This is a genomic window from Streptomyces physcomitrii, from assembly GCF_012273655.1.
Taxonomy (GTDB): Bacteria; Actinomycetota; Actinomycetes; order Streptomycetales; family Streptomycetaceae; genus Streptomyces; species Streptomyces physcomitrii.
In genome coordinates this window covers 280,894-338,564 of record NZ_JAAWWP010000006.1, presented here as the reverse complement: position 1 = coordinate 338,564, position 57,671 = coordinate 280,894, and the positions used below count along the sequence as shown (strand labels likewise).

The window sequence follows — 57,671 nt, the reverse complement described above, 5'->3', positions numbered from 1 at the left end:
CGCATGGAGCGCGCGCCCCCGAGCCGCACCCTGGTGCGCCCCTCCCCGAACGGGGCGCCGGACCCCGCTCACCGGACCGGCAGCACTACCGTGGGCCCATGAGCAACCTTGAACGCCAGGCCGTACCGAGCACCTGCGGTGGACGGGGCTTCGTCGTCGCCGAGCCGGTACGCGAGTTGCTGAGCCCCCGCGCGGTACGACTCGGCGAGTCCACCGAGGTCCGCAGGCTGCTGCCCAACCTCGGCCGCCGCATGATCGGCGCCTGGGCCTTCGTCGACCACTACGGCCCCGACGACATCGCCGACGAGCCGGGCATGCAGGTTCCGCCGCACCCGCACATCGGCCTGCAGACGGTCAGCTGGCTGCACGAGGGCGAGGTGCTCCACCGCGACTCCACCGGCAGCCTCCAGACGATCCGGCCGCGCGAACTGGGCCTGATGACCTCGGGACGCGCGATCAGCCACTCCGAGGAGAGCCCCAGGTCGCACGCCCGCTATCTGCACGGCGCCCAGCTCTGGGTGGCCCTGCCGGACTCCGACCGCCACACGGAGCCGAAGTTCGAGCACCACGCCGAGCTGCCCGTGGTCACCGCCCCGGGCCTGCGGGCGACCGTCCTCCTCGGCGAACTCGACGGCGCCGCCTCCCCCGGCACCACCTACACCCCGCTCGTCGGCGCGGACCTCGCCCTCGCGGCGGGTACCGAGGCCCGCCTCCCGCTGGTCCCCGACTTCGAGTACGGCGTGCTCTGCATGTCCGGCGAGACCTTCGTGGACGGCGTTCCCGTCACCCCCGGTTCGATGCTCTACCTCGGCTGCGGCCGGGACGCCCTCGACCTGCGCGCCGGCTCCGACAGCGGACTCATGCTGCTCGGCGGCGAGCCTTTCGAGGAGGAGCTGATCATGTGGTGGAACTTCGTCGGCCGGTCCCAGGAGGAGATCGAACAGGCCCGTGCGGACTGGATGGAGGGTTCCCGCTTCGGCGAGGTGAAGGGCTACGACGGCGCACCGCTGCCTGCTCCGGAAATGCCGGGCGTACCGCTGAAGCGGCGGGGAAGGGTGCGCTGAGCAGGAGAAGCGCCGTTCACCGTTCGAGATTCCGCGGCGCCTGGACCGCACTCCCCGCTCCAGGCCAGACCGGCCTGCCCTGACGGCTCGTTGCCGCGCGGGGCCGAGTGACGCGATCCGGTCCGGTGTCTTGACCCCGGCCCAGTCCTGCCCCTAACTTGCGCTGAAATCGATTTCTCGGGTGGATGGCGGAGGAGAACATGCGAGTGAAGCGCGCCGCGGTCGCCGGGCTGGCCCTGCTCACCCTGTCGCTCGCCCTCGGGGCGGGCCCCGCCGACGCAGGGGGTACGCGCTCCGCCGACGCGCGGGATGACCTCACCTGGGTGGGCGCGGGGCCGGTCCGGAAGGTCTACGACACCTCCGGCGAGACCCCCTCCCGCTACCTCAACGACCACGCGGTGATCAAGGGCCCCGACGGGACCTGGCACATGTACGGCATCACCGGCGAGGAGGCACCGCCGGGGCAGGCACCCGACTCCAGCGGCGAGGACACCTTCGCCCATGCGACCGCGCCGAGCCTGAAGGGCCCGTGGACCACCCGGGAGCCGGTGCTCACCGTCGACCCCGACTACGGCGAGGACCACCTCTGGGCCCCGCATGTGATCGAGCACGAGGGCACGTACTACATGTTCTACTCGGGCGGCGGCGGGGACCGGGACGCCACCATCAACCTCGCCACCTCCAAGGACCTCTCGCACTGGACCCGGATCCCCTCCGGCCCGCTCTTCCGCGACGGCTGGGTGGCCCGCGACCCCTTCGTCACCCGCGTCGGCGACCACTGGGTGATGTACTACACGGCCACCGCGACCCCCGAGGGCGGCAGCCACATCGTGGCGTACCGCACCAGTGAGGACCTGGTGCACTGGAGCGAGCGGGAGACCGCCTTCACGGACACCACCGCGAAGGAGAACTCCGCCCCGGTGACCGAGTCGCCGTTCGTGGTGCACCGCGGCGACTGGTGGTATCTGTTCACCGGCCCGCGCGGCGACGGCTATGTGGGCACCGACGTCTTCCGCAGCAAGGACCCCACCCGCTTCGCCCTCGACGGGTACGCGGGCCATCTGCCCGCGCACGCCCCCGAGATCGTCCAGGACGGCGAGGACTGGTGGGCCACCCACAGCGGCTGGTTCCAGGACGGCCTCCATCTCGCCCCGCTGCACTGGCGCTCCACTCCCCCGCTCTGGCAGGGCCCGCAGAACCCGTCCTCCGTACGGGGCGCCGACGGGCGGCTGCAGGTCTTCGCCCGTGAAGCCGAAGGACCGGGTCTGCGCCGCCGCGTCCAGACCACCCCGAACGGCGGCTGGGGACCCTGGGAGAAGTTCGGGGACACCCTCGCCACGGTGCCCACCGCCGCGCGGAACGCGGACGGCACCCTCGAACTCTTCGCCGTCGAGGACGACGGCACCCTGCTCCACCGCCGCACCTCCCCCGGCGGCGACTGGGGCCCCTGGCGCGCCCTCGGCGGACGTGCGGGCGCCGCGCCGACGGTCGTGAAGGCGGCGGACGGCCGGCTGGAGATGTTCGGAATCGCCCCCGGCGGCGCCCAGTTGACCCACCGCAGGCAGCTCTCCCCGGGCGGCGACTGGGGCCCGGAGGAGCGCTTCGGCGGCCCTGCGGCGAGCCCGCCCGCGGCGGCGGCCGACGCCGCGGGGCGGCTGCACGTGTTCTTCGTCGAGCGCGGTGGCGCCCGCGTCTCCCACCGGAACCAGAGCACGCCGGGCGGCAGTTGGGGCGACTGGCGGGAGTTCGGCGGCCCGGCCAGCGGGCGCCCGGTGGTGGCCGCGAACGCCGACGGCCGACTGGAGGTCTTCCTGCTCGGCCCCTACGGCGACAAGATCGCCAACCGGCACCAGACCTCCCCCGGCGGCGACTGGAGCGCGTGGTCCGGCTTCGGCACCTTCGCCGGTGGCGCCCCCGCCGTGACCCGCAACGCGGACGGCCGATTGGAGGTCTTCGCGGTCGGCCCCGGCAACGACTACCTGTCGCACCGCTGGCAGACCACGCCCTCGGGCGGCTGGAGCACCTGGGAGACGTTCGGCGGACCCGCGCAGTGCGCCCCGACCCCGGTGACCGAGGCGGACGGCCGGATCACCGTCCTCGCCATGGAACCGGAGGGCGCCGGGCTCTCCAGCCGTACCCAGACCGCCCCGTCGAGCGGCTGGGCACCGTGGCAGCGCTTCTCCGCCGAACCGGTGGGCGGCACGGCCTGCGCCTCGGCGAGCTGACGGGGCGGGGGACGCTCGGCGGTGGGGAGGGGCAGCACGAGCCGTTCCCCTCGCTGCCCCTTCCCGCCCCGCCTCGACCGGATTCGGCCCGGAGCAACTCCACGCCCACGTACCGGACTTGAATTCCCGCGCCGAGGAGGTGGGGGCGCGGATGACGGGGTGAGGGGCGGGCCACCCGGCCCGGTGTTCCTTCGTCCGACGGCTACGCCCCGCCCAACGCGGACACCAGGCTCGCCACCGTCACGGTGTTGAAGACGAAGGCGATGACGGCGTTGGCCGCCACGGTGCGCCGCATCTCGCGGGTGGTCACGGTCACGTCGGTGGTACCGAAGGTCGTCATCACCGACAGGGCGAAGTAGACTTAGTCGGCCCAGACCGCGGGGCCCTCGCCGGGGAAGTCGAGCGCCCGCTCCCCCGCCATGAGGTTGTCGGCGTGGAAGGCGACCGCGAAGGAGACCGCCACGCAGACCCAGGCGACGGCGACCAGGGCCAGTGCGAGCACCGCGCGGGGCGGCGCCGGGAGTGCGGAGCCGAGGTGACCGGGGAGCCACAGCACCGCGGCTACCAGGGCGGCCTCCGCGATGAAGAGCGACACCCCTGGCCCGGGCGCCGTGCCGAGGAGGTAGCGCTGGAGCGTGGTGCCCCGCTTCGTACGGTGGGCCCAGGCGCGGATCCGGGCCGGGGAGGCGCCCAGGAACGCGGCCAGGGTGAGGGCGAGATAGCCGACGAGATAGGTGAAGGTCACCAGGACGCCGACGTCGGCCGCCGAGAGCTGCGTCGTCCCGTCGTCGAGGACGAGGAGGAGCGCCGCCGCACCGGCCGCGAGGAGACCGCCGACCGCCGCCCGGCGGCGTTCGGAGAGCCAGTGGTCCACGGACGAACTCCTCAGCAGGGTCCCGGTGGGCGGCGCGGGCCGGTGCGCTGCTTCCGGCCACGGAGAAGGTAACGGCATCCGGCTCCGGTGGGCCGGTGACACGGCCGGGGCGGGTCGCGGGCACCGCGCGGGCCTGGGGCTTCGGCGCGACTGCGTGGATTGTCCGCCCGCGTCGCGTCGAAAACGATTACACGACGGCCCCCGTTGTCCGACCTGATTGCCCTCAGTCGCCTTGGTGGAACCCATTGACGCGCATGCCAGTCGGCCCTAACTTGCCTGAAATCGATATCAGAAGAGGGTTGAGGGAGGGACGCGTGATGCGTCGAAGAGGCAGGTTGGGCACAGCGGCGGCCTCGGCCCTGGCGGCCGCGCTGTTCCTCGGCGCCGCGCAGGTGCCGGGCGCCGAGGCCGCCGGGAGCGGGTCGGCACCGAAGGCGGCGGACAAGGGACCGGTCGGCTGGGACACCTACCGCCGCCTGGACCGGATGCCCGAGCTGAGCGGCGGTGCGCGTACCGCCCAGTTCTCCAGCTTCGACCGCACCGGCGGCAACGAGGACGGCTTCGACGGCCGCTACGCCTGCCTCCGTCAGAGCGCGGCGGGCTGTGTGATCGCCGAGCGCTCCGGCGCGGGCGAGGTCGGCGCCATCTGGTTCACCCGCGACGAGGGTGATGTGCGCAGGACCGGGCGGATCACGATCGAGCTGGACGGCGAGGAGGTCGTCGACGCCCCGCTGCAGGACGTGGTCGACGGCAAGCTCGGCGCCCCCTTCGTCCACCCGCTCGTGGCCGACGCCGACCAGACCTCCGGCGGCGTCTACATCGAAGTGCCGATGCCCTTCCGCGAGTCCATGCGGATCACCACCGAGCACAACCCGCTCTTCCACCATGTCTCGTACCGCACCTTCGACGACGCCGAGGGCATCACGACCTTCGACCCCGCCGACCCGGCTCAGGACGTCGTCGACACGCTGAAGGCCGCGGGCAGCGCGGATCCCAAGCCCGCCCAGCCCGGCGCGAAGACCACCAGCTCGCAACTGGACCTCGCCCCCGGCGCCAGCCAGACACTGGCCGCCTCGGACACCCCCGGACTGCTCTCCGCGCTGAAGCTGACGCTCCCTCAGGCCCCGTACGTGCAGGCGGGATCGGAGACCGACGAGGGCCGGGCCTTCGGCAAGGACGGCTCCAGCACCTTCACCGTCAAGGTCGACCCGGCGAACCAGGGCGTCCGGCTGAGCCGCCGCTACGACCCGATGATCGGCCGGCAGACCGCCTCGGTCACCGTGGACGGGCAGCCCGCCGGGCAGTGGGGCCCGAGCGGGGCGCAGGGCGCCGGGCTGTGGGCCGAGCAGTCGCTCGACCTGCCCGCCGCCCTCACCGCGGGCAAGTCCCGGATCACGGTGGAGAACGCCTTCGTCTCCTCCGACCTCGACGTCAACGAGTTCCGCTACCGCGCCGAGAGCGCCGTGGGCGGCGGCCACCGGCTCAGCGACACCGTCGACGTCGGCGACCCGGCGGACGAGTCCGCCCACGGCTACCGGATCACCGGCCAGACCTGGGAGGGCGTGCGCACCTACGACCACGCCCTCGACGAGGCGCAGCGCGCGAAGCTCGCCGCGGCCCGCAAGCTGCTCACGGGCCTGCGGCTGCGGATCAGCTTCGACGGGGAGCGGACCGTGGACTCCCCGCTCGGCGAGTTCTTCGGCTCCGGCCACGCGGTCGCCCCGGTCGACTCCCTGATGTCCGGCATCGACGCGCCCCGCTCCGCCTTCAGCTCCTGGTGGGCGATGCCGTACGCGGAGAACGCCGAGGTCCAGCTCTACAACGGCAGCGACACCGCGGTGACCGAGGGCACCGCCGAGATCACCGCCGCCCCCTCGAAGGAGCACGCGGCGGCGATCGCGGCCGGAACCGAGGGCCACTTCCGCACCTCCTCGCACGCCGGGCCGACCACCCCCGGCAAGGACTGGTCCTTCCTCGGCGCCGAGGGCGAGGGCAAGTTCACCGGCGTCAGCCACACCATGACCGGCGCCCTGAACCGCAACTTCCTCGAAGGGGACGAGCGTTCCTACGCCGACGGCTCCCGCACCCCGGAGATCCACGGCACCGGCAGCGAGGACTTCTACCAGAGCGGCTGGTACTTCAACCGCGGTGCCTACTCCGCCCCGTTCAACGGCAACCCGGCCCATCTCACCCCGGCCACCGGCTGCCCGGCCGAGCGCGACTGCACCGGCGCCTACCGGCTGCTTATCGCCGACGCGGTGCCCTTCACCACGGGGCTCGACTTCGGCATCGAGCACGGGCCCACCAACGACCAGCAGGCCGACTACTCCTCCACCGCCTACTGGTACGGCCGGGCCGGGAAGGGCGCCGAAACCACCGACACCCTCGTCCTGGGCGACGAGCAGAGCGAGCGGCAGCACGGCTACACCTCGGCGGACCCGGGCGCGGTGACCCCGCTCGACTCCCGCTTCGAGGGCGACCGGACGGGCGCCCCGCGGCTGACGGCCGACACCCGGGCGGCCAGGGCGGCCGTCACCTTCTCGCTGGCCGTCGACTCCGGGAACGACGGGGTCCGCCTGCGGCGCCTCGCGGACCAGAGGGAGGCGGGGCAGCGGGTCGCGGTCAGCGTGGACGGCGTACGCCTCGCGGACTGGTCGCAGCCGCTCGGCAACGGCGAACGCCGCTGGCTGGAGGACGTCTACCAGCTGCCCGCCTCGGTCACCGCGGGCAAGGACAGCGTCGAGGTCACCCTGACCCCGGCCGAGGGCGCCCCGGCCTGGTCGGCGGCGCGGTACGAGGCGCTGAGCCTGAAGTAGCCGGGACTCCGGGGCGGGCGCCCGCCGACTCGATCGCGGGCGCCCGCCCCGGACCCCGGAGAAGAACGCCACGTACGGGTCCCCACCCGGCGGGACCCGGTGGCGTCGCGCAAGTGCCAGACGAACCGGCCCGGAGCGCCCGGGCCGGGCACGACCGAAGGGAGAGAGATGACGCACCCTCAGTCCTTCTCACGCCGCCGGATCCTGCGGTACTCGCTGCTCTCCGCGCTCGCCGTGCCCGCGGCGGCGCTCGGGGGCGAGGTCGCCGTCGCGGGTGCGCGGGATCCGGGGCGGGCGGCGCCGTTGGACGAGGTGCCGCCCTTCGACGTCCAGTGGTCGACCGACTTCTCGAACGGCTGGGAGGGCTGGCTGGACACCCCCTGGAACGACGAGCCCCAGGGCGAGGTGGCGCGGCCGGCCGTGGTCGACTCCCCCACCGGGGAGGGCAGCAGCGGCCGCTTCCGTCTGGAGGGCGGTCAGCAGCGCAACGAGTCGCAGCCCGACGCGGCCCAGCAGATCACCGAGGGGCAGACCCTCGTCGTACGGTTCACCGACTTCCTGGAGGAGGGCTTCCCGGTGGACACGGACGACTGGCAGGTGGTCCTCCAGTTCAAGAACGAGGGCACCGGCTCGCCTCCCTGCGAGATCAAGATCGGGGGCGGCCAGTACCTCCTGGACGGCGACAGCGGGGGCTGGCACCACGAGATCGGTCCCGCCGTCACCGGGCAGCCGGTGGACATCGCGGTCCGGATCACCTTCTCCGAGGACCCGGCGAAATCGGCCATCGACGCCTGGTACAACGGCGAGCAGACCCTCTCGGGCGTCTTCCCGGAAGGCGCCGGCACCCTCTATCCGGGCCTGTCGAGCTACCTCAAGACCGGCCTCTACCGCAGCCCCGGCATCCAGGAGGCCGGCACCCGCCACCTCACCCGCCTGCTGATCGGCACCCCCGCGGACTGAGGCGCCGAAGGCCCTGTCAGTGCCTGCTGCCATAGTGAACCCCGGTCAGAAAGAGGAGCGCACCCACCGGGACGGTCGTGGACACCAGCAAGAACAGCGCCGAGCCGCAGTCGGAGCAGCCCGCGCCCGCGGCTCCCCCAGGGCGGGGCTGGCGCCGCTGGGCCATGGACACCCGGCCCCTGCGGCGCCCCGCGTACCGGCGGCTGTGGGCCTCCACCATCGTCACCGCGGTCGGCAGCCAGCTCACCGCGGTCGCCGTGCCCAAGCAGATCTACGACATCACCGGCTCCTCCGCCTGGGTCGGCGCCGCGAGCATGGCCGGGCTGCTGCCGCTGATCGTCTTCGCGCTGTGGGGCGGGGCGATCGCCGACAGCATGGACCGCCGTACGCTGCTGCTGATCACCAACACCGGTATCGCGGTGACCTCGCTGCTCTTCTGGATCCAGGCCGTCACCGGCCTCGGTTCGGTGAGTGTGCTGATGCTGCTGCTCGCGGTGCAGCAGGCCTTCTGGGGGCTCAACGCCCCCGCCCGCAGCGCCTCCATCGCCCGGCTCGTCCCCGAGGACGAGCTGCCCGCCGCCAACGCGCTGGGCTCCACGGTCATGCAGACCGGCCAGGTCATCGGACCGCTGCTCGCCGGGGTGCTGATACCCGTCGTCGGCCTGCCCGAGCTGTACCTCCTGGACGCCCTGGCCCTGTGCGCCACGGTCTGGGCGGTCCACCGGCTGCCCGCCCTGCCACCGCTCGGGGCGAGCAAGCGGCGCGCGGGCCTGCGCGAGATAGCCGCCGGTTTCCGGTACATCTCCGGGCACGCCGTGCTGCTGCTCTCCTTCCTCGCCGACATCGTCGCCATGGTCCTCGGCATGCCCCGGGCCCTGTTCCCGCAGCTCGCCGCCGAGACCTACGCCCCCTACGGCGAAGGCCTCGCGCTGGGGCTGCTGTTCGCGGCGATACCCATCGGCGCGGTCCTCGGCGGGCTGTTCTCCGGGACGTTCTCCCGGGCCCGGCGGCACGGCTGGATGGTGATCGGCTCGGTGGTCGCCTGGGGCCTGGCCGTCACCGGCTTCGGGCTGAGCGGCAGTCTGTGGCCGGCGGTGGCCTTCCTCGCCCTGGCCGGGGTCGCCGACATGGTCTCGATGGTCTTCCGCGGGGCGATCCTGCTGTCCGCGGCCACCGACGAGATGCGCGGCCGGATGCAGGGCGTCTTCACGGTCGTGGTGGCCGGCGGCCCCCGGCTCGCGGATGTGCTGCACGGCACCGCGGGTTCCGCCTTCGGCCCCCGTACGGCGGTCGCGGGCGGCGGCGTCCTGGTCGTCCTGCTGACGCTGGTCCTCGCCGCGGCGATGCCCGCGCTGCGCCGCTACCGCGTCTGAACCGGCGGCGGTCCGCATCGGCGGCGCGGCGTCCCAGGGCAGCGGGCCCGGCCGGAACCGGGGCCGCCGCCGCGGGAGTTGGCCACCGCTCGCCGTTGCTCGGCTACTCCCCGGACTTCCCGGCGGTGGTGCGGACACCGAGGCCGGGCAGCTGGAGCCCGCCCTGGTTGAGGGTGCGGCCGTCGTTGAAGGTGGTGCGCAGTTCCTCACCGGAGTTCTGGTCCAGGTACTCGGCCCAGACCATGAACCAGGTCCACTCCGGCTGGGAGGCGAGCTGACCGGGGCTCGGGATCCTGCCGACCTCGGCCAGCGAGAGCGGCTTGCCCGGGGCCACGTTCTTCATCGCCTGGTACCAGTCGTCGGTCGGCCAGGAGCTGTTCCAGGGGTCGAGGGAGACGACGTCCACATAGTCGTCGCCGGGGTAGTAGTCACCGACCGAACCGGCCTGGCCCTGCGGGTCCTTGACGTTCCACACCCAGACGATGTTGTCGAGCCCCTTGGACTCCAGGTAGTCGTGGGTGATCCGGAACAGCTTGCGGCTGCCGTTCTCGCCGCCCCGGCCGCCCCACCAGGCCCAGCCCTCGTTCATCTCGTGCTGGGGGCGGAAGAGCAGCGGGATGCCGGCGTCCTTGAGCTGCTGGAGGTAGGGCACCAGTCCGTCGAGGCGCTCCTTGAAGACGGTGTTGAGCCCACCGCCGTCGTCGACCAGGTCCGCCCACTGGCCGTCGTCCAGCCGGTAGCCGTTGATGTCGCCGTCGAAGGCGCAGTCCTCGGCCTTGGTGGGCGGGCACATGTGCCAGGTCCAGCTGACCAGGGAGCCCTTGTCCCACTCGGTCTTCGCCTGGTCGACGATGCGCTGGCGGTCGGCGACGTCCGAGGCGGTGAAGCCGACCTCACCGCCCCAGAGTCCGGCCCGCTTGCCGGTGATCGACTCCGCCTTGTCGGTGTACTGCGTCGGCGAACCGAGCGGCTCCTTGTTGTGGACGCCGCTGACCACCTGCTGTCCGCTGATCTGCTGGAGGTAGCCGACCACGTCCTCGGGGGTGGCCGCCGCCCCGGCCGGGGAGACCGGCGGACCGGCGGGCGCGGCGGACCCCGGAGCGGTGGTGGTGAGCCAGGCACCGCCCGAGAGCGCGAGGGCGGCGAGTACGGCGGGGATCTTGCGGGAGGAGAGTGCGACCTTCATGAGACCTTCTCACTTCGTGGGGTGGTGTTCAGGACCCTTGCCGGATGGTGCGGAGGGGGGAGTTGCGGGGGTCGTCGGGGATTTTTCTCCTACGCGATACGGGAGGGCGGTGCGGGGCAGGGGCAGGGCCGGGAGCAGGGTGGGACTCAGGCTCCGGGCAGCGGGTGCTTCTCGAAGAAGCTCCACATCAGCTCGTCGGCGTCGATCTCGCGGTTGGTGTGGCCGTTCTCCGGCTTGTCCTGCGGGGCGCCCGGCCAGGTGTGGCCGCCGTCGGCGATGTCGTGCAGCAGGACCTCGGCCCCGTCGCGGCAGCCCTCGGTGGCGGAGACACGGCGTACGTGCGCGGTGAGCTGCTCGGTGGCGGGCTCGCCGGTGCAGCCGTTCAGCTCGGCCCAGCGCTCCTGGGCGGCGGGCACCGAGTAGCGCCAGGTGCCGGTGCCGCCGCCGAAGTACGGGTTGGAGCCGTCCTGTTCGCCGTGGAAGGCGATGACCGGGACGGCACGGGCGGGGGCGCAGGAGGCGGGGTCGGGGCGGGAGTCGTCCGCGGGGTCGGGCCTGCCGGCGCGGAGCCCGGCGACCGGCGCGACGGCGGCGATCTTCTCGGAGCGTTCGCAGGCCAGGGCCGAGGCCATCCGGCCGCCGCCCGAGTAGCCGGTGAAGTAGATCCGGGCGGGGTCGGCGCACAGCGCGCCGGAGAGCGTGTCGACGGCCTGGTCGAGGAAGCGGATGTCGTCACGGGGTGCGCCCTCGGTCACGCCGGGGACGTTCCAGGCGTAGCCGTCGCCCGCCGGGATCACCCCGTCGGGAGCGGCGAGCAGGAAACCGTGGGCGTCGGAGGCGGCCCTCATCCCGGTGTAGTCGAGCTGCCAGGTGCCCTTCGACTGGCTGCCGTGCAGATTGACCACGAGCGGCCGCTGCTCCCCGCCGGAGTCGGGCACGTGCACGGCGACACCGTAGGCGCGCCCCTCGAAGGGGACATCGACGGTGGTGTCCCCGGCCGGGACCGAGCGCACACAACTGCGGTCCCCGGAGGCCGGGTCGGAGCTCGCGGGCGCCGCCTGCCAGGCGAGCAGCCCGAGCATTCCGGTGGCCAGGACGGGGGTGGCAAGGAGCCGCCCGAAGGAGGCGGGGCGGCGGGACGGGGGCCTTGCGGTCATGGTCGCTCCAGGGGGAGAGGTAAGGAGGGAAGGGGAGAGCGGTGGCGAGGGAGTCCGGACCGGGGCGGCGGCGAGACCAAGTCCACGGAGTAGGCGCCGAGTTGACGTAGACAACGTTGTCCCGCTCGGTCGCGCACCTCGCCCGCTGCTGGACGACTGCGCATACTCTGCTCCGCGCCTAGGCGGCTGTCCATGTTCTGAACAATTTGAGTAAAGGAAAGTAAAGAGGCGCGGACCTCAGGCGGTGCGCCGCGGTGAGGGGCCGGTGGAGCCGCGCGGGGTGAGCACCGGTGTCTGCACCGGGCGGGAGACGCCGTCGTCACCCGCCAGCAGGGCGAACAGGCTTCGGGCCACATCCGCGCCGAAGGTGTGCACATCGTGGCTCATGGCGGAGAGGGTGGGATGGGTCAGCGTGCACAGCTGCGAGTCGTCCCAGGCGAGGAGGGAGAGGTCCTGGGGGACGCGCAGTCCCATCTCGCTGGCCACCGAGAGACCGGCGACCGCCATCAGGTCGTTGTCGTACATGATCGCGGTGGGCCGGGAGGCGCGGGAGAGCAGCACCCGGGTGGCGCGGGCGCCGTGCTCGCCGGAGAAGTCGGTCGCGAGCTGGAGGTCGGCGTCCAGGCCGAGTTCGCGCAGGGTGCGGGTGAAGGCCGCGGTGCGGATGGCGCTGTGCCCGAGGCCCGCCGCTCCCCCGACGCGGGCGATGGCGGTGTGCCCGAGTGCGGCCAGATACCGCACGGCCTCGGCGACCGCGCTTCCGTCGTCGGTCCACATCGCGGTGAAGGGCCCGGCGAGGGACGGGTGGGCGACGGCGACCGCGGGCAGCCCGAGCCGGGAGAGTTCGGGCACCCGCGGGTCGTCCTCCCGGAAGTCCACCAGGACGGAGCCCGCGATCTGGCCCGAGCGCCACCAGTGGCGCTGGAGCTCGATCTCCTCGCCGACATCCCGCACCAGGCGCAGCAGCAGCGCGCTGGAGTGCTCGCTCAGCACGCTCTCGAGACCGGAGATGAACTCCATGTAGAAGGGTTCCAGGCCGAGTTGGCGCGCCGGGCGGCAGATGGCGAGGCCGACGGTCCCGGTGCCGGAGCGCTTCATGGCCTGAGCCGAGCGGTTGGGCTCCCAGCCCATGGAGCGCGCCACGTCCAGGATGCGGGCGCGGGTCGACTCGGAGACGCCGGGCTTGTTGTTGAAGGCCAGGGAGACCGCCGCGCGGGAGACGCCCGCGCGGGAGGCGACATCCCGGATGGTGACCCGGGGTTCGCCGCTCACGCCTGGCCCACGCTGAACAGCGCCGCCCGCGCCTGGGCCGCCGCCTCGCCGGAGGGCCGCCAGCCGCGGACCGTGAGGGTGGCGCTCTCACCGGGCAGCAGGGTCAGCCGTCCGGTGTCGGTCACGGCCTCGGGGTGGAGCCGGTCGCTCTGCAGCAGCAGGTCTCTCAGCAGGGTCTTCGCGGTCACCACGAGCGTGATCCTATCTCCCCCGCCGGTGCCGTCCCGGAGGATCTCCAGGTCGTACTCCGGTACGGGATAGGCGAACTCCCTGTCCCGTACGGGGAAGTGGAGGGCGCGCAGCCCGGGCTCGCCCTCGGCGTCGGCGACCAGGAACTCCTCGGCCGAGTCCGCGGCGGGCAGCAGCGGGGCCGGGACCGCGAGCCGGGCCACGCTGTCCGGTTCCGCCGCGCACTCCAGGGCGGACTCGGCGAGTACGGTCCCGTCCGCGGCCAGGCGCCGCAGCCGTACCGGGGTGTGCCAGGCCCCCCGCGACTGGTTGACGGCGCACAGTTCCAGGCCCCGCGGCCCGTTCTGCAGGGTGAGCAGCCGGTCCGCGTACAGGCGGCGCAGCTCGTGGTGGAGCGGCTTGAGGCGGCCGTCGCCGTCGACGGCGGACCAGGAGGTCACCGGCCAGCAGTCGTTGAGCTGCCAGACGACGGTGCCGGCGCAGCGCGGCCAGTGGGCGCGCCAGTGCTCGATGCCGGTGGCGACGGCCCGCGCCTGGTTGAGCTGGGTGAGGTAGTGCCAGCGGTCGAAGTCCGCGGGCTCGGCGAAGTGCCGGTCGAGTCCGCGGCGCAGCTTGCCGTTGCCGTCCTCGGCGCGCTGGTGGTGCAGCATGCCGGGCGAGTCGGGGGCCAGTTCCTCGCCGGGCAGGGCGCGCCGCAGGGTGGCGAGGGCGGGCGGCGCCTGCCAGCCGAACTCGGCCACGAAGCGCGGCACCTGGTCGAGGTAGTCGGTGTAGTCGGTACGGTTCCACACCTCCCAGGAGTGGGTGGTGCCGTGGGCGGGATCGTTGGGGTGGTGGTCCCAGGAACCGGACCAGGGACTGCCCGCCCAGTAGGGGCGGGTGGGGTCGAGCTCGGCGACCACCCGGGCGAGCAGGCCGAGGTAGTAGCCCTCGCCCCAGGAGCGGGAGGCGAGTTGCTCCTCCCAGCCCCAGTCGCGGAAGCCCCAGAGGTTCTCGTTGTTGCCGTTCCACAGGACGAGGGAGGGGTGCGGCATCAGCCGGACCACGTTCTCCCGGGCCTCGGCCTCGACCTCGCCGCGCAGCGGCTCCTCCTCCGGATAGGCGGCGCAGGCGAAGGGGAAGTCCTGCCAGACCATCAGGCCCAGTTCGTCGCAGGCCTGGTAGAAGTCCTCGCTCTCGTAGAGTCCGCCGCCCCATACGCGTACCAGGTCGACGCCCGCCGCCGCGGCCTGCCGGAGCCGGGTGCGGTAGCGCTCCGGGCTGATCCGGGAGGGGAAGACGTCGTCGGGGATCCAGTTGACGCCCCGGGCGAACAGCGGGCGGCCGTTGACGACGAGGGTGAAGGCGGAGCCGTACGTGTCCGGGGTGGTGTCCAGGCGGACGGTGCGGAAGCCGATCCGGCGCGACCAGGTGTCCAGGGCGCGACCCTCGGCGTCGTGCAGGGTCACATCCAGGTGGTAGAGGCGCTGGGCGCCCTGGCCGCGCGGCCACCAGAGGTCGGGCCCGGGCACCTCGATCTCCAGGCGGGCGCTGTCCCCGTCGACGTCGGCCCGGACGCTGTGGCCCGCGAGGCGGACGACCGCGCTCAGCGGGGCGGCCCCGGTCCTCTCCACATCGAGGTGGACCGTGACCTGCCCGGTGGGCTCGCCGGAGCCGATCCCGGTGACGCCGATCTCCGGGCGGACCCGGCGCAGCCGCGCGGTGGACCAGTGCTCCAGCCGTACGGGCCGCCAGATACCGGCGGTGACCAAGGTGGGCCCCCAGTCCCAGCCGAAGGAGCAGGCCATCTTGCGCAGATACGGGAAGGGCTCCGGGTAGGCGCTCGGCCGGTCCCCGAGCCGTGCGCGCTCCGCCTCCGCCGCGGTCTGGGCGGAGGTGAACTCCACGGAGAGGGCGGGGTCCCCCTCGCCGGCGGTGTCCCCGGCCGCGGCCAGGTGCGCGGTGAGGTCGAAGCGGTGGCTCCGGTGCATATTGCGCGTACGGCCGAGGAGCCGGCCGCCGAGGCGGATCTCGGCGACGGTGTCGAGGCCCTCGAAGACCAGGTCGGTGCGCTCGTGCCGGGTGCGGGGCCGCCCGAGGGCGAGTTCGTAGCGCCAGTCGGAGCGGCCCACCCAGGCCACCTCCTCCTCGTCGCGGCCGAGGAAGGGGTCCGGGATGAGCCCGGCGGCGAGCAGGTCGGTGTGGACGCATCCCGGGACCCGTGCCGGAAGCGCGGCGGACTCGTGCCGCAAGGTCCAGCCGTCGGTCAGGGGGGTGACGTCCTTCATGGGCGGGCTCCCTTCGCCGCGGCCGCGCGCGGCCGGGGACGAGTCGGATCGGGCGAGCGGGACCGGCCACCGGCCCGAGGGGTCGCACGTGGCCGCGAGGAGGGCGGCAAGGCACGGCGGTGCGGGGCGACGGGCACCGGGGCGTCCGCCGCCCGCTCCCCCACCGCACCCGGAACGCGGCTCAAGCTAACAGCGGCCGGATGAGGTGTCCATAGACCGATTCAGTAGAGAGGAACCGAGAACGGAGGCGGGCCGGGGCGATCCACTCCCGCAGGAGGAGCCGGAATAGACGGATGGATCAATTCCGTTTGCCATAAGCGCAGTTCAAGACGATCCTCCGAAGGTCTCCAGCCCGTCGATGAAGACGAGCGCCCGCCTCCGACACACCGCAACCCGGCAACCCTCCCTCACTGGCACGGTTGAGGAAACTCGGGTTCAGCCCATTGACGGGGCTTCCGGGCACCCTTAACTTCCTGGCTAGTCGCCCTGAACCGCCGGGTCGCATCAGCCCGATCAGGGCACGGGGCGAGGCAGCGGGCCCTGCTCACTGAACCGGTCCATGCCTCGCACCGCCCGCGCTCTCCGGAGAGCCGACTCCGCGCCCCCGGGCGCGCTTCCGGTCTCCGCCGGGCGCCCTGTACGGCTCCACACCGCCGGCCCGCCTGCCCCCGGTGGGCGTACCGGTCACGCCCCGGTCCGCCCACCGAAGCGGGCGATCCCCCCCTTCCCCCCGAGGAGCGAGATGTCCGTACGCACCCGTCCCCGTCCCCGCGCCCGTACCCGCCCCCGTATCGCCGAGTCCGGGAACCGGGTCCTGGTCGCCGCGGTCTCGGCGGTGCTGCTCGCCTCAGGTGGCCTCGCCGCCGGTGGCGGAAGCGCCTCGGCCGCACCGCCCGCGCCGCCCGGCGAGGTGAGCAAGGCCCGACTCCTGTCCTACCTGGGCGAGTTGACCGGTCGGCACATGCTCTCCGGGCAGCAGGACGGGCCCAACAACAGCCCCGCTCAGTGGGAGCAGAAGGTCCATGACATCACGGGTGAGTACCCGGGGATGTGGGGCGGCGACTTCGGCTTCAGCCAGAACGACATCGGCAACCGCCAGAAGGTCGTCGACCAGGCGAAGAAGGTGTGGAGCGCCGGATCGATCCCGGCGATGACCATGCACGCCTGCCGGCCCGATGTGGCCACCTGCGACTTCGAGGGGGGCTCCGACCCGGTGAAGGGCAGCAGGCTCAGCGACGAGGAGTGGACGGAGGTCCTCACCGACGGCGCCCCGCTGAACGAGGACTACAAGCGCAAGCTCGACCAGTTCGTCCCCTACTTCCAGCAGCTGAAGGACGCCGGGATCCCGGTCCTCTTCCGCCCGCTGCACGAGATGAACGAGGGCTGGGCCTGGTGGGGCGGCCGCTCCGGAGAGAACGGCAGCGCGGCGCTCTTCCGGCTCACCCGCGACTACCTGGAGTCCCAGGGCTTCGACAACATCGTCTGGGTCTGGAACGTCAAGGACATCGACGGGCAGGCCGCCCGGGCGGCGGACTTCTACCCCGGTGACGACTACGCCGACCTCGTCACCCTGGACGCCTGGTGGCACGACTTCCCGACGGACGACTGGTACCGGGCCGTGCGGGACATCGCCGGGGACAAGCCGATCGCCCTCGCCGAGGTCGGCAAGGTGCCGAACCCCTCGGCCATGGCCTCCCAGCCCGAGTGGGCGTACTGGAGCGTGTGGACGAACTACCTCGTCGACCACAACACCGGCGAGGAGGTCAAGGCCGGGTACTACGACCCGCGGGTCCTCAACCGCGGGGAGGTGGACATCCCGGCCGCCGGGCGGTGATCCCCGGGTGGCCGAGACGGCCGCCTCGGCCACCGGTCCACTCCCCTCGGCGGCCCGTCCCGTCACCAGTCGTGCACGGTGCCGTCGGTCAGCCGGTTCACCGGCAGGTACGCGGGGGTGTACGGGAAGCGGGCGGCGGCCTCCTCGTCGAGTTCCACGCCGAGCCCGGGGCTCTCCCCGGGGTGCAGCAGCCCCTGTTCGAAGCGGTAGGAGGTGCGGAAGACCTCCAGGGTCCGCGGGGAGTGGCGCATGTACTCCTGGATGCCGAAGTTGTGCACGGCCAGGTCCAGATGGAGGGCGGCGGCCATCCCGACCGGCGAGATGTCGGTGGGCCCGTGCATCCCGGAGCGGACGCCGTGGACGCCCGCCAGGTCGAGCAGTCTGCGCATGCCGGTGACGCCGCCGGTGTGGGTGACGGCGGAGCGCACGTAGTCGATCAGCCGCTCCTGGAGGAGGGTCGTGTAGTCGTGGACGGAGTTGAAGACCTCGCCGATGGCGAGCGGGGTGGTGGTGTGCGAGCGGATCAGCCGCAGCGCCGACTGGTCCTCCCCCGGTGTCGCGTCCTCCAGCCAGAACAGGTCGTACGGTTCGAGGTCCTTGCCGAGGCGGGCCGCCTGCATCGGGGTCATCCGGTGGTGCCCGTCGTGCAGCAGCGGCAGCTCGGGGCCGAACTCGTGCCGTACGGCCTCGAAGACGGACGGCATGTGCCGCAGATAGGCCCGGGTGTCCCAGACCTCCTCCGCGGGGCGGGCCGCGCCGCCGGCCGCGCGCCGGGCGGGCTCGTAGTCGTAGCGTTCGCCGCCGCCGGCCGCGGAGTTCGCGACACCGTAGACCGAGTCGAGCCCGGGGATGCCGCTCTGGATCCGGATCGCCCGGTAGCCGTCGGCGAGGTGGGCGCGTACCGAGTCCAGGAGTTCGGGCAGGTCGCGGCCGGAGGCGTGGCCGTAGGCGAGGGCCCCGCGGCGGGAGGCGCCGCCGAGCAGCTGGTAGAGGGGCATCCCGGCGGCCTTGGCCTTGATGTCCCACAGGGCGGTGTCCACCGCGGCGAGCGCCGCCATGGTGACCGGGCCGCGCCGCCAGTAGGCACCCCGGTACAGGTACTGCCAGGTGTCCTCGATCGCCCCGGCGTCCCGGCCCGGGAGCAGCGGGGCGAGGTGTTCGCGCAGATAGGCCTCGACGGCGAGTTCGCGGCCGTTGAGGGTGGCGTCGCCGAGTCCGGTCAGGCCCTCGTCGGTGGTGATCCTGAGGGTGACGAAGTTGCGGCCGGGGCTGGTGACCAGGGTGTCCGCGGCGGTGATGCGCACGGTGGGCTCCTCGGTGGCTCGGGGGCGGAAGGCGGGGGCGGGGCGGTCCGCCGGTCAGCGGACGCGCTCGGCTACGAGTACCCCGTAGGCGTCGAGCGCGACCTCGGTCACCTGCTCGCCGTCGAGGCCGGTCAGCCGGCCCTCACGCACCCGGGGCCGGACGGTCAGCGGCCCGGGGTGCTGGGAGAGGAACCAGACGAAGCGGCGGCCGTCCTCGTGCGCCAGCTCGCCGGTGACCACCCGCCCGTCGGGCACCGTGACCGGGGGCAGGGCCCCCGCCTCGGCGGCCAGGGCCGCGTACAGCCGCCAGGTCGGTTCCGGGTTGACCTCCCGGGTCTCGGCCGCCATGTGCTCCAAGGGGTAGGTGCAGAGCACCAGTTGGCCCCGGCCGGTGCGGTGGCGCAGCAGGGCGGGGCGGCCGTGGGCGTCCTCGGCGACCACCTCGGCGCCGTCGGGCACCACCGGGAGGTAGGCGCGGGAGTGCGCGGTGCCGGACACGGCGAAGCGCAGTTCCTCCCCCGCGCGGAGGTCGCCGAAGTCCTGGCGGAAGACCATCCGCAGTTCCTCGTCCTCGATGCGGTGGGTCAGTCCGTAGCGCAACTGCTTGACCACGCCGAAGGTTTCGTCGAGCCCCGGCCACCAGGGACCGCGCTGGGTGCCGTGGGCGCCGCTGAAGTACGAGGCGTAGACGGTGGCGCCGCGGGCGGCGTGCGCGCGCAGCTCGCGCCAGCTCGGCGCGGTGAGCTGCTTGGCGCTGGGCAGCAGGTAGAGCGCGCTGTCGGCGGGCAGCCCGTCGGCCTCGCGGGCCACGCCGATCGGCAGGTCCGCCTCGCGGGCGGCGACATAGGCCTGCCGGGTCACCGAGAGGACGGCGGCGGCGTCCTCGGGCTGGGTGAAGGGGTACTCCTTCTCCAGGTAGGAGGAGACGATCAGGGTGAGCGCGGTGTCCGGCCGGTGCAGCCGGGGGAAGCCGGTGCGCTCCAGGACGGCCGCGAAGTCGGCCACCTCGTGCAACTGCCGCTTGGGCCGCCCCTGGTGGTCGGTCAGCCCGAAGTGCATCTCGAAGGGGTGGTGCAGATAGGGCTCCTGGTCGGCGAGCGCGTCGTAGTCGGTGTTGTTCCAGGGGATCCAGCCGGTGGCGCCCGCGAGCAGGGTGTGGTGCAGGGTCTGCCGGTAGTAGTGGGCGGCGTTCTCCTCGGAGGTGTAGTCGGAGGTGACGCCGAACTCCTCCAGGACCACGGGCTTGCCGCCGATGCCGAGGAGTTCGCAGGTGAAGGCGGCGCCGAGGTGCTGCCGCACCGGGTCGTCCTCCATCCGGTAGACGTGCGGGCCGTGGAAGTCGATCAGCCCGGCCAGCTCGCGGATCCGGAAGCCGTTGTCGGCGCCGGTCGTCTCCAGGCCCCAGGCGCCGTCGCCGAGCGAGACGGGCTGGCGGGCCCCGGTGGCGCGCAGGGCCCCGGTCAGTGTCCGGGCCCAGCGGGTCACGTCCCGGTGGTCCAGGGTGCCGATGCCGCGCGAGCGCCAGTCCGCGTAGATCGGTATCTCGTTGGAGAGCAGCCAGCCGGCCACCGCCGGGTGGTCCTTCCAGCGCTTCGCGCACTCGGCCACGTACCAGGCCTGGCGTGCCGTGAACCACTCGTCGGCGAAGACCTCGCGGCCCTCGCGCCAGGCCGGGTCCCAGTTCTGCCCGGACATGTGGCCGACGAGGAAGGTGGGGACGGTGGTCATGCCCGCGGCGAGGTGCCGGTCGAGGAAGTCGTCGTAGCGCTCCAGCATCCGGGGGTCGAGGCGCTCGGGTTCCGGGTGGAAGTCCGGCCAGTGGAGGAAGGAGCGGGTGAGCGTGATGCCGTGGGCCTTCAGGACGGCCAGTTCCTCGCCGACGACCGCGCCGTCGTAGTGGCGCCACATGAACGGACCGCCGGTGCGGGACCAGTAGTTGACGCCGAGCCAGCCGAGGGGGCGGTCCGGGGTGCCGAGTTTCGGTGCCGTGCGCTGCATGGTGCTCCCGGGTCGGGGGCGGCTGGGACCCTCTCGGTATATCGATTAACCGCAAGCGATTTCAAGAGGCCGTACGCACTCAACTCAACCTCTTGCCAAGCCATTTCACCGCTGTTAGCGTTCGACGCCCGCTGGACAGTTAAACGTTTTCCTGCTCACAATCGGGCAGGGACGGAAGGGGAGCCCCGATGACGCGCAGGCCGACCCTCGTGGCAGGAACGGTGGCCCTGCTCCTGGCCACCTCCTGCGCGGGCCCCCTCGACTCGCGGGCGGACGATCCGCACACCCTCGTGGTGCACAGCCGGTTCACCCCCGGGACCCAGGGCGCCGATGTCTACGCCGACGCGGTACGGCGCTTCGAGCGGGAGAACCCCGGAACGCACATCAAGAACGTCTTCAACGGCGACGACATCTTCAACACCTTCGAGACGGCCCGGCTCGCCCACAAGGAGGCCGACGTCCTGCTGATCAACCTCTACGACAAGTCCTTCTCCTGGACGGACCTCGGCGCCACTCCCCCGGTGAACGGCTACCTCAGGAAGTGGGGTCTCGACGGCCGGGTGCGGCCCGAGGCCCGCAAGGCGTGGACGGACGGCGAGGGGCGGCTGCGCGCCTTCCCCTGGATGGGCTTCACCTGGCCGCTGCTCGTCAACACCGCGCTCCTGGAACGGGCCGGGGTACCGAGCCCGCCCCGTACCGTGGACCAACTGCTGCGCGCGGTACGGAAGTTGCGCGCCAAAGGCATCGCGCCGATGGCGATCGGGGGCAACGACTGGTCGGGGCAGAAGTTCCTCATGCAGGTCATGCAGGGCTATCTGCGCCCGGCCACCGCGCGCCGGGTCTTCGCCGAGGGCGGCTACTGCGCCGAGCCCGAGGCGGTCAAGGGACTCGGCCTCTTCGCGAAGCTCCGGGACGCCGGGCTCTTCGCCAAGGGCGCCCAGGGCCTCGGCGCCGACCAGATGAACGCCGACTACTTCGAGCAGCGGGCCGCGATGATGCCCGCCATCTCCTCGACGATCGCCGCCGTACCGCCGAAGATCGCCGAACGGACCGAGGTCACCGGACTGCCGATGCCGAAGGACGGCCCCTACCGCAAGCCGACGCTCTACAACGGCGCGACCTCCACCGGCATCTGGGTCACCCCCAACGGCGAGGAGAAGCTGGACCTCACCGAGAAGTTCGTGAGGTTCCTCTACCGCAAGGACACCGTCCAGCGCTTCATCGACCGCTCCGGCTATGTGATGAACCTGCGCGGGCAGCGGCCCTCCGCCTCGCTCCCGCTGGTCGGCCGCTCGGTGGACGTCTCGCACGGTACGCAGGTCAGCGAGGCGGTGATGCCGGACAACCACGTACCGGCCGCGGTCTCCGCGCCGCTGAACCGGGCCACCTCCCTCGCCTTCACCCCGGGCACGAGTGCGCGCGCCATGTGCGCGGCCCTGGACACCGCGTACCGCAGCTGAACCCGCCCCGCGCCCCCGCCCCTTGACCGGAAGAGAAGCCGATGGCCACGACAACGATGTCTGCCTCGCCCGCGCCGCCCGCGCCGCCGCCGAAGGCGCCGCGGCGCGGGGCCGCCCGCCGGGGGCCGCGCACCACCGTCATGGCCCTGCCCGCCCTGATCTGGTACACGGTCTTCATGATCGGCCCGATCGGCGCCATCTTCGTGATCTCGGTGCTCGACTGGCCGGGCATGCTGGCCCGGGTCGGCTTCGCCGGACTCGACAACTACCGGGCGGTCCTCGGGGACCAGCTGTTCTGGGACGCCACCCGCAACAGCGCCGTCCAACTCGCCGTCGCCGTGCCCACGATGGTCGCGGCCGCCTTCATGCTGGGCTACTTCCTGTCCACCAAGCCGCGCGGCCACCGCGTGCTGAGAGTCGTCGTCTTCACCCCGGCGCTGATCTCCGCCTCCGCCAAGGCGATGATCTTCTGGGGGATGTTCGCCCCCAACGGCATGCTCAACAAGGTCCTCGCGGGAGTCGGCCTCGGCTCCCTCCAGCACGCCTGGATCGCCGACACCGGCACCGCCTTCGGCTGCGTCATCGCCGTCGACATCTGGGCGGGCATCGGCTACACCGCCACCCTCTACGCCGCCCGGCTCGACGCGCTGCCCGACTCCGTCCACGAGGCCGCCGAGCTGGACGGCGCCGGGCACTGGCGCCGGATGTGGCGCATCGCCTTCCCGATGGTGCGCGACTACGTGGGCGTGACGGTGATGCTGCAGTTCCTGTGGACCCTGTTCACCTCGGCGCAGAACGTCCTGCTGCTCACCCAGGGCGGCCCCGGCAACAGCTCGACCAATCTCTCCTTCCTCGTCTACCAGAAGGCCTTCGTCCAGTCCGACCTCGGCTACAGCCAGGCCGCGGGCGTCCTCCTCTTCTGCCTCGGCCTGGCCGGGATGCTCCTGATCCGCCGCGCCTTCCGCCCGGCGTACTGAGCCCGCCCCCCGGTCGACTCCCCCTCCAGCAAAGGACTTTCCGCCATGGCCACCGCGACCGCGAACCGTCCGCGCCGCCGCCTCACCCTCGGCCGGGGCGCCGCCTACCTGGGGGCCTGGGCCTACGCCCTGATGCTGCTGCTCCCCCTCTACTACCTGGTCATCTCCTCCTTCAAGGACAACGCGGAGATCTTCGCCGACCCGCTGCTGCCGAACGGCTCGCTCTCGCTCGACAAGTTCGGCACCGCCGTACGGGACGCGCGCCTCGACCTCGCGCTCCTCAACTCGGCCGCGGTCACGCTCTGCGCCCTGGTGCTCGTCCTCGTCCTGGCCGTCCCCGCCTCCTACGCCTTGGCGCGCGCGAAGGGGCGTACCGCCGCGGTGGTCGAGCGGATCTTCTCGCTGGGCTTCCTGGTGCCGACCTTCGCCGCCCTGGTGCCGACCTTCCTGCTCGCCGCCGAGACCGGGCTCTTCTACACCCGCACCTTCGTGGTGCTCTTCCTGCCGGCCACCTCGCTGCCGCTGGCCGTGGTGCTGCTCACCCAGTTCATGCGCACGGTCCCGGACGAGGTGGAGGAGGCCGCCCGGATGGACGGCGCCGGCAACTGGACCATCCTGCTGCGGATCTATCTGCCCATGGTGGTGCCCGGCATCGTCACCGTACTCATCCTCAGCTTCCTCGCCTTCTGGAACGAGTACCTCTACTCACTGGTGATCATCGGCCCGGACCAGAGCCAGCGCACCCTCCAGGTCGCGGTGCCCACCCTGCGCTCCACGCTCTCCACCGATTTCGGCGTCCTCTCTGCTGGTACCGTGTTCACCCTCCTGCCCGTCTACGTCGTCTACGCGCTGCTCCAGCGGCGGATGGAAGGCGCGCTGATGGGCGGCGCGGTCAAGGTCTAGCGAGTGGGGAGGAAGGACCCGGCGTTCGCGGCGGGGACGGACACGGTGGCCCAGCGCAGGACGGACCGCGTCACCATCTCCGATGTCGCGGCGCTCGCGGGGGTCTCCACCGCCGCCGTCTCCAAGATCGTCAACGGCAAGGGCTCCTTCCCGCAGGCCACCCGGGACCGCGTGCAGCGCGCCGTGGTCCAGCTGAACTGGGCCCCCTCGGCCGCGGCCGTCGCCCTGCGCGGGGCGCGGACCCGGGCGATCGGCATGGTCGCCGGGCGCACCCCCGACGTACTCAACTCCGACCCGCACTTCGCCCTCCTGATCGCGGGCATCGAGAGCGAACTCGCCCCGCGTGACCACGGGCTGCTGCTGCACATCGTCGGCGAGCAGCCGGACGCCGCGGAGCGCGCCTACCGGCGCCTCGCCACCGAGCGGCGAGTGGACGGGGTGATCCTCACCGAGAGCCGGGTCGGCGACCCCCGCTTCGCCCTGCTGCGCGGGCTGAGGCTGCCGGCCGTCCTCGTCGGCACCCCCTGGCAGTCCGATCCGGTGCCCACGGTCCGCGCCGCCGAGCAGGACCAGGGCATGGCGGACGCCGTCGAGCACCTGGTGGGGCTGGGCCACCGGCGGATCGGCTATGTCTCGGGGCCCGAGGACCGGGTGCACACCGGGCGGCGCCGCGCCGTGTTCACCGAGGCGCTGGCCCGGCACGGGCTCAGCCCCAGCCACCTGCTGGCCTCCGACTTCGCGGGACAGACCACCGGCTCGCTGGTCGAGAAGGTGCTCGCCACCGCGGACCGCCCCAGCGCCCTGGTCCTCGCCAACGACATGATGGCGCTCGCCGCGCTCGCCGCCGCCCAGCGGACGGGCCGTCAGGTGCCGCGGGACCTCTCGCTGATCGGCCACGACGACCTGCCGGTCGGCCATCTGCTGCACCCGCGGCTCACCACCGTGCGGCAGGATCTGGCGGGGCTCGGCCGCGCCGCCGCGCTCAGCGTGCTCCAGCAGCTCGGTGAGGAACCCGCGGGCCCGCTGCCCGAGGTGACCCCGCCGCAGCTCGTGGTCCGCGAGTCCACCGGGCCCGCGCCCGGCTGACGGCGTCCTGCCGGTCGGCCGGGAGCGGGCTCTCGGCTGCTCAGCCGTGCACCGTGTCCCGCTGGTCCGGGATGATGCTGCCGTCCGTGCGGCGGACCGGGCCGAGGGTACCGTCCGGGTTGGTGAACCCGGTGGTGGAACAGGGGTAGGCGCCGTCCTTCTCGGGCAGCGGCTCCAGGAACATCGGGTTGATCAGCCACCTGCCGTCCGCGTTGTCGTAGGCGCGGCACATGATCTCGTTCTTGTTCCGGTTGAGGACGAGCCGGGCGCCGGTGGCGTCGCCGACCATCGTCACATCGGTGTCCGCGTCGCCCGCGCCGATCACCAGGCGCCGGTGCGGGGCCTGCTTCTTCCAGGCGTCCGGGCCCTTGACCCCGAACACCCGCTCGTTGAGCCAGCAGCGCTTGCCCTCGATGTACGGCATGACCGCGCCCTTGCTCGCGGGCTCGCCGCCGCAGCCCTCCTGGGTGTAGGTGATCCGGCCGTGCCGGTCGAGCAGATTGCGGATGGCGAGGGTGTGCGCGTCGTCCAGGCCGACGCCGCCGCTCCAGGCCTTGGTCACCGGGGCGCTGCCCGCGGAGTCGATCCACACCGCGAAGCCGGCCTTCTTCAGCACCCGGATCAGGTCCTTCATCTGCGGGTTGTAGCGGGCGTAGGCGTGCAGGGTGTGGGTGCCGACCTGCTGCGTGGCGCCGACGGGCGCGGCCAGCGCCTCGTCGCGGGAGGCCCGGGCGTACGCCGTCACCTCCGCCTCGGTGTGGCCCGCGAAGAGCTGCGGCACCCAGGCGTACTGGGGCAGGGTGCGGCGGCTGTTCCACTTCCCCGCGAAGGCCTTCTCGCCGTTCATCAGGGTGGCCTCACTGCGGATGGAGAAGATCTCGTCCGTGCAGTCGGTGTCGGTGGAGGTCGGCAGCGGCCTGCCGACCGGGACCTCGGTGCCGCAGGCCTCGGTCAGCGTCCGCTCGGCCTTCGCCGTCAGCCACGGGCTGGTGTCCGACCAGCGCGCGGGGCGCAGGATCTTGTCGTGCTTGAGCGCCCAGGCGATGGCGAGGTCGGTGATGTCGTTCTTGCTGACGGTGTTGTCCCAGTCGAAGGCGGCGACCGGGCGGTTGCCGTGCCGCAGGTGCGGGTTGCCGCAGCTGCCGTGCTCGTCGATGACCTCCTGGAGGTGCTCGCGGTTCTCGCCGTACCAGGGGAGGTCGGTGGCGAGCCGGGGGCAGCGGCCCCGGTCGGGGGCGGGCTCGGCGGCCTGGGTGGCGCCCGCGGGGAGCAGGGCTCCGAGCAGGGCGAGGGAGGTGAGCCCGAAGGCGGCACCGAGCGGGACAGCACGCATGCGGCGACTCTCTTTCGTGTGGACCACGGCAGGACGCCTCGCACCGTACGCGCAACGATCATCCGCGTACACCCTGCGCGCGGGGCCGCCCGGCCGCCTCGCCCGAGTGCCCTACGCGGCCGCCCGGCCGGACCGCGTGATGGTGACCTTGACGTGCTTCATCAGCGGCTGGTCGCTCTGCGTGCTGTAGTCGACGATGGCGCAGAGCACGTTCATCTCCGGCATGTATCCGGCGGCGCAGCCGCGCGGGATGTCGTACGGGACGGCGAGGAAGCCGTCGAGATGGCGGTGGCTGCCGTCCTTGGCGGTGCTGGTGATGTCGACCGGTTCGAACTCGGCGAGGCCGCGCTCGCGCATGTCGTCCTTGTTCATGAAGACGAGGGTGCGCAGGTTCTTGATGCCCCGGTAGCGGTCGTTGTCGGAGTAGATGGTGGTGTTCCACTGGTCGTGCGAGCGCATGGTGCCGAGCGCCAGGGTGCCCGGGGCGGGGACCACGTCGGGCAGCGGGGCGGTGGAGAACTCGGCGCGTCCGGAGGGCGTGAGGAAGACCAGTTCGCGGGCGGGCTGCTTGATGCGGAAGCCGAGCGGCAGGCGCACCCGCCGGTTGCAGTCCTCGAAGCCGTCGAGGGCCCGCGCCATGGTGTCGCGGATGCGGTCGTAGTCCTCGATGTACCACTCCCAGGGGGTCTCGCTGTCCGGGAGGGCGGCGCGGGCCATGCCCGCGATGATGGCGGGCTCGGAGAGCAGGTGCGGTGAGGCGGGCCGCTTCATGCCGAGCGAGAGGTGGACCATGCTCATCGAGTCCTCGACCGAGGTGCTCTGGACGCCGCCGCGCCGGCGGTCCTTCTCGGTGCGGCCGAGGCAGGGCAGGATCAGCGCCCGGCGGCCGTGCACCAGGTGGCTGCGGTTCAGCTTGGTGCTCACCTGCACGGTCAACTCGCAGGAGCGCAGGGCCTCGTAGGTGTAGGGGGTGTCGGGCGCGGCGAGCGCGAAGTTGCCGCCCATGCCGACGAAGATCTTCACCTCGCCGCGGTGCATGGCCTGGATGGTGCCCACGGTGTCCAGTCCGTGCGCGCGCGGCGGGTCGATGCCGCAGGCCTCGGCAAGGCGGTCCAGGAACTCCTCGGTGGGCCGGTGGTCGATGCCGCAGGTGCGGTTGCCCTGGACGTTGCTGTGGCCGCGCACCGGGGAGGGGCCCGCGCCCTCGCGGCCCAGATTGCCGCGCAGCAGAAGGAGGTTGACGATCTCCCGGACGGTGTCCACGCCGTGTTCGTGCTGGCTGACGCCGAGGCACCAGCTGACGATGCTGCGGTCGGCGTCCCCGTACACCCGGGCCGCCTTGAGGATGTCGGCGCGGCTGACGCCCGACTGGTGCTCGATCTCCTCCCAGGAGGTCTCCTCGCAGACCTTCCGGTACTCCTCGAAGTAGGCGGTGTGCCGCTCGACGAACTCCTGGTCCACGCTCTTGGGGTCGGTCTTCGCCTGCTCCAGGACCGCCTTGGACATGCCGCGCAGCAGGGCCATGTCGCCGCCGATGCGGGGCTGGAGGTTGAGCGTGCTAGTCGGGGTGGACTTGAAGAGGGCCATGTCCGTGAAGTCGTGCGGCACGATGGTCTTCGTCGCGGCGGCCTCGACCAGCGGGTTGATGTGCACGATCTGCGCGCCGCGGCGGTAGGCCTCGGAGAGGGCGGTGAGCATCCTCGGCGCGTTGGAGGCCGCGTTGACGCCCATGATGAACAGGGCGTCGGTGGTCTCCCAGTCCTGGAGGTCGACGGTCCCCTTGCCGGTGCCGAGGGCGGCCTGCAGGGCGCGGCCGCTCGCCTCGTGGCACATGTTGGAGCAGTCGGGCAGGTTGTTGGTGCCCAGCTCACGGGCCATCAACTGGTAGAGGAAGGTGGCCTCGTTGCCGAGCCGGCCCGAGGTGTAGAAGGAGGCCTGGTTCGGGTCGTCGAGGGCGCGCAGGGCGCCGCCGACCAGGGCGAAGGCCTCCTGCCAGCTGATCGGTACGTAGTGGTCGGACTCCGGGTCGTAGACCATCGGCTCGGTGAGGCGGCCCTGGTCCTCCAGGGCGAAGTCGCTCCACCCGGAGAGTTCGGTGACCGAGTGCGCGGCGAAGAACTCCCGGCCGACGCGTTTGGGGGTCATCTCCCAGGTGACGTGCTTGATGCCGTTCTCGCAGATGTCCAGGTGCAGGCCCTTGGTGTCGTCGGGCCAGGCGCAACCGGGGCAGTCGAAGCCCTTGTTCTCGTGGTTCATCCGCATGATCGCCCGCGGCCCGTCCACGAACGCCCGCTCCTGCAGCAGGAACCGGCCCACGCTCTTGGCCGCGCCCCAGCCCGCCGCCGGGTGGTGGTACGGGCGGGAGTGCGGCTCGCCCGCGGGCTCCGGGCCGACGGGGGCCTCCGGCTGCGCGGGGACCTGTTCGCGGGGTTCGTGGGGGGCGTTCACAGCGCATACTCCTTCGCCGCACGGGCCTGACGGGTCGTCGCTCAGATCGAGCCTAGGTGGGTGGACAGCCGTACGCCAGGCGGTCCGGTAACCGCCCGGCGGGTCGCGGCGGCCCGGTCTCAGCCCCGGTAGCGGGTGGGCGGGAAGGGCGCGCGGGTCCTGCGGGTCGGCTCGCCGGAGGGCATCTCACCGGCGCCCACCGCGCGCTCGACCTCCTCGCGCACCGCCCGGTACTCGGCGTCCGGGTCCGGTGCCGCCGCGGTGGGCAGGCCCGCCTCCGCGCGCTCGCGGGCGGTGCGCTGGTCCAGCTCCTCCTGGTCGGGGCGGCGCGGCATCCCCCTGCCGTGGCCGTGGTCCGGGTCTCCCTCGACGGCTTGGTTGGGCTTGTGGTGGTGTGCCATGGGTCCGTCCTCCTCCGGTGCGCCCCGCGCCGCTCGGCCGGGGCACCCGCTGCCTCAGGACTTGTGCCTCAGGACTTGTGCCTCAGGACTTCGCGTCCGGGTCCGTTCCGGGGGCTTCCTTCCCGGCCTTCGGATCCTTCGGTTCCTTCTCGGCCACCGGCTTCGCCCGCGCCGGCTTCTCCTCCTTCGGGGCCGCGTGCTGCCCGTTCGGGTGTGCGCCGTTGCCGCTCACCGTGCAGTGCAGCGAGTTGTCCCGTACGTCGGCGACGATGGTGTCGCCGGGCTCCGCCTCGCCGCCGAGCAGGAGGGAGGCGAGCCGGTTGTCGAGTTCGGTCTGGATGGTGCGCCGCAGCGGGCGGGCGCCGAACTCCGGCTGGTGGCCGTGGGCGATCAGCAGCTTCTTGGCGGCCTCGGTGACGTCCAGCTCGATGCCCTGGGCGTGCACCCGGTGCTCGCTCTGGTCGAGGAGGTGGTCGACGATCTCGCCGAGGTCCTCCTCGGTGAGGCTGTGGAAGAGGATGATGTCGTCGATGCGGTTGAGGAACTCGGGCAGGAAGCGGCCCCGCAGATCCTCCATCAGCTCGTCCTTGATCTCGGACACCTCGCCCTGGTGCGCGATGATGCGGTGCGCCCCGATGTTCGAGGTCATGATCACCACGCAGTGCCGGAAGTCGACCGTACGGCCCTGGGCGTCGGTGAGGCGGCCGTCGTCGAGGAGCTGGAGCAGCGCGTTGAAGACGTCCGGGTGCGCCTTCTCCACCTCGTCGAAGAGGACCACGCTGTACGGCTGCCTGCGGACCTTCTCGGTGAGCTGGCCGGCCTCCTCGTAGCCGACGTATCCGGGAGGGGCGCCGACGAGCCGGGCGACGGTGTGCTTCTCCTGGAACTCGCTCATGTCGAAGCGGATCATGCGGTCCTCGTCGCCGAACAGCAACTCCGCGAGCGTCTTGGCCAGTTCGGTCTTGCCGACGCCGGTCGGGCCGAGGAAGAGGAAGGAGCCCACCGGGCGGTCCGGGTCGCCCATGCCCGCCCGGTTGCGGCGTACGGCCTGCGAGACGGCGGTGACCGCCTCGTCCTGGCCGACGATCCGGGAGTGCATCTCCTCCTCCAGGCGCAGCAGCTTCTCCTTCTCACTGGCGGTGAGCTGGGAGACCGGGATGCCGGTGCGGCGGGAGACGACGTCCGCGATGTCCTCGGCGGTGACGGAGACGACGCCCGCCCGGCGCTCCTCCACGCCCGCGAGCTCGCCCTCCGCCTCGGCGATCTCCCGCTTCAGCTGCCCGGCCCGGTCGAAGTCCTCGGCGGCGACGGCCTGGTCCTGCTCGCGCCGCAGCCGGGCGAGGCGGTCCTCGCGGCTGACCACCTCGGTGGAGCGGCTCGCGCTGCGCAGCCGCACCCGGGCGCCCGCCTGGTCCATCACGTCGATGGCCTTGTCGGGCAGGAAGCGGTCGCTGATGTAGCGGTCGGACAGCTCGGCGGCGGAGGCGAGGGCGCCGTCGGCGAAGCGGACCTGGTGGTGCGCCTCGTAGGCGTCGCGCAGTCCTTCCAGGATCTGCACGGTCTCCTCGACGGTGGGTTCGGGGACCAGGACGGGCTGGAAGCGGCGCTCCAGGGCGGCGTCCTTCTCGATGTCCCTGCGGTACTCGTCGATGGTGGTCGCGCCCACCACATGCAGTTCGCCGCGCGCGAGGGCGGGCTTGAGCATGTTGCCCGCGTCCATCGAGCCCTCGCCGGTGGCGCCCGCGCCGACCACGGTGTGCAGTTCGTCGATGAAGAGGACGATGTCACCGCGGGCGTTCTGCACCTCCTCGATGACCTTCTTCAGCCGCTCCTCGAACTGCCCCCGGTACTGGGCCCCCGCCACCATCCGGGACAGGTCGAGCGCGACCACCCGCTTGTCCTTGAGGGTGTCGGGGACCTCGCCCGCCACGATGCGCTGGGCGAGCCCCTCCACGATCGCGGTCTTGCCGACTCCGGGCTCGCCGATGAGCACCGGGTTGTTCTTGGAGCGCCGGGAGAGGACCTCGACGGTCTGCTCGATCTCCTCGGCCCGCCCGACCACCGGGTCGAGCTTCCCGGCCCTCGCCTCCTCGGTCAGGTCCCGGCCGAACTCGTCCAGGGTGGTGGCGGCTTGCTTCGCCTCGCCGGGTGCTCCGTCGGCGCGCGCGGCCTGCTCGGTGAGGCCGGCCAGCTTGCGTACGTCCTGGCCCTCCGCGCCGAGCAGCCGGGCGGCGCCGGTGTCGGTGTCGTCGAGGAGGGCGCCGAGGATGTGCTCGGGGCCTATGTAGGAGACGCCGGCCGCCTGGGAGCGGGCGTAGGCGGCGGCGAGGACGCGCTTGGCCGCCGGGGTGAGGTCGGGCTGCGCGGAGGGTTCGCCGGACTCGCGGGGCAGCACCTCGGCGATCCGCGCGGCGAGGGTGTCCGGGTCGGCGCCCGCCTGGGCGAGGAGGGCGCGGGCCGGGTCGACCTTGGTGGCCGCCCACAGCAGGTGCTCGGTGTCCAGGTCGGAGGTGCCGTCCTCCAGGGCCCGGCGGGCGGCGAGGTCGAGCAGCTCGTGCGAGGACTCGGTGAGCAGCCGTCCGATGGGCACCCGCTGCACGGCGGGCGGCGAGGAGGCCGGCGAGGTGCCGAAGAACCGGTTCAGCAGGTCGTTGAAGGGATCGGACGAGCCGAGACCGAAGGAAGACATCGACATGGCAGCTCCTGGTGCGGCGAGGGGTCCTTCAACCGAAACGCGGGGCGGACGGCTCCGCAAGCGGAGGCGGGGCGGCCTCCTCGCAGTGGTGGAAGGGGGTCTCCGCGCCCCGGTCGCGGACCAGGGGCCGGGGCTGCTCGCGCAGCTCGGGCAGCACCCGGCGGAGGTCGTCGAGTAGCAGCGCCGCGAGGTCGGAGGTGAAGCCGTTGCGGCACACCACCCGGCAGACCGCGAGGTCCTCCCGGTGCGCGGGGAAGGTGTAGGCGGGCACCAGCCAGCCCGCCTCGCGCAGCCGCCGGGACACGTCGAAGACGTCGTAGGCGCGGATGTCCGGCGCGGTGGTGAAGGCGAAGACCGGCAGCTCCTCGCCCCGGGTGAGCAGGCGGAAGTCGCCGAGGGCGCCGATCCGCGCGGCGAGGGAACGGGCGACGTCCCGGGTGGCCTGCTGGACGGCGCGGTAGCCCTCGCGGCCGAGCCTGAGGAACATGTAGTACTGCGCGGCGACCTGGGCGCCGGGGCGGGAGAAGTTGAGGGCGAAGGTCGGCATGTCGCCGCCGAGGTAGTTGACGCGGAAGACCAGTTCCTCGGGCAGCGCCTCGGCGTCCCGCCACAGGGCCCAGCCGACTCCCGGGTAGACAAGTCCGTATTTGTGACCGGAGGTGTTGATGGAGGCGACCCGGGGCAGCCGGAAGTCCCACAGCAGCTCCTGGTCGAGGAAGGGCGCGATCATCGCCCCGGAGGCGCCGTCGACGTGCACGGGGATGTCGAGGCCGGTGCGCTCCTGGAGTTCGTCCAGGGCGGTGCACAGCTCGGCGATCGGCTCGTAGGAGCCGTCGTAGGTGGAGCCGAGGATGCCGACGACGCCGATGGTGTTCTCGTCGCACAGCTCGGCGGCGGCCCGGGGGTCGAGGTGGAACTGCTCGCCCTCCATGGGGACCTGGCGGGCCTCCACCTCCCAGTAGGCGCAGAACTTGTCCCAGCAGACCTGGACGTTGACGCCCATCACCAGATTGGGCCGGGCGCCCGGGTAGCGGTCGGCGTTGCGCAGCGACCAGCGCCGCTTGAGCGCCATCCCGGCGAGCATGCAGGCCTCGCTGGAGCCGGTGGTGGAGCAGCCCACGGCGGCCGAGGGGTCGGGGGCGTGCCACAGGTCGGCGAGCATGGCCACGCAGCGGCGCTCCAGTTCGGCGGTGCGCGGGTACTCGTCCTTGTCGATCATGTTCTTGTCCCGGCAGTCGGCCATCACCCGCCCGGCCTCCGGCTCCATCCAGGTGGTGACGAAGGTGGCCAGGTTCAGCCGGGCGTTGCCGTCCAGCATCAGTTCGTCGTGCACCAGCTGGTACGCGGTGGCGGGCGCGAGGGGCGCCTCGGGCAGGCGGTTCTCGGGCGGGGTCTCGGTCATCGCGGCGGCCGGATTCGCCGCGCCGTGCAGGGGGTTGACGGCCAGCTCGGGCTGGACGCGGCTCGCGGGGGTTCCGTGCGAGAGAGGTGCCATGGCGGGCTCCCTGATCCGGCCCGACCCGAAGAGAGGGCCCTAGGTACGCGGGGCCCGGGTGATCGGGGCGGGCTCGCGGTGCGGATTGCCGGTGCTCTCGGGCGTGGTCATGATCGGTCTCCTCCGGGGCCGCCGGGTTCGAGGCTGCCGGGCGCGGCCGGGAGGTCGTCGAGGAAGTCGGCGGTCGGTACGTGGAAGAGGCAGCCGGTGATCGCGGTGGAGAAGTCGAGGATGCGGTCGTGCGTGGCCCGGCCCTCGCCCAGGAACATGTTCCGCAGCATCTGCTCGGTCACGTCCGGGGTGCGCGCGTAGCCGATGAAGTACGTGCCGAACTCGCCCTCGCCGACCGTGCCGAAGGGCATGTTCTCGCGGACGATCTTGCGTTCCCCGCCGTCCTCACCGGTGATCGTGGTGAGCGCCACATGGGAGTCGGCGGGCTTGGCCCCGTCGGGGAGTTCGACGTTGGCGGCCTTGGTCCGGCCGATGACCTTCGCCTGCTCGTCGTCGGGCAGGGCCTGCCAGGCGGGCAGGTCGTGCAGGTACTTCTGCACGGTCACATAGCTGCCGCCGCGGAAGTCCGGGTCCTCCTCGCCGATGAACACCGATTCGTGGGCCGGCCGGCCCTGCGGGTTCTCGCTGCCGTCCACGAAGCCGAGCAGGTCGCGCTCGTCGAAGTAGCGGAAGGCGTGCACCTCGTCGACGACGGTGACCGCGCCGCGCAGGCGCTCGGTGAGCAGCCGGGCCAGCTCGAAGCAGAGGTCCGTCCGGCGGGCCCGCAGATGGAAAAGGAGGTCGCCGGGGGTGGACGGGGCGCGGTGGTGTTCGCCGGTCAGCTCCACGAAGGGGTGCAGCCCGCGCGGGCGGGGCCCGGTGAAGAGCCGGTCCCAGACCGCGGAGCCGATGCCTACCACGCAGGTGAGCAGGTCCTCGGGCGCGCGGTAGGCGACCGAGCGGCGCAGGCCCGCGACGTCCTCCAGGAGGCCGCGGACCGTGTCCTCGTGCCCCGGGGTGACCGTGGCCACCAGGAAGATCGTGGCCCCGGCCGGGGGCACCACCACCGCCTGCGACTCCACCACGGGGCCACCCTTCCCGGAGCGCTCGGCCCCGTGCTGCGTACCCGGGCACTCGGCGAGCACCCCTTGCTCCATCGTGCTGCCTCCCCGGGCGGACCGCGCGGGAAGGCGGCCCGGCCCGGCGTGCGGCGCCGCGCTCGTACGGTCAGCCGCTGACGATGCCCACCACCAGGTTGATGGCGGTGGCGAGGATGCTGGTGCCGAAGACGTACGAGAGCAGGCAGTGCCGGAGCGCTATGGCGCGGACGACCGGGCTGGAGACGTCGGTGTCGGAGACCTGGTAGGTCATCCCGAGGTTGTAGCTGAAGTAGAAGAAGTCCCGGTAGGCGGGCGGCTGTTCGGAGTTGAAGTCGATGCCGCCTCCGGCGCGGCAGTACACATAGGCGTAGCGGGTGGCGTACATCAGGTGCATCGCGGCCCAGGCCGTGAAGACCCCGCCCAGCGCCACCGCGGCCGCGGCGTGGCTGTCGTCGGCCTTGTCCCGCAGGAGCAGCAGCACGATGCCGACCAGACCGCAGAGCGCGGCCGCCACCACGGTGAGTTCCTCGACGAGCGGACGGAAGTCCTCCCGGCGGGCGTTGCGGCGGGTGGCCTCGGCGTCCATCGGCCAGAGCACCGCCCAGCCCACCACGACGAAGACCAGTTCCGTCGCGGCCACCCCGGCCAGCACGCCGAGCGAGGGCTCGGCGAGGAGTCCGGCGACGAGGCCGACGACCACGCCGAGCACCACCGAACCGGCGAGCCGGGGCACGGCGTCCAGCGGCAACCAGGTGCGCATAACACCTCCAGCGTAGTGCCGCCGGGACGGACCGGCCTGGTGGGCGGCCCCGTACGGGCCCGCTCGGTCAGCGGCCCGAACGGGAGCCGCGGGGAGGAGACGGCGCCCGGACCCGCACCCTGAACCGCGCTCCCCCACCGCCCTGCGGCCTTGCGGCCCCGCGGCCCCGCGGGAAGACCCTCAGCTCCTGCTCATCGGGTGATCAGCGTCATCATGGCCGCGCGCACCTGCGCCTCGGAGGCCTCGACGTTCACATCCGCCGGCGGGCCGATGTCGGCCGAACGGGGCAGGAAGGTCTCGTACTTGAGGACCTGGGGGCAGCTCTCGCCGCTGATCTGCAGCTTCCGGTGGGCCACCAGCTTCCCGGTGCGCAGCTCGTACACCTTCGCCGGAACCGCGATCTTGTGGAAGGTGACGTCCCGGGAGCCGCCGAGCGCGAGCTTGCTCTCGTACGGGCAGGTCCGGACCGGTGTCCCCTCGGCCTCCTCGTCCACGCAGACCACGAGGGCGGCCTTGGTGGGGTCCTCGACCCGCCACTTCGCGGCGATCCGGCCGGTGTACTCGTCGTTGCCGTAGAGGAGCGCGCGGTTGGCCCCCTTGCGGTAGGCGGGGGCGCCGCTGTACTTCGCGGGCTCGGTGCAGTACGTGGGCTGGACGTCGGTGGAGGAGTCCGCCAAGAGGCTTCTGACGTGGGCCAGTTCGATGGCGAGGGTGGCCTTCCCGGACCGCTCGCGGGCCTCGCCGGTGCGCTTGTCCCCGGGGTACTGGCTGAGCAGTTGCTCGTAGCGCTCGCGCGCGGTCTTCCAGTGGTCGTCGGCCATCAGGGCGTCGCCGCAGCGAAGGAGCGCCGCGGGGGCGGTGCGTGCGACCGTGCCCGCGGACCTCTCCAGCGGCCCGCGGGCCTGCCCGCGTTCCCGGAGCCAGTCGGTGACGGTGACGGTACGGCAGGGCTCCTCGGTGGGCAGCCCGTCGAGGAAGCCGTCGAGGACCGTCTCGACCGTACGGCCCTGGCCCGGCTCCCCGAGCACCGAGGCGAGGCGCCGGAAGCCCGCGTCCAGGGCGTCCGTGTCGCCGGTGAGTCCCTTGGTCAGGCTGGTCCTGGCCTTCTCCAACTCCTCGCAGGCATGGGCGAGTTCGTCACCGCGGGCGGTCAATGGGGCGTCCGCCAGGCGGTGTACGGACCACACCCGCTCCTCGGCCGCCAACACCCCGGCGCAGTCGCCGCGTTCCCGTGCCCGGTCGGCGCTCCGGTCGATCCGGTGGGCGTCGTAGCGCAGCAGTCCCGCGCCGAGCAGTACCACCAAGGCGAGGCCGAGCGCGGCCAGTTGGGGACCTCGCCCGGGCATCCGGCCGGTGGTGCGGCCCGCGAGCCACCACCCGTGCGCGAGACCCGCCGCCCACCACCCGAGCAGCAGGACCTCGCACCACGGCCGGGCGACCGAGGCCGTCAGGCAGACGAGGACGAGGGAGCCGGCCGCCGCGCCGAGCGCGAGCCCGCGCCGCGCGAGCAGCAGATAGCCGAGGCCGAGCAGGGAGGCGTTGCCCAGGGCGATCAGCAGCCTTTCCAGGGGAGTTGACGGTCGCGGACCCCGGGCCGCCGGGGGCTGCGCCGGTGGTGGCAACGGAGCCCCCGGCGGCTTCGGTGGCTGTGCCGACGGGTCCTCCGGCCTCGGCTCGGGCGGTACGGGGTGCGTCCGCTCGTCCATCCTGATCTCCCCCTGTCACGAGACGCGTGCGCGCGGTGCCGCATTGTCCGGGCCCCGGCCCGGGACCGGTCCCGGCGCGTGCGACGGCAGCGGACCGGCGGCAGGCGGAAGCCCCTCCCCGGGACCCCTCCCGAGCCCGGCCCCGTACAACAGCCGTGTGCGAATGGCCGGTTGACTGCCGCATGGCACCATCGGCCGCCTGCCGCGCGACCGGGCACGGCGGGACGAGAGCGAGGAGTGGGCGATGGGCGCGTACGGGTACCGGAGCACGGGAACGGCGGTGGCCTCGGTGTCACTGGGGCTGGTGCTGGCCCTCGCGGGCTGCGGAGGGGAGGACAAGGAGGACGGCGCCGCACGGGGGTCGGCGCCGTCCTCCGCCGGGAAGCGGGCCACGCCGTCCAAGACGCCCGCCCGGAAGCCCTCCCCGTCCGCCTCTCCCACGGCGAAGCCCTCGCCCACGGGCACCTCCGCCGCGGACGGCACCGATGTCGGCGCCTGCTTCGACGGGCGGTGCGAGATCACCGTCTCCGAGCCCACCGAGATCGCGCTCGACGGGCGCTTCGAGATCACGGACTTCTCCATCGCGCGGGTCACCTCCTCCTCGGTGGTCGTCGAGGGCACCGGCCGCGGCGGCACCTTCCTGCAGACCCAGGTGGGCGAGGGCGGCACCGGGGGCCTCAACGGCCTCGGCTTCCGGGTGAAGTCCCTTGCCGAGGGGGCGGCGGTGCTCGCCTTCTTCCCGGAGAAGTAGCCGGGTTTCATCCCGGAGTGGCGGCCGGGCGGTGGCACCCGGCACCCGGCCGGGAATGCCGGTGCCACCGCCCGCGTTGACAGCGGCCGAAGGAGGCACCTGTGAACGTGAAGCGGCAGGACGACAGCACCTACTACACCCACGGGACATCGGCGGAGCGCTGGTCGCGGGCGCGGATGTACTTCGACGCCAAGGAGTTCGCCCCGGCCGCGCGCATCCTGGCGGACCTCGTCGCGGAGGAGCCCGGCCGCCAGGACACCCGGCTCCTGCTCGCCCGCGCCTACTACCACTCCGCCCAGCTCTCCCGCGCCGAACGGGAGCTGCGCGTACTGGTGGAGGGCGATCCGGTGGAGCAGTACGCCCGGCTGATGCTGGGCCGCACGCTCCAGCGCCAGGGCCGCGACGAGGAGGCGGTCCCGCATCTGCGCCTGGCGGCGGCGCTCGGGGGCGAGTTCCCCGGGTGAGCCCGGCCCGCTGACATGGCGGGGGGGGTGAGGGCGGACGGCCGCCGCTCCCCCCTCGCCGCTCGGCTAGCCTGGTCGCACGATGAACGACCCTTTCCCGACGCCCTGGGGCGAGCTGACACTCCACCGTTTTCCCGACGATCCGCGGGAGCGGTTCCGTGCCTGGGACGCCGCCGACGCCTATCTGCTGCGGCACCTCGCCGAGCAGGGGCCGAAGGCGGCCCGGCCGGTCCTGGTCGGCGACCGCTGGGGTGCGCTGACCACCGCGCTCGCGGACCGCGGACCGGTGCTGATCACCGACTCCTACCTGGCGCGGGAGGCGACCCGGGCCAACCTCGCCGCGGCGGGCCACGCTCCGGACGCCGCCACCCTGCTCACCTCCCGGGAGGCGCCGCCGGACCGGATCGACCTGCTCCTGGTCCGGGTGCCGAAGTCGCTGGCCTTCCTGGAGGACCAGCTGCACCGGCTCGCCCCGTCGGTGCACGAGGGGACCACCGTCCTCGCCACGGGCATGGTGAAGGAGATCCACACCTCCACCCTGCGGCTCTTCGAGCAGATCCTCGGCCCGACGACGACCTCCCTGGCCGAGCGCAAGGCGCGGCTCGTCTTCTGCGCCCCGCGCCCCGGGAGCGAGCGGGACGAGGCCCCCGCCAACCCCTGGCCGCACCGGTACGCGCTGCCCCCGGACACCGGCGTGCTCGCCGGCCGTACGGTCACCAACCACGCCGGGGTCTTCTGCGCGAGCCACCTCGACATCGGCACCCGCTTCTTCCTCCAGCACCTGCCGACCGGGCTCGGCACCGCCGAGGTCGCCGACCTCGGCTGCGGCAACGGGGTCGTCGGCACCGCCCTGGCGCTCGCCGAACCCGGCGCCCGGCTGCACTTCACCGACGAGTCGTACCAGGCGCTCGCCTCGGCGGAGGCCACCTTCCGCGAGAACCTCGGGGCGGACCGCGCGGCCGAGTTCCGGGTCGGCGACGGGCTCGCGGACTTCCCGCCGGGCTCCCTGGACCTCGTCCTGTGCAATCCCCCCTTCCACAGCCACCAGGCGACCACCGACACCACGGCCTGGCGGATGTTCACCGGCGCCCGCCGCGCGCTGCGCCCGGGCGGCGAGCTGTGGGTCGTCGGCAACCGCCACCTCGGCTACCACGCCAAGCTCCGGCGCCTGTTCGGCGGCAGCCGACTGGTCGCGAGCGCACCGAAGTTCGTGGTGCTGCGGGCGGCCAGGCGCTGAGCCGCCCCGCGTCACCGCGCCTCTCGCGGCGGTACCTCAGCCGCCGTACGTCAGCCCCGGTACGTCTCCAGGAGGCGCAGCCACACCTCGCTGATCGTCGGATACGCGGGCACGGCGTGCCACAGGCGCTCGACCGGGATCTCCCCGGCGACGGCGAGGGTGGCCGACTGCAGGAGTTCGCCGACGCCGGGGCCGACGAAGGTGACGCCGAGGAGCACCTCGCGGTCCAGGTCGACGAGCATCCGGGCCTTCCCCCGGTAGCCGTCGACGAAGAGGGCGGCCCCGGCGACCCCGGACAGGTCGTAGTCCACCGCGCGCACCCGGTGGCCCGCCGCCTCGGCCTCGGCGAGGGTGGGGCCGACCGCGGCCACCTCGGGATCGGTGAAGACGACCTGCGGTACGGCCCGGTGGTCGGCGGTCGCCGCGTGGGCGCCCCAGGGGTCGCTCTCCAGGAGGGGGACGCCCTGGGCGCGGGCGGCGAGGGCGGCGCCCGCGATCCGGGCCTGGTACTTGCCCTGATGGGTGAGGAGTGCCCGGTGGTTGACGTCACCGACCGCGTACAGCCAGTCGAAGCCGTGCACCCGGCAGCTGTCGTCCACGTCCAGCCAGCCGCCCGGTTCGAGGCCGACCGTCTCCAGGCCGAGGTCCTCGGTGCGCGGGGCGCGGCCGGTCGCGAAGAGGACCTCCTCGGCCTGGACGCTCCCGCCGTCGTCGAGCCCGAGGGTGACGGTGCCGCCCTCCCGGTGCACGGAGGTGACCGAGACCCCGAGGCGCACCTCGGCCCCGGCGCCGCGCAGCGACTCGGCGACGAGTTCGCCCGCGAAGGGCTCCATCCGCGGCAGCAGCCCCCGGTCCCGGGCGAGCAGGGTCACCCGGGAGCCGAGCGCCTGCCAGGCGGTGGCCATCTCCACGCCGACCACTCCGCCGCCGACCACCGCGAGCCGGGGCGGCACCGACTCGGCGCTGGTCGCCTCGCGGCTGGTCCAGGGCCGCGCCCCGTCCATGCCGGGCAGCTGGGGCAGCACGGCCCGGCTGCCGGTGCAGACGGCGACGGCGTGCCGGGCGGTCAGGGTGCGCCGGGCGCCGTCGGCGGCGGTGACGGTGACCCGCCGGGTGCCGTCCAGCCGGCCCTGCCCCCGGTAGAGGCGGGCCCCGATGCCGTCCAGCCACTGGACCTGGCCGTCGTCCTTCCACTGGGAGGCGAAGGCGTCCCGGTGGGCGAGCACCGCCTCGGCGTCGAGCGGCCCCTCGACCTGCCCCCGCACCCCGGGCACCCGGCGGGCGTCGGCCTGGGTGATCACCGGCCGCAGCAGCGCCTTGCTGGGCATGCACGCCCAGTAGGAGCACTCGCCGCCGACGAGTTCGCTCTCCACCACCGCCACGCTCAGCCCCGCCGCCCGCGCGCGTTCGGCGAAGTTCTCGCCCACCGGCCCGGCGCCGAGCACCACCACGTCGTACTCACTGGTCCCGCCGTCCGTCCCGCCGGTCCTGCCGCTCTGCTCGCCTGTCCCACCGGTGTTCGCGCTTGACGTCATGACGCCAGTCTGGACCGAGGTGTGCGCGGGGGCCACACGGGTACGCGCGCGGAATACATGGCGAACAGGCACCGTTGTGTGCAGCGGAAGCCGGTACGAATCGACCCGCCGCCATCCGATATCCGATCGAGGGGACACCATGACCAGCACAGTGGAACTCACCAAGGAGAACTTCGACCAGACGGTCACGGACAACGCCTTCGTCCTGATCGACTTCTGGGCCTCCTGGTGCGGTCCGTGCCGCCAGTTCGCCCCCGTTTACGAGAAGGCCGCCGAGTCCAACCCGGACCTGGTCTTCGGCAAGATCGACACGGAGGCCCAGCCGGAACTGGCCCAGGCCTTCAACATCCAGTCGATCCCGACCCTGATGATCGTCCGCGACCAGGTGGCCGTGTTCGCGCAGCCCGGCGCCCTGCCGGAGTCCGCCCTGGTGGACGTGATCGGGCAGGCCCGGAATCTCGACATGGACGAGGTACGCAAGTCGATCGCGGAGGCGGAGGCCGCCCAGCAGGCGGGCGGCGCCGAGCCCGGGGCCTGAGCCCCGGCGGAGAGCAGAGCGACCGGCAGGCAGGCAGCGGGCGCGCCCTGGGGGTGCGCCCGCTGTCGTGCGTTCCGTGGCTGCCGTGCCCGCCGCCCGAGCGGTGCTCGCCGTACGCGCCGTGCCTGCCCTGCCGTACGGTTCTCAGCTCAGCCCTTACGGTCCTCAGCTCGACTCGCGCGCGACCAGTGTGACGCCGAGCAGATCGCGCACGGTCGGTGAGGTGCCCGGATGGCGCACCGTGCGGTCCACCAGTTCGGCCAGCTCCTGGGCCGAGGGCAGGTCCATCCGTACCGTGGTCAGGCGCGGGCGCAGCAGTCTGCCGAGCATCAGGTCGTCGACGCCGACCACCGCGGTGTCCGCGGGCACCCGGATGCCCCGGTCCTGGAGGGCCGCCATCAGGAGCATCGCGTACTCGTCGCTGTAGGCGAAGACGCCGTCCACGCCCCGCTCGGGCCAGTCGGCGGCGAGCCGGGCCGCCGCCGTCTCCTCGTAGGCCAGGGGCAGTTCGGTGACCTCGGCGCCCACCCGGGCGGCCGCCGCCCGGACCCCGGCGAGGCGGGCGCGCGCGTACACGGCGAGGGCGGGCTGCTCCGGCATGACGACCCCGAGGCGCCGGCGGCCGCGGGCCAGCAGGTGCTCCGCGGCGCAGCGCCCGACCTCGCCGTGGTCGGTGAGCAGGGCGTGCGCGCCCTCCACCGGGCAGGGTCCGACGGTGATCACCGCACGGGCGCCGGAGCGCTTGAGAACGGCGACGCCCGCGGGCCCCAGCTCGTGGATGCCGGGCGCCACCACGGCTACCGGCCGCAGCTCCGCCCAGGCGAGGGCGGCCTCGTCGCCCGTGAGACCGGCGCTGCCGTACTGCACCACGGTGTAGTCCAGGCGGCTCAGCGCCCACTGGAGGTCGTGGAAGAAGCGGTGGTAGAGGGCGCCGACCGGGGCGCCCGGCGCGGGCATCAGGACCATCCGGCTCTGCCCGGCGCGCAGGCTGCGGGCGGCGGCGTGCGGGACGTAGCCGAGCTCCCGGGCGGCCTCGCGCACCCGGCGGCGGGTGGGCTCGCTGATGCGCACCGCGGTGGCGTTGTTGAGCACATAGGAGACCGTGGCCCGGGAGACTCCCGCGCGGCGGGCGACATCGGCGCTGGTCGGCACCGCGCCCGTGGACCGCTGCCGAGGGACGCGAGGTGGCGCGCCCTGCGCCTCGGGTTCCTCCGGAATATGCCTCATGACCTGTGCATCCTGCCACGCGGGGCGGTGCGGCGAACCGGCGGATACGGGGCGGCCGTCGGCGGTGCGGACCGCTGACGTGGCCGTACGCGCGCGACGGGCGCCGGAGGAACGGGGCGGGCGACGGAGGAGCGGGGAGCGCCGAGCGGGGAGCGCACCCCGGCGCGGAACGGGGTCGTACGTGCTCAGCGCGCGGGCGCCCTTTGGGGTCCACGCGCCGGAGTGGGCGACCCCGCGCACCGGCCGCGCGGGCGCCTTCTCTAACGTGGCCGCCGTGACAGCCCACACCGAACCACCCCGCGGCGGGGCACCCGCCGGTCCCGGCCGCTCCGGTCCCACCGCCACCACCCAGGCGGACCCCGCGCGGGTGGGCCGGGTGCGCACCGAGTACGCGCCGGCGCACGACGGCGACCCCGACCCCGGGGAGATCGTCTGGACATGGGTGCCCTACGAGGAGAACGACGGGCGCGGCAAGGACCGGCCGGTCCTGGTGGTGGCCCGGGAGGCGGGCAGCACCCTGCTCGCCGTCCAGCTGTCCAGCAAGCGGCACGCGAACGACCGGGAGTGGGTGCCGATCGGCAGCGGCCCCTGGGACAGCGCGGGCCGCGACTCCTGGGTCGACCTCGACCGGGTGCTGCGGGTGCACGAGAAGGGCATGCGGCGCGAGGCCTGCGCCCTGGACCGCGGCCGCTTCGACCTGGTGGTGAACCGGCTGCGCGAGCGCTACGGCTGGCACTGAGGCGCCCCGCGCCCACCCCTGACGCGCTCCCCCACTCCCCCGTACTCCCGGCGCACCCCGGGCGCTCGCACGCCCGTGCGCGCCCGGGCCCGCTCCGGTGCGCCGCCGTGCGCGCCGCCCTCGTACGCGGGCGCGCGCACCAACCCTCCGCGCCCGGGCCCGCGCACGCACGGTCGCCCTCCAGCGCGACACCGCGCGCCCTCTCGGCGAGAATGTCCCTTGTCTGCACCACCAGGGGGCGGTGCCGGTCTCCGGCGCCGCCCCCGCCGCAGCCCCGGGCATACCCCGGGCGATCCCGGGAACCGGGAGAGCGCGAGGGTCCGGGCACGCGAGGCCGCCACGACGGGAAGCTTTCGCCCGGCTTGGGCACTCTTGTGGGATCCGCCGAGAAGGTTTTGGCTGTACGGGTGGGCGCCACCGTGCCCGCCTTTGCGCCGAACGGAGATCAGGAGAACCCTGGGATGTCCGAAGGAGAATGTACGAGTTCCGACACGGGAGTCTCCGTGGCGGACGTGGACGACATCGTCCACGGCATCTGCTTCAAGACCGGCCCGCCCCGCACCGTGGGTGTCGAGGTCGAATGGCTGCTGCACGACCCCGCCCGGCCGCACGAGCCGCTGACGGCCGAGCGCCTGGAAGAGACCTGCCGCGCACTGCGCGCCCTGCCCCTCAGCTCCCCGCTGACCGTCGAGCCCGGCGGCCAGCTGGAACTCTCCTCCCTGCCCGCCCCCGCCCTGATGGACTGCGTCAACGCCGTCACGGCGGATCTGAACCTGCTGCGTACGGCGCTCGCCCCCCGGGGCCTCGCGCTCACCGGGCACGGCACCAACCCCTGGTGCGAGCCCACGCGGCTGCTGCGCGAACCGCGCTACGACGCGATGGAGACCTACCTCGACCGGGCCGGTCCGGCCGGCCGCGGCATGATGTGCGCCTCGGCCTCGGTGCAGGTCTGCCTCGACGCCGGATACGAGGAGCCGGGACCCCTCGGCCACTCCCGGCGCTGGCTGCTCGCCCACTTCCTCGGTCCCGTCCTGGTGGCGGCCTTCGCCAACTCCCCGCTCCTCGCGGGCCGGCTCACCGGCTGGCGGTCCACCCGGCAGTCCTTCTGGGCCGGCATCGAACCGGGCCGCAGCGCCGCTCCCGCGCTGGACGAGGACCCGCGCACGGCCTGGTCGCGCCGGGTCCTGGACGCGCCCGTGATGTGCCTGCGCGAGGAGTCCGGGCCCTGGCCGGTGCCGGAGGGGCTCACCTTCCGCGACTGGGCCGAGGGCGCCGGGCCCAGAAGACCGACCCGGGCCGATCTGGAGTACCACCTGACCACCCTCTTCCCACCGGTGCGCCCGCGCGGGCACCTGGAGCTGCGCATGATCGACGCGCAGCCGGGCGAGGACGGCTGGGTGGTGCCCTTCGCGGTGACCACGGCCCTCTTCGACGACCCGGCCGCCGCGGAGACGGCCTACCGCACCGTCAAATCGCTCGCCGAACGCTGCGGTGACGGCCCCGCCCCGCACAACGCGCTGTGGGAGACCGCCGCCCGCGAGGCCCTGCGGGACCCGGAGCTGCACGAGGCCGCGCAGCGCGTCTTCCGGGCCGCCCTGGAGGCGCTGCCGCGGATCGGCGCGAGCGAGCGGGTGCTGCGGGCGGTGGGCGAGTTCACCGAGCGCCATGTCTCGGCGGGCCGCTGCCCCGCCGACGATCTGATCGACAGTTTCACCGTGCACGGGAAGGACCTTCCGCGATGACCGGCCGCGACCGTACCGAGAAGACCACCGCGACCGCCCCGGTCGCCGCGGCAGAGGCCGCCGCACCACCGCCCGAGGTACTGCGCGAGCGCGCGCTCGCCGCGCTGCTGCGGGCCCGGGAGCGGACCTCGCTGCTGACCGACTGTGTGGACGAGCGCGAACTCACCGCCCAGCACTCGCCGTTGATGTCCCCGCTGGTCTGGGACCTGGCCCATATCGGCAACCAGGAGGAGCAGTGGCTGCTGCGCGCCGTCGGCGGCCACGACCCGATCCACCCGGAGATCGACCCGCTGTACGACGCCTTCGAGCACCCGCGCGCCGAGCGGCCCTCGCTGCCGCTGCTGCCGCCCGCCGAGGCGCGGCGCTACGCCGCCGAGGTGCGCGGCCGGGCCCTGGACGTACTGGAGCGCTCCGCCTTCCGCGGAACGCCCCTGACCGACGCGGGCTTCGCCTTCGGCATGATCGCCCAGCACGAACAGCAGCACGACGAGACGATGCTGATCACCCATCAGCTCCGCAGGGGCGAGGCCGCGCTGACCGCCCCCGACCCGGCGCCGCCGCCCGAGGGGCCGGAGCTGCCCGGTGAAGTCCTCGTCCCCGCGGGCGAGTTCACCATGGGGACCTCCACCGAGCCCTGGGCGCTCGACAACGAACGCCCGGCGCACCGCGTGTCCACCGGCGCCTACTACCTCGACACCACCCCGGTCACCAACGGCGCCTACCTCCGCTTCCTGGAGAGCGGCGGCTACGAGGACCCCCGCTGGTGGCACCCCGAGGGCCTGCTGCACCTGCGCAGGCAGCAGATCACCGCCCCGCTGTTCTGGCGCCGCGAGGGCGGCCGGTGGCTGCGCCGCCGCTTCGGGGTCACCGAGGAGGTGCCCCCGAACGAGCCGGTCCTGCACGTGAGTTGGTACGAGGCCGATGCCTACGCGCGCTGGGCGGGGCGGCGGCTGCCGACCGAGCGGGAGTGGGAGAAGGCGGCCCGCCACGACCCGGCGACCGGCCGCTCCACCCGCTTCCCCTGGGGCGACGCCGAACCGACCGCGGAACACGCCAACCTGGGCCAGCGCCATCTGCGCCCGGCCCCGGCGGGCAGCTACCCGAAGGGCCGGTCACCGCTCGGCGTACGGCAGTTGATCGGCGATGTCTGGGAGTGGACGTCCAGCGGCTTCGATCCCTACCCGGGCTTCGCGGCCTTCCCCTACCGGGAGTACTCGGAGGTCTTCTTCGGCCCCGAGTACAAGGTGCTGCGCGGCGGTTCCTTCGCCGTGGACGCGGTGGCCTGCCGGGGCACCTTCCGCAACTGGGACTATCCCGTGCGGCGCCAGATCTTCTCCGGTTTCCGCACCGCCAGGGACGCCGCCCCCGGGGAGGGGATCGCCTGATGTGCCGTCACCTCGCCTATCTGGGACCGCCGTTGCCCGTCGGCGACCTGCTGCTCGGGCCGCCGCACGCGCTGTACCGGCAGTCCTGGGCCCCCCGCCACCAGCGGCACGGCACCGTCAACGCCGATGGTTTCGGGGTGGGTTGGTACGCCGAGGGCGACCCGGCACCGGCCCGCTACCGGCGCGCGGTCCCGATCTGGGCCGACCTGTCCTTCACGGACCTGGCCCGGGTGGTGCGCACCGGCGCCCTGCTCGCCGCGGTCCGCGACGCCACCGAGGCGGGCGCCGACGGGGAGGCCGCGGCCGCCCCCTTCGCGGCGGACCGCTGGCTGTTCAGCCACAACGGCGCGGTCACCGGCTGGCCGGACTCCCTGGCGCCGCTCGGCGCCGGGCTGCCCCCGGCCGCGCTGCTCCGCCTGGAGGCGCGCTGCGACTCCGCCCTCGTCTGGGCGCTGCTGCTCGGGCGGCTGCGCGCGGGCGAGGAGCTGGGCGAGGCGATGGCCGCGACCGTACGGGAGGTGGCCGAGGCGGCGCCGGGCTCCCGGCTGAACCTCCTGGTCACCGACGGCGAGCGGATCGCCGCCACCGCCTGGGGCGACACCCTCTACGTACTCGCCCGCCCCGGCGGCGGCACGGTGGCCGCCTCCGAGCCCTATGACGAGGATCCCCGCTGGCAGCAGGTGCCGGACCGGACCCTGCTCCTCGCGGAGCGCGGCGACGTCCTGCTGACCCCACTCAAGGAGCCGTCCGCGTGAGCCCGTTCCATCTCACCCGCACCCTGCCCGAGGACGCGACCGGCGCCGCCCTGCGCGCCGACGTCCGGCACGGACTGACCCGTACCCCCAAGACCCTGCCGCCCAAGTGGTTCTACGACGCCCGGGGCAGCGAACTCTTCGAGGAGATCACGCGCCTGGACGAGTACTACCCGACCCGCGCCGAGGCGGAGATCCTGCGGGACCGCGCCGGGGAGATCGCCGCCGCGGCCGGGGCCCGCACCCTGGTGGAGCTGGGCTCGGGCTCCTCCGAGAAGACCCGGCACCTCCTGGAGGAGATGGCGGGGCTGCGCGCCTATGTACCGGTCGACGTCAGCGCGAGCGCGCTGAGCCAGGCCGGGCAGGCGCTGGCCGAGGAGCATCCCGGCCTCGATGTGCACGGTCTGATCGCCGACTTCACCGGGGCGCTCACCCTGCCGGACACCCCGGGACCCCGGCTGCTCGCCTTCCTCGGCGGCACCCTCGGGAACCTGCTCCCGGCGGAACGTTCCGCCTTCCTCGCCTCGGCACGCGCCCTGCTCGCACCGGGCGACGCGCTGCTGCTCGGCACCGACCTGGTGAAGGAGGAGGCGGTCCTGGTCGCGGCGTACGACGACGCGGCGGGGGTGACCGCGCGGTTCAACAAGAACGTCCTGCTGGTCGTCAACCGCGAACTCGGCGCGGGCTTCGACCCCGACGACTTCGCGCACGTGGCCCGGTGGAACCGCGAGCAGGAGTGGATCGAGATGCGCCTGCGGGCGCTGCGCCCGCTCAGCGTGAAGGTAGCCGCCCTCGATCTGGTGGTGGACTTCGCCGCCGGGGAGGAGCTGCGGACCGAGGTCTCGGCGAAGTTCCGCGAGGAGGGACTGCGCGGGGAGCTGGCCGCCGCCGGGTTCGCCACCACCCACTGGTGGACGGATGCCGCGGGCCGCTTCGCGCTCTCGCTCGGCGTGGCCCGCTGAGCGGCCCCGGCCCGCCCGCCGCCTCGCGGACGGCGGCGGGCTGGGGCACCGTGGAGTGGTGTCCGCCGGTCCCCGCCGCACCTTTGCCGGGGACCGCCGGGCACCGCCCGAACCCCGCACCACGAAGGAGTGGACGCATGTCCGACCACACGTACCGGGTCACCGAGATCGTCGGGTCCTCCGAGGAGAGCTGCGACGACGCCATCCGCAACGCGGTGCGCCGGGCCTCGCGGACCCTGCGCAACCTGGACTGGTTCGAGGTCACCCAGGTCCGCGGCCACATCGAGGACGGCGAGATCAAGCACTACCAGGTGGGCGTCAAGGTCGGCTTCCGCCTGGAGGAGGACAGCTGACGGCCCCGCGCGGGGTGGGCGGGCGCCGGGCGGCAGGGGCGGGGCTCAGGTCCGCCCCTGCCGTTCCTGGGCGTCCCTGAGTTCCGGGGCGGGCGCGGCCCAGTCGGCGCGCATCACCCGGAAGCCCGCCCGCTGAGCCTCCAGGCAGACGAGGAGGTCGTCGTCGACCAGCATCCGGATCTCGCGGTCGCGGGCGATGGCGGTGAGCAGCTGCAGCTTGGTGCGGCGGGCCGGGCGCCGGTCGTCGTCGCGCCGCATCCAGATCCGCCCCGCGGGCAGCCCCTGCCGGGCGAGCCACTCCTCGGTGTCGGCCCGGCAGCGCTCCGGCCGGCCGGTGAGGTACTGGATCTCGCACTCCTTCGCCGTCGCGCGCAGCAGGGCGAGGCCCTCGGCCAGCGGAGGGTCCTCGGGCGCGGCGGCGAAGAAGGCGTCCCAGTCGCGCGGCCTGCGTTGCAGGTGGTACTGCCGGTGGGCGGTGTCGGCGAGGGTGCCGTCCAGGTCGAACAGGGCGAGGGGCTGCCGGGCGTGCGTCACGCCGAGCAGCGTACGTCGCGGGGGACCGCGTGGGGGCGGGTGCCCCGGCGGTAGCGGTGCGGCCGGGAATCCTGAGGCACCCCGGGTGTTGAGAACAGGGTGAGCACTTCCCTGACCTCCACCCGGTTCTCCGTCCTCGACCGCTCCCGGATCCGGGCGGGCCGGTCCCCGGCCGAGGCCCTGCGGGAGACGGTGGACTTCGCCCGGCGGGCGGAGGAGCTGGGCTACCACCGGTTCTGGGTGGCCGAGCACCACGGCGTCCCCGGGGTGGCGGGCTCGGCGCCCACCGTGCTCGCGGCGGCGGTCGCCTCGGCCACCCGCCGGATCCGGGTGGGCACCGGCGGCGTGATGCTGCCCAATCACCAACCCCTCGTGGTGGCCGAGCAGTTCGGCGTCCTGGAGTCGCTCTTCCCGGGCCGGATCGACATGGGCCTCGGGCGCTCGGTGGGCTTCACGGACGGCGTGCGCCGGGCCCTCGGGCGCGGCAAGGACGAGGCGGAGGACTTCGGCGGGCAGCTCGCGGAACTCCTCGGCTGGTTCGGCGGCGGCTCCCCCACCGGGGTGCGGGCCCGCCCCGGCGAGGGCATGGACATCCCCGCCTTCGTCCTCGCCACCGGCGCCGGGGCGCTGACCGCGGCCGAGGCCGGACTGCCCCTGGTCATCGGGGACTTCAGGAGCCGGGACCGCCTCCTGGCGGCCGTCGAGCGCTACCGCGGCGCCTTCCGGCCCTCGGCGCGGCACCCCGAGCCGTACGTCATGGTGGCGGGCACCGTCGCCGTCGCCGCCGGAACCGAGGAGGCCCGCCGGCTGCTCGTCCCCGAGGCGTGGGCGGCCGCCCACGCGCGCACCCGGGGCTCCTTCCCGCCCCTGTCCCCCGCCGCGGAGATCGACGGGCTGAGCATGAGTACCAAGGAGCGCGAGCTCTACGAGTCGGGGCTGCGCGGCCAGCTGTACGGCACCGAGGAGGAGGTCGCGGAGCGGCTGGAGGTGCTGCTGAAGGAGACCGGCGCGCAGGAGGTCCTGGTGACCACCAGTACGTACGACCGGGCGGCGCTGCACGAGTCGTACCGGCGGCTGGCCCGGGTGGCGGGTCTGGGGGAACCGGCGGTGGACCCGGCCTGAACAGGGGCGGACCCTCGTATCAACCCAGGGCATCGACATGCGCTTGGCGATAGGCAGCCGCTATACCGGCCCTATGCTGGCGGTATGCAATTCCAGCAACTCTCCTATTTCGTCGCGGTCGCCGAGGAGCGGCACTTCACACGGGCGGCGGAAGTGGTGCACGTGGCGCAGCCCTCGCTCTCCCAGCAGATCCGCGCCCTGGAGCGGGAGCTGGGCGCGGACCTCTTCCAGCGGGCCCGGGGCAACATCACCCTCACCGACGCGGGCGAGGCCCTGCTGCCGCTGGCCCGGCGGATCCTCGCCGACGCGGACACCGCCCGGCACGAGGTCCAGGAGCTGGCCCAGCTGCGGCGCGGCCGGGTGCGCCTCGGCGCGACCCCGAGCCTGTGCACCGGCCTGCTCCCCGGTGTGCTGCGCGCCTTCCACGACCGCTTCCGCGGGGTGCAGCTCCTGATCGAGGAGGGCGGATCGCACGACCTGGTACGGAAGTTGGCGCGCGGGGCGCTGGACCTGGCGCTGGTGGTGCTGCCGCTGCCGACCCCCTCCCCCGCGCTCACCACCATCGAGGTGCTCAACGAGGACCTGGTGGTGGTCTCCGCCCCGGACTCGCCGCCGCCCGGGGACCGCGGGCGCCGGGTGCACATCAGCGACCTGGAGCGCGAGCCCCTGGTGATGTTCCGGCACGGCTACGACCTGCGGGAGCTGACCGTCGCCGCCTGCCGGGCCGAGGGCTTCGAGCCCCGGTTCGCGGTGGAGGGCGGCGAGATGGACGCCGTCCTCGGTTTCGTACGGGCCGGGCTCGGGGTGGCGGTGGTGCCGCGCATGGTGGCGATGCGCGGGGACCTGCGGCTGCGCGTGACCCCGCTCGCCCGCCCGGGCCTGCGGCGCACCATCGCCCTCGCGCACCGCAGCGATGTGGCACCGCCGCGCGCCGCCCGGGAGTTCCAGCAGATGGTGCTCGCCCAGGCGCCGGTGCTCGCGGCGAAGAAGCCGGACTGAGCCCGCTCCGCGGCCCGGGCGCCGGGACCGTGAGAGCCCCGACTCCCGTACGGGCAGAGGCCGTTGAGCGTGCCGTGGCTCAGCCGGTGGCGTCCGCCAGGGCGAGCTGGTGCAGGCGGTCCGGCGGGCCCGGACGCGCGTAGTACCAGCCCTGTGCGGTGTCGCAGCCCAGCTCGCGCAGCTGCTCGGCCTGGGCCCCGGTCTCCACGCCCTCCACGGTGACCGCGAGGTCGAGGTTGTGCGCCAGGGCGACGATCCCCTCGACGATCTTCAGGTCCACCGGATCGGCCGGGAACTGCTGCATGCCCTGGGTGAAGGAGCGGTCCAGCTTGAGGACGCTGACCGGCAGGCGGCGCAGGTTGGCGAGGTTGGAGTACCCGGTACCGAAGTCGTCCAGGGCGATGTCGACACCCATCTCGGCGAGCCTGCGCAGCGGCTTCAGAAGGTCGTCGTCGGCGCCGATCAGCGCGGACTCGGTGACCTCCAGGCACAGGCTGTGCGGGGCGAGCCCGACCCGCTCCAGTATCTCCACGGTGTCCGAGACCAGTCCCGGGTGGGTGAGCTGGCAGGGCGAGAGGTTGACGTTGATGCGCAGCGGCCCGGCGTCCGCGTGGCGCTCCTGCCACTGCCGCGCCTGCCATACGGACTGCTCCAGGACCCAGCGGCCGAGCGGCACGATCAGTCCGGTGTGCTCGGCGAGTTCGATGAAGCGGTCGGGGCCGAGGATGCCGTGCTGCGGGTGCAGCCAGCGCACCAGGGCCTCGGCGCCGCGGACGCTGCCGTCGCCGAGGTTGACCAGCGGCTGGTACTCGATGAAGAACTCGCCGCGGGCGAGCGCGGCGGGCAGCGCGGTGGTCAGCCCGTGCCGGGTGATGGCGCGGGCGTCCTGGACGGGGTCGGCGAGTTCGAAGCGGTTGCCGCCCGCGGACTTGGCCCGGTACATCGTGATGTCGGCGCTGCGCAGCACCTCGGCCGCGCTGCGCTCCCCGGCGGGGCCCTCCACGATGCCGATGCTGCCGCGGACGGTCAGCTCCCGGCCATCGATACGGATCGGCGCGGAGAGGGCGTGCATGATACGCCCGGCGAGCTCGTCGACCTCCTGCTCGGTGCCGTGGCCGGTGGTCAGCGCGACGAACTCGTCGCCGCCGAGGCGGGCCACCATCTCGCCGGGGGCCGTGGCGCAGGACTGGAGGCGGTCGGCCACCTCGACGAGCAGCCGGTCGCCCGCGGCGTGGCCGAGGCTGTCGTTGACCGTCTTGAAGCCGTCCAGGTCGAGGTAGCACAGGCCGAAGCGGTTCTCCGGACCCGCGGCGAGCGCCTTCTCCAGGCGTTCGAAGAACAGCGTGCGGTTGGGCAGCCCGGTGAGCGCGTCGTGGGTGGCCTCGTAGCGCAGCCGGAGGTTGAGCAGCCGCCGCTCGGTGGTGTCCTCCATCAGCGCCAGCTGGTACTGGGGCATGCCCTCGGCGTCCCGGAGCAGGGAGACCGAGAGGTTGGTCCACAGCGCGGTGCCGTCCGGCCGGTAGAAGGCCTTCTCCACGTGGAAGTGCTCGCGTTCGCCGCGGGTCAGCTCGCCGTAGAGGTTCCACACGTGCGGGGCGTCGTCGGCGTGGGTCCAGTCCGAGACGTTGCGGTTGCGGACCACCTGCTCGGGGGTGCCGAGCATCCGCAGCAGGGTGTCGTTGACGTCGATGACGGTGCCGTCGAGGGAGGCGATGCTGATGCCTATCGCGGCGCCCTCGAAGACGGCGCGGAAGCGGGCCTCACTGGCGTGCAGGGCCTCGGCCACCGCGCTGCGCGCCTTGAGGGCGGCCGCGGAGATGGCCTCCTGCTCGGCCAGGGTGCGCTCGCGCAGGGCGTGCGCGAAGCCCGCGGCCGCGGCGTGCTGGAGGCGGGCGCTGCGCGAGCGCATCTCCTCCTGGTCGCCCTCGGCGCCGCAGTAGAGCACCAGGTAGGCCTCGACCACGTCGAGGGTGCGGCTGAGCGCGTCCGGGTCGGTGCAGTGCGCGTCGACCAGGGCGGCGCCGACCGGGCGTCCGCGCGCGGCCTCGAAGACCGGGGCGCACAGCGCGTCCCTCAACTGGCGTGCCAGCGGGAAGAGTTGCTCCTCGAACTCCGGACGCGTCCGGGAGGTGGCCGTCAGCGGGTACACCGCCCGGCTCCATATCGTCGCGAACCGCCGTACTCTGTCTTCCGGTCCGTCCGGCTCCGCGGTCACGCCGTGCGCCCCACTCCGGCGTAACCCGCAAAGGAATACGGGTCCTCCTCCTCGGGGGCGATGTCCGGCCGCCACTCCGGCATCCGTACGAGTCCGGGGTCGAGGATCTCCATGCCGTCGAAGAAGCGCGCGATCTCGTCCTTGCCGCGCAGCTTCAGCGGGTTGCGGATGTTCTCGTAGACCCCGGTGACGCCCTCGGTGGGCTCGGCCGGCATGAGTTCGCCGGAGGCGTGCGTGAGGATAAGCAGGCTGCCGGGGGCGAGGGCGCCGCGGAGCTGTTCGAGGACCTCCTGCGGCCTGTCGCTGTCGTCGACGAAGTGCAGCAGCGCCACCAGGAGGAGGGCGACCGGCCGGTCCAGGTCGAGGGTCTCGCGCAGCTGAGGGCTGGTCAGGATCTCGCGCGGGCGCCGGAAGTCGGCGGCGACGACGGTGGCCCGGTCGTTGCCCGCGAGCACGGCCTCGCTGTGCGCGACGGCGACCGGGTCGTGGTCGACGTAGACCACCCTCGCCTCGGGGTCGGCGCGCTGGGCGATCTCGTGGACGTTGCCGAAGGTGGGAATTCCGGAGCCGATGTCCAGGAACTGGTCGATACCCTCCGCCACCGCGAAACCGACAGCACGGCGCATGAAGGCACGATTCGCCTGCATGATCTTCGGCAGACCCGGCAGGAACTCCATCGCCTTGCGCGCGGCATCCCGGTCGACCTCGAAGTTGTGCGAACCACCCAGGTAGTAGTCGTAGATCCGGGACACGCTCGGCACCGATATGTCGATGCCCTTCGGCGCCCAGGCGGGTCGCTCCATCTGAAGTCTCCAACGGCGTAGGGAGGCCACTGTCCGGCCCGAGGCTACTGATCGCCTGCCAAAGGAGCGAGCCAAAACGGAAATTGGCCGTCCGTTCTCGGTCACCGCCCGGAGCAGGCCCCGTGAAAAAGCCGGACGAATTCGTCCCTATGCATTCTCAACGGAACCATCGAAAAAAACCGGTCAGTCGGCTGGCCGATCCCCAACAGGGGCCCGCGCGCCCGGACTTCCACCGGAGCGGGGGAAGGTGAAGACCGCGTTTTCGCCGAGTCTCGCACACCGCTCGAATCGCGCCACGTACCGGGCCGGTTACGGGCGGTTGCCGCTTCACGTTCGCCCAACTGCCCCGAAAACAGCGCCACATGACCCGCGCGGCAGGGCAGAACATGGCGCTTTCCGAGCGCGCCCGCGCGGCCCGCAAACCCCGGGCGGCGAACTCCGCCCGTTCGTGCCAATTCGGTGTCCGCTTCGGCTTGGTGGGCCCGCGGCCCGCCCATGCTCTCGATGTGCAGCCAACCTCGCGGTCCGCATCCGCCCTCGTCACCCGCATGATCGCGCTCCTGGCACTGGCCTGGATCCTCGGCACACCCGCGCCCCCGGCCTCGGCCGCCGCCCCGGCGGACGCCTGCGCCTGGGCCGGGGCGGGCGGAGCCGTGGCCCGCGCCGGGGACACCGTCGCGGTGGCGGGCGCGGGCGCCGGCTTCTGCGGGACCGAGCCCACTCCGCACCCGCCGAGAGCCACGCCGACACCGCCCCCTCCGCCACCACCACCGCCGCCTCCGCCACCCCCGACCCGGGAGGCACCGCCGCCTCCTCCGCCTCCGCCGCCTCCCCCGTCACCGGCACCTGAGCCCCCACCGCCCCCGAGACCCGCGCCGTCGCGGCCCGAACCGGCCCCGCCCGCACCGGAGAAGCCGCGGCCCGAGCCTCCGGCCGTACGCCCCGCTCCACGGGCTGTGCACTACCCGCGTCATCAGCCGGTGCGGCACAGCAGGCCGCCGCGCCACGGTCCGTCACTGGTCACTCTCACTCTGCTCATCACGGCCCCCGCGGTGCTCGCCGTCGCCGCGCTGCGCCCCCGCTGAAACCCGGAGGCCCCATGTCGGAATGGCTTGTTCTCACCCTCGCGATGGTGGCCGCCTGCGGCGTCGTCCTGGCGGTGACGATCCTTCAGCAACGCAGAATCGGCTCGGACGACGACCCCAGCCAGACCCCGGACGTCATCGAGTACATGACGATGATGATCGGGGTGGTCTACGCGATCGTGCTCGGCCTCGCCATCGCCGGGGTCTGGGAGGCCCGCGCCGAGGCCCAGGCCCATGTGCACGCCGAGGCCCAGGCACTGCACGAGATCCAGGAGCGGGTACGCGCCTATCCGCCCGGGGTCCGCGAGGAGATCCGCGGGGAGGTCGAGGACTACGTCGCCTATGTGGTGACCACCGAGTGGGACAGCTCCTCGACGCGCGGGGGCCTGACCGACCGCGGCGACGCGCTGCTCGCGAAGATCCGCCACGGCCTGACCGACCACGAGCCCGCCAGCGACTTCGAGGCCCAGGCCTACCAGCCGCTGCTGGACCAGATCACCGCGGCGGACGACGCCCGCAGCGCCCGCGGCGACTCGGCCGAGGCCACCATGCCCGGGGTCGTCTGGTTCGGCCTGATCGCGGGAGCGCTGGTGACCGTCGGCATGATGTTCGCGCTGCAGATCAGACGCACGCCCAGAGAGCTGATCCTCGCCGGGCTCTTCTCGGCGCTCATCGCCTTCCTGCTCTTCCTGATCTGGGACTTCGACCTGCCCTACAGCCGGGACATGGCCGCCTCCACCGAGCCGCTGCGGGAGCTGGTACCGCGGCTCCTGGAGTGAGCCCCGCGGCGGGTTCGTACGCGGGCCTCCCTGGGGGTGTCCTCACAGTCCCCCAGCACGGACCGCCCCGCCCGGCGGGCAGCCACGCCGGGCGGGGCGGTCCGTGATCGCCTGATCGGCCGAGCCGATTACCCCGTCTGCCCGGCCCCGATCGCGGTCGGGGCGGCGCCTTCCTAGCGTCGCCCCTATCGAGGGCACTACCGGCGAAAGCGGAAAAGGTCCGCGCTGTCCCTCGGAGATCCGGAGGATCACATGCGCGCGATACGCGTCGCCTCGGCCGCGCTGCTCGGTGCCACCGCCCTCGCCCTCACCGCCCCCGCCGCCGTGGCCGCGCCGCCCCGCGGCAAGGAGCGCTTCGAGGTGGAGGTGTCCCCCTCCACCGTCGCCGCCGGCGGCGAGGTGAAGCTGACCGCTTCCGGCTGCAAGGGACGTACCAAGGTGCACTCGGGCGTCTTCGACACCGTGGTCATCGAAGCGGGCGACAACTCGGCGACCACCGAGGTCGACTGGGACGCCCGCAAGGGCGCCACCTACTCGGTCACCTTCTCCTGCGAGCGCGGGATCACCCGTACCGCGGAACTGACCATCGCCGAGGGGCGCCCCGAGGAGCCCCTGGTGCCCCCGGGCGAGCACCCCCGGCACCCGGACCACGGCGTGGACGCCGGGTTCGGCGGCACCATCGGCGGACTGGACCTGGGTGAACTGGGCTTCGGCGCCCTGCTCGTCGTCGGCACCCTGGGCACCGCCTACCACTTCACCCGCCGCCGCGCCGACGGGAGTTGAGCCCCGCCGGTCCGCCGCAAGCCGTGGGCCCGCCACCCTCACCGGGTGGCGGGCCCACGGCTTTCACCTGCGGCGTCGCGGAAGGAAGAGCCGGGCGGGCCGGGTATCACACCCGGTTCTCCGCCCTGCGGCGCAGCCAGAAGGCACCGCCGCCGAGAGCCGCCGCGGCGACCAGACCGCCGCCGATGGCCATGTCGGTACCGGTGGCGCCGCCCTTGCTGCTGCCGCCGATGCCGCCCTGGACGGGGCCGCCGATGACGGTGAAGGCGTCCCGGCTGTGGATCGTCTTGCCGTTGCACATCGCCGTGATGTCGTACGAGCCCGGGCGGGCGTCGTGCTTGATCCAGGCCTCGGCGGTGGCCGGGTTGCTGCCCCGCAGGTTCACGGTGCGCTGAAAGGCGCGCGAGGAGACGCTCCGGGTGCCGTAGTTGCACTTGGAGTCGCTCACCGAGACGGTGAGCTTGCCGCCCCTGGCGATCACGCTGGGCACGGCCATGACCCGGCCGGAGCCGCGGTCGTGCAGGGCCTCGCCGGACTCCTCCTGGCTCATGCCGCTGCCGGGCTCGTCCTCGGTCACGACCTTGCCGGACTCGGCCTCCTTGACGACCTTGCCTGCGTCGGGGTCCGCGGCCACGGCCGGAGCGGCGAACGAGACGGCCGCCGCGACCGCGGCCGCTGCCGCCAGAACACGAGTGGTACGCATGGGTTTCCTCCGCGGAGGCGCCCCGGGGATCCGTCCCCGGTGATGGGCGTGTGCGCCTCCCAGACAGACCCTCAGATGCCGTGCACAGA

General features: G+C 73.2%; 44 protein-coding genes and 1 pseudogene. 24 read left to right on the top strand and 21 right to left on the bottom strand.

Translation table 11 applies throughout. From position 1 onward, the window contains the following. Positions 1 to 98: 98 nt before the first annotated feature. Together HFV08_RS13125 and HFV08_RS31145 are read left to right on the top strand one after the other, a co-directional pair. Entirely contained in the window at positions 99 to 1,064 is a 966-nt protein-coding gene (locus HFV08_RS13125) for a pirin family protein (protein WP_168539058.1), read from the top strand. A 200-nt stretch (positions 1,065 to 1,264) separates the two neighbouring features. Next, positions 1,265 to 3,289 carry a DUF8189 domain-containing protein gene (locus HFV08_RS31145; RefSeq protein ID WP_210430209.1) on the top strand — a complete coding sequence of 675 codons (2,025 nt, stop codon included), beginning with the start codon at positions 1,265 to 1,267 and terminating at the stop codon, positions 3,287 to 3,289. Between the two features lie 202 nt (positions 3,290 to 3,491). Here HFV08_RS31145 and HFV08_RS13115 read toward each other — a convergent pair. Further along, positions 3,492 to 4,163 (bottom strand): annotated as a pseudogene (locus tag HFV08_RS13115) (DUF1345 domain-containing protein). 335 nt (positions 4,164 to 4,498) lie between these two features. On the opposite strand from HFV08_RS13115, the gene HFV08_RS13110 reads away from it, so the two are divergent. The 3 genes from HFV08_RS13110 to HFV08_RS13100 all read left to right on the top strand — a co-directional run bounded on the left by HFV08_RS13110 (position 4,499) and on the right by HFV08_RS13100 (position 9,312). Beyond that, on the top strand, positions 4,499 to 6,979 hold the full coding sequence (locus HFV08_RS13110; protein WP_246341693.1) for a glycoside hydrolase family 172 protein: 2,481 nt from the start codon (positions 4,499 to 4,501) through the stop codon (positions 6,977 to 6,979). Between the two features lie 168 nt (positions 6,980 to 7,147). Then, positions 7,148 to 7,939 (top strand): heparin lyase I family protein, encoded by a 792-nt coding sequence (locus tag HFV08_RS13105; protein ID WP_168539056.1) that lies wholly within the window; start codon positions 7,148 to 7,150, stop codon positions 7,937 to 7,939. A gap of 77 nt (positions 7,940 to 8,016) precedes the next feature. After that, entirely contained in the window at positions 8,017 to 9,312 is a 1,296-nt protein-coding gene (locus HFV08_RS13100) for an MFS transporter (protein WP_168539054.1), read from the top strand. 103 nt (positions 9,313 to 9,415) lie between these two features. Here HFV08_RS13100 and HFV08_RS13095 read toward each other — a convergent pair whose 3' ends face one another. The 4 genes from HFV08_RS13095 to HFV08_RS13080 form a co-directional block, all read right to left on the bottom strand. Beyond that, positions 9,416 to 10,498, bottom strand: a complete 1,083-nt coding sequence (locus HFV08_RS13095) for a glycoside hydrolase family 26 protein (RefSeq protein WP_168539052.1) — start codon at positions 10,496 to 10,498, stop codon at positions 9,416 to 9,418. A 146-nt stretch (positions 10,499 to 10,644) separates the two neighbouring features. Next, entirely contained in the window at positions 10,645 to 11,655 is a 1,011-nt protein-coding gene (locus HFV08_RS13090) for a CE1 family esterase (RefSeq protein WP_168539050.1), read from the bottom strand. Between the two features lie 237 nt (positions 11,656 to 11,892). Further along, positions 11,893 to 12,927, bottom strand: a complete 1,035-nt coding sequence (locus tag HFV08_RS13085; protein WP_168539048.1) for a LacI family DNA-binding transcriptional regulator — start codon at positions 12,925 to 12,927, stop codon at positions 11,893 to 11,895. Beyond that, the gene (locus HFV08_RS13080) at positions 12,924 to 15,383 is read right to left on the bottom strand and encodes a glycoside hydrolase family 2 protein (protein WP_168539046.1); all 2,460 of its coding nucleotides are present in this window, start codon (positions 15,381 to 15,383) and stop codon (positions 12,924 to 12,926) included. Before HFV08_RS13080 ends, HFV08_RS13085 begins: the two co-directional genes overlap by 4 nt. A gap of 742 nt (positions 15,384 to 16,125) precedes the next feature. On the opposite strand from HFV08_RS13080, the gene HFV08_RS13075 reads away from it, so the two are divergent. Then, positions 16,126 to 17,217, top strand: coding sequence for a glycoside hydrolase family 26 protein (locus tag HFV08_RS13075; RefSeq protein ID WP_246341692.1), 1,092 nt, complete (start codon positions 16,126 to 16,128; stop codon positions 17,215 to 17,217). Positions 17,218 to 17,279: 62 nt separating this feature from the next. Here HFV08_RS13075 and manD read toward each other — a convergent pair whose 3' ends face one another. Both manD and HFV08_RS13065 read right to left on the bottom strand, forming a co-directional pair. After that, complete coding sequence (manD, locus tag HFV08_RS13070; protein WP_168539044.1) at positions 17,280 to 18,521, bottom strand: D-mannonate dehydratase ManD; 1,242 nt, start codon at positions 18,519 to 18,521, stop codon at positions 17,280 to 17,282. A gap of 54 nt (positions 18,522 to 18,575) precedes the next feature. Beyond that, the gene (locus HFV08_RS13065; protein ID WP_168539042.1) at positions 18,576 to 20,519 is read right to left on the bottom strand and encodes a glycoside hydrolase 5 family protein; all 1,944 of its coding nucleotides are present in this window, start codon (positions 20,517 to 20,519) and stop codon (positions 18,576 to 18,578) included. A 188-nt stretch (positions 20,520 to 20,707) separates the two neighbouring features. Here HFV08_RS13065 and HFV08_RS13060 point away from each other — a divergent pair, with 188 nt between their 5' ends. From HFV08_RS13060 to HFV08_RS13045, 4 genes are read left to right on the top strand one after another with little or no spacing between them, the layout of a single operon-like run. After that, complete coding sequence (locus HFV08_RS13060; RefSeq protein ID WP_168539040.1) at positions 20,708 to 21,979, top strand: ABC transporter substrate-binding protein; 1,272 nt, start codon at positions 20,708 to 20,710, stop codon at positions 21,977 to 21,979. 56 nt (positions 21,980 to 22,035) lie between these two features. Further along, the gene (locus HFV08_RS13055; protein WP_246341691.1) at positions 22,036 to 22,956 is read left to right on the top strand and encodes a carbohydrate ABC transporter permease; all 921 of its coding nucleotides are present in this window, start codon (positions 22,036 to 22,038) and stop codon (positions 22,954 to 22,956) included. 45 nt (positions 22,957 to 23,001) lie between these two features. Beyond that, entirely contained in the window at positions 23,002 to 23,859 is an 858-nt protein-coding gene (locus HFV08_RS13050) for a carbohydrate ABC transporter permease (RefSeq protein ID WP_168539036.1), read from the top strand. A gap of 3 nt (positions 23,860 to 23,862) precedes the next feature. Further along, complete coding sequence (locus tag HFV08_RS13045) at positions 23,863 to 24,945, top strand: LacI family DNA-binding transcriptional regulator (RefSeq protein WP_312885575.1); 1,083 nt, start codon at positions 23,863 to 23,865, stop codon at positions 24,943 to 24,945. A 40-nt stretch (positions 24,946 to 24,985) separates the two neighbouring features. On the opposite strand, the gene HFV08_RS13040 is transcribed toward HFV08_RS13045, so the two are convergent. The 8 genes from HFV08_RS13040 to HFV08_RS13005 all read right to left on the bottom strand — a co-directional run bounded on the left by HFV08_RS13040 (position 24,986) and on the right by HFV08_RS13005 (position 36,874). Then, positions 24,986 to 26,278: an HAD family hydrolase gene (locus HFV08_RS13040; RefSeq protein ID WP_168539034.1), complete on the bottom strand. Its 1,293-nt coding sequence runs from the start codon at positions 26,276 to 26,278 to the stop codon at positions 24,986 to 24,988. A 111-nt stretch (positions 26,279 to 26,389) separates the two neighbouring features. Further along, a complete protein-coding gene (locus HFV08_RS13035) occupies positions 26,390 to 28,726 on the bottom strand; it encodes an FdhF/YdeP family oxidoreductase (RefSeq protein WP_168539032.1) in 2,337 nt (778 codons plus the stop codon). Positions 28,727 to 28,845: 119 nt separating this feature from the next. Beyond that, positions 28,846 to 29,127 (bottom strand): hypothetical protein, encoded by a 282-nt coding sequence (locus HFV08_RS32095; RefSeq protein WP_168539030.1) that lies wholly within the window; start codon positions 29,125 to 29,127, stop codon positions 28,846 to 28,848. 82 nt (positions 29,128 to 29,209) lie between these two features. After that, the gene (locus HFV08_RS13025) at positions 29,210 to 31,822 is read right to left on the bottom strand and encodes an ATP-dependent Clp protease ATP-binding subunit (RefSeq protein WP_168539028.1); all 2,613 of its coding nucleotides are present in this window, start codon (positions 31,820 to 31,822) and stop codon (positions 29,210 to 29,212) included. A 28-nt stretch (positions 31,823 to 31,850) separates the two neighbouring features. Next, on the bottom strand, positions 31,851 to 33,317 hold the full coding sequence (gene gad / locus HFV08_RS13020) for a glutamate decarboxylase (protein ID WP_168539026.1): 1,467 nt from the start codon (positions 33,315 to 33,317) through the stop codon (positions 31,851 to 31,853). 107 nt (positions 33,318 to 33,424) lie between these two features. After that, complete coding sequence (locus tag HFV08_RS13015; RefSeq protein WP_168539122.1) at positions 33,425 to 34,393, bottom strand: Dyp-type peroxidase; 969 nt, start codon at positions 34,391 to 34,393, stop codon at positions 33,425 to 33,427. 142 nt (positions 34,394 to 34,535) lie between these two features. Further along, the gene (locus HFV08_RS13010; RefSeq protein WP_168539024.1) at positions 34,536 to 35,168 is read right to left on the bottom strand and encodes a DUF1345 domain-containing protein; all 633 of its coding nucleotides are present in this window, start codon (positions 35,166 to 35,168) and stop codon (positions 34,536 to 34,538) included. Positions 35,169 to 35,359: 191 nt separating this feature from the next. Continuing rightward, positions 35,360 to 36,874, bottom strand: a complete 1,515-nt coding sequence (locus tag HFV08_RS13005; RefSeq protein WP_168539022.1) for a tol-pal system YbgF family protein — start codon at positions 36,872 to 36,874, stop codon at positions 35,360 to 35,362. A 244-nt stretch (positions 36,875 to 37,118) separates the two neighbouring features. Between HFV08_RS13005 and HFV08_RS13000 the strand changes: the two genes are divergently transcribed. The 3 genes from HFV08_RS13000 to HFV08_RS12990 all read left to right on the top strand — a co-directional run bounded on the left by HFV08_RS13000 (position 37,119) and on the right by HFV08_RS12990 (position 39,326). Beyond that, positions 37,119 to 37,625 (top strand): hypothetical protein, encoded by a 507-nt coding sequence (locus tag HFV08_RS13000; protein WP_168539020.1) that lies wholly within the window; start codon positions 37,119 to 37,121, stop codon positions 37,623 to 37,625. A 176-nt stretch (positions 37,626 to 37,801) separates the two neighbouring features. Beyond that, positions 37,802 to 38,089 carry a tetratricopeptide repeat protein gene (locus HFV08_RS12995; RefSeq protein ID WP_168539120.1) on the top strand — a complete coding sequence of 96 codons (288 nt, stop codon included), beginning with the start codon at positions 37,802 to 37,804 and terminating at the stop codon, positions 38,087 to 38,089. 82 nt (positions 38,090 to 38,171) lie between these two features. Further along, a complete protein-coding gene (locus HFV08_RS12990; protein WP_168539018.1) occupies positions 38,172 to 39,326 on the top strand; it encodes a methyltransferase in 1,155 nt (384 codons plus the stop codon). A 50-nt stretch (positions 39,327 to 39,376) separates the two neighbouring features. Here HFV08_RS12990 and HFV08_RS12985 read toward each other — a convergent pair whose 3' ends face one another. Beyond that, positions 39,377 to 40,861 (bottom strand): dihydrolipoyl dehydrogenase family protein, encoded by a 1,485-nt coding sequence (locus HFV08_RS12985; RefSeq protein WP_168539016.1) that lies wholly within the window; start codon positions 40,859 to 40,861, stop codon positions 39,377 to 39,379. A gap of 139 nt (positions 40,862 to 41,000) precedes the next feature. On the opposite strand from HFV08_RS12985, the gene trxA reads away from it, so the two are divergent. After that, positions 41,001 to 41,399 (top strand): thioredoxin, encoded by a 399-nt coding sequence (trxA, locus tag HFV08_RS12980; RefSeq protein WP_168539014.1) that lies wholly within the window; start codon positions 41,001 to 41,003, stop codon positions 41,397 to 41,399. A gap of 165 nt (positions 41,400 to 41,564) precedes the next feature. Here trxA and HFV08_RS12975 read toward each other — a convergent pair whose 3' ends face one another. Next, positions 41,565 to 42,626: a LacI family DNA-binding transcriptional regulator gene (locus HFV08_RS12975; protein ID WP_168539012.1), complete on the bottom strand. Its 1,062-nt coding sequence runs from the start codon at positions 42,624 to 42,626 to the stop codon at positions 41,565 to 41,567. A gap of 274 nt (positions 42,627 to 42,900) precedes the next feature. Between HFV08_RS12975 and HFV08_RS12970 the strand changes: the two genes are divergently transcribed. From HFV08_RS12970 to HFV08_RS12945, 6 genes are all read left to right on the top strand, one after another. Further along, positions 42,901 to 43,365 (top strand): type II toxin-antitoxin system PemK/MazF family toxin, encoded by a 465-nt coding sequence (locus HFV08_RS12970; protein WP_168539010.1) that lies wholly within the window; start codon positions 42,901 to 42,903, stop codon positions 43,363 to 43,365. A gap of 461 nt (positions 43,366 to 43,826) precedes the next feature. Next, positions 43,827 to 45,107 carry an ergothioneine biosynthesis glutamate--cysteine ligase EgtA gene (gene egtA, locus HFV08_RS12965; RefSeq protein ID WP_168539008.1) on the top strand — a complete coding sequence of 427 codons (1,281 nt, stop codon included), beginning with the start codon at positions 43,827 to 43,829 and terminating at the stop codon, positions 45,105 to 45,107. After that, entirely contained in the window at positions 45,104 to 46,492 is a 1,389-nt protein-coding gene (egtB, locus tag HFV08_RS12960) for an ergothioneine biosynthesis protein EgtB (protein WP_168539006.1), read from the top strand. The genes egtA and egtB overlap by 4 nt, the downstream gene beginning before the upstream one ends. Then, on the top strand, positions 46,492 to 47,247 hold the full coding sequence (gene egtC, locus HFV08_RS12955; RefSeq protein WP_168539004.1) for an ergothioneine biosynthesis protein EgtC: 756 nt from the start codon (positions 46,492 to 46,494) through the stop codon (positions 47,245 to 47,247). Before egtB ends, egtC begins: the two co-directional genes overlap by 1 nt. Continuing rightward, a complete protein-coding gene (gene egtD, locus HFV08_RS12950; protein WP_168539002.1) occupies positions 47,244 to 48,206 on the top strand; it encodes an L-histidine N(alpha)-methyltransferase in 963 nt (320 codons plus the stop codon). The genes egtC and egtD overlap by 4 nt, the downstream gene beginning before the upstream one ends. Before the next feature lie 137 nt (positions 48,207 to 48,343). Then, positions 48,344 to 48,559: a dodecin gene (locus HFV08_RS12945; protein ID WP_168539000.1), complete on the top strand. Its 216-nt coding sequence runs from the start codon at positions 48,344 to 48,346 to the stop codon at positions 48,557 to 48,559. 45 nt (positions 48,560 to 48,604) lie between these two features. Here HFV08_RS12945 and HFV08_RS12940 read toward each other — a convergent pair whose 3' ends face one another. Continuing rightward, entirely contained in the window at positions 48,605 to 49,093 is a 489-nt protein-coding gene (locus HFV08_RS12940; RefSeq protein WP_168538998.1) for a phosphatase domain-containing protein, read from the bottom strand. A gap of 99 nt (positions 49,094 to 49,192) precedes the next feature. Between HFV08_RS12940 and HFV08_RS12935 the strand changes: the two genes are divergently transcribed. Continuing rightward, complete coding sequence (locus HFV08_RS12935; RefSeq protein WP_168538996.1) at positions 49,193 to 50,215, top strand: LLM class flavin-dependent oxidoreductase; 1,023 nt, start codon at positions 49,193 to 49,195, stop codon at positions 50,213 to 50,215. A gap of 84 nt (positions 50,216 to 50,299) precedes the next feature. Then, positions 50,300 to 51,214 (top strand): LysR family transcriptional regulator, encoded by a 915-nt coding sequence (locus HFV08_RS12930; protein ID WP_168538994.1) that lies wholly within the window; start codon positions 50,300 to 50,302, stop codon positions 51,212 to 51,214. A gap of 79 nt (positions 51,215 to 51,293) precedes the next feature. Here HFV08_RS12930 and HFV08_RS12925 read toward each other — a convergent pair whose 3' ends face one another. Together HFV08_RS12925 and HFV08_RS12920 are read right to left on the bottom strand one after the other, a co-directional pair. Beyond that, entirely contained in the window at positions 51,294 to 53,429 is a 2,136-nt protein-coding gene (locus tag HFV08_RS12925; protein WP_168538992.1) for a putative bifunctional diguanylate cyclase/phosphodiesterase, read from the bottom strand. Next, complete coding sequence (locus tag HFV08_RS12920) at positions 53,426 to 54,232, bottom strand: SAM-dependent methyltransferase (protein ID WP_168538990.1); 807 nt, start codon at positions 54,230 to 54,232, stop codon at positions 53,426 to 53,428. Before HFV08_RS12920 ends, HFV08_RS12925 begins: the two co-directional genes overlap by 4 nt. Before the next feature lie 1,099 nt (positions 54,233 to 55,331). Between HFV08_RS12920 and HFV08_RS12915 the strand changes: the two genes are divergently transcribed. Both HFV08_RS12915 and HFV08_RS12910 read left to right on the top strand, forming a co-directional pair. Next, on the top strand, positions 55,332 to 56,096 hold the full coding sequence (locus tag HFV08_RS12915) for a bestrophin-like domain (RefSeq protein WP_210430207.1): 765 nt from the start codon (positions 55,332 to 55,334) through the stop codon (positions 56,094 to 56,096). A gap of 252 nt (positions 56,097 to 56,348) precedes the next feature. Continuing rightward, the gene (locus tag HFV08_RS12910; RefSeq protein ID WP_168538988.1) at positions 56,349 to 56,879 is read left to right on the top strand and encodes a hypothetical protein; all 531 of its coding nucleotides are present in this window, start codon (positions 56,349 to 56,351) and stop codon (positions 56,877 to 56,879) included. 106 nt (positions 56,880 to 56,985) lie between these two features. Here the strand turns inward: HFV08_RS12910 and HFV08_RS12905 are convergent, their stop codons facing one another. Then, positions 56,986 to 57,582 carry a hypothetical protein gene (locus HFV08_RS12905; protein ID WP_040255587.1) on the bottom strand — a complete coding sequence of 199 codons (597 nt, stop codon included), beginning with the start codon at positions 57,580 to 57,582 and terminating at the stop codon, positions 56,986 to 56,988. Positions 57,583 to 57,671: the final 89 nt, after the last annotated feature.

Coding starts and splice junctions, on each gene's coding strand:
- HFV08_RS13040 (WP_168539034.1), bottom strand. CDS start 26,278: ATGCGTGCTGTCCCGCTCGGTGCCGCCTTCGGGCTCACCTCCCTCGCC.
- HFV08_RS12995 (WP_168539120.1), top strand. CDS start 37,802: ATGTACTTCGACGCCAAGGAGTTCGCCCCGGCCGCGCGCATCCTGGCG.
- trxA (WP_168539014.1), top strand. CDS start 41,001: ATGACCAGCACAGTGGAACTCACCAAGGAGAACTTCGACCAGACGGTC.
- HFV08_RS13065 (WP_168539042.1), bottom strand. CDS start 20,519: ATGCAGCGCACGGCACCGAAACTCGGCACCCCGGACCGCCCCCTCGGC.
- egtC (WP_168539004.1), top strand. CDS start 46,492: ATGTGCCGTCACCTCGCCTATCTGGGACCGCCGTTGCCCGTCGGCGAC.
- HFV08_RS12905 (WP_040255587.1), bottom strand. CDS start 57,582: ATGCGTACCACTCGTGTTCTGGCGGCAGCGGCCGCGGTCGCGGCGGCC.
- HFV08_RS12990 (WP_168539018.1), top strand. CDS start 38,172: ATGAACGACCCTTTCCCGACGCCCTGGGGCGAGCTGACACTCCACCGT.
- HFV08_RS13010 (WP_168539024.1), bottom strand. CDS start 35,168: ATGCGCACCTGGTTGCCGCTGGACGCCGTGCCCCGGCTCGCCGGTTCG.
- HFV08_RS13055 (WP_246341691.1), top strand. CDS start 22,036: ATGTCTGCCTCGCCCGCGCCGCCCGCGCCGCCGCCGAAGGCGCCGCGG.
- HFV08_RS12975 (WP_168539012.1), bottom strand. CDS start 42,626: ATGAGGCATATTCCGGAGGAACCCGAGGCGCAGGGCGCGCCACCTCGC.
- HFV08_RS13000 (WP_168539020.1), top strand. CDS start 37,119: ATGGGCGCGTACGGGTACCGGAGCACGGGAACGGCGGTGGCCTCGGTG.
- HFV08_RS12930 (WP_168538994.1), top strand. CDS start 50,300: ATGCAATTCCAGCAACTCTCCTATTTCGTCGCGGTCGCCGAGGAGCGG.
- HFV08_RS13080 (WP_168539046.1), bottom strand. CDS start 15,383: ATGAAGGACGTCACCCCCCTGACCGACGGCTGGACCTTGCGGCACGAG.
- HFV08_RS13090 (WP_168539050.1), bottom strand. CDS start 11,655: ATGACCGCAAGGCCCCCGTCCCGCCGCCCCGCCTCCTTCGGGCGGCTC.
- HFV08_RS13005 (WP_168539022.1), bottom strand. CDS start 36,874: ATGGACGAGCGGACGCACCCCGTACCGCCCGAGCCGAGGCCGGAGGAC.
- HFV08_RS12915 (WP_210430207.1), top strand. CDS start 55,332: ATGTCGGAATGGCTTGTTCTCACCCTCGCGATGGTGGCCGCCTGCGGC.
- HFV08_RS12910 (WP_168538988.1), top strand. CDS start 56,349: ATGCGCGCGATACGCGTCGCCTCGGCCGCGCTGCTCGGTGCCACCGCC.
- HFV08_RS13060 (WP_168539040.1), top strand. CDS start 20,708: ATGACGCGCAGGCCGACCCTCGTGGCAGGAACGGTGGCCCTGCTCCTG.
- HFV08_RS12920 (WP_168538990.1), bottom strand. CDS start 54,232: ATGGAGCGACCCGCCTGGGCGCCGAAGGGCATCGACATATCGGTGCCG.
- HFV08_RS13095 (WP_168539052.1), bottom strand. CDS start 10,498: ATGAAGGTCGCACTCTCCTCCCGCAAGATCCCCGCCGTACTCGCCGCC.
- HFV08_RS13050 (WP_168539036.1), top strand. CDS start 23,002: ATGGCCACCGCGACCGCGAACCGTCCGCGCCGCCGCCTCACCCTCGGC.
- HFV08_RS31145 (WP_210430209.1), top strand. CDS start 1,265: ATGCGAGTGAAGCGCGCCGCGGTCGCCGGGCTGGCCCTGCTCACCCTG.
- HFV08_RS13025 (WP_168539028.1), bottom strand. CDS start 31,822: ATGTCGATGTCTTCCTTCGGTCTCGGCTCGTCCGATCCCTTCAACGAC.
- HFV08_RS13105 (WP_168539056.1), top strand. CDS start 7,148: ATGACGCACCCTCAGTCCTTCTCACGCCGCCGGATCCTGCGGTACTCG.
- HFV08_RS13075 (WP_246341692.1), top strand. CDS start 16,126: ATGTCCGTACGCACCCGTCCCCGTCCCCGCGCCCGTACCCGCCCCCGT.
- egtB (WP_168539006.1), top strand. CDS start 45,104: ATGACCGGCCGCGACCGTACCGAGAAGACCACCGCGACCGCCCCGGTC.
- gad (WP_168539026.1), bottom strand. CDS start 33,317: ATGGCACCTCTCTCGCACGGAACCCCCGCGAGCCGCGTCCAGCCCGAG.
- HFV08_RS13125 (WP_168539058.1), top strand. CDS start 99: ATGAGCAACCTTGAACGCCAGGCCGTACCGAGCACCTGCGGTGGACGG.
- HFV08_RS12985 (WP_168539016.1), bottom strand. CDS start 40,861: ATGACGTCAAGCGCGAACACCGGTGGGACAGGCGAGCAGAGCGGCAGG.
- HFV08_RS32095 (WP_168539030.1), bottom strand. CDS start 29,127: ATGGCACACCACCACAAGCCCAACCAAGCCGTCGAGGGAGACCCGGAC.
- egtA (WP_168539008.1), top strand. CDS start 43,827: ATGTCCGAAGGAGAATGTACGAGTTCCGACACGGGAGTCTCCGTGGCG.
- HFV08_RS12945 (WP_168539000.1), top strand. CDS start 48,344: ATGTCCGACCACACGTACCGGGTCACCGAGATCGTCGGGTCCTCCGAG.